The sequence below is a fragment of the Enterococcus sp. AZ080 genome (assembly GCF_051714945.1).
Lineage (GTDB): Bacteria > Bacillota > Bacilli > Lactobacillales > Enterococcaceae > Enterococcus_B > Enterococcus_B pernyi.
In genome coordinates, this window is sequence record NZ_JBIOSV010000001.1 from 1 (window position 1) to 57671 (window position 57671).

47 protein-coding genes and 1 pseudogene (1 of these 48 running past the window's edge) are annotated in these 57671 nt (G+C 37.4%); 35 read left to right on the forward strand and 13 right to left on the reverse strand.

Annotated features, from left to right (window positions below):
* The 14 genes from dnaA to IGK01_RS00070 form a co-directional block, all read left to right on the forward strand.
* Nucleotides 1-1335 (forward strand): chromosomal replication initiator protein DnaA (dnaA, locus tag IGK01_RS00005; RefSeq protein ID WP_023518857.1); only part of this gene is annotated, 1335 nt, incomplete at its 5' end.
* A gap of 197 nt (nucleotides 1336-1532) precedes the next feature.
* On the forward strand, nucleotides 1533-2663 hold the full coding sequence (dnaN, locus tag IGK01_RS00010) for a DNA polymerase III subunit beta (RefSeq protein WP_023518858.1): 1131 nt from the start codon (nucleotides 1533-1535) through the stop codon (nucleotides 2661-2663).
* Nucleotides 2664-2870: 207 nt separating this feature from the next.
* A complete protein-coding gene (gene yaaA, locus IGK01_RS00015) occupies nucleotides 2871-3113 on the forward strand; it encodes a S4 domain-containing protein YaaA (protein ID WP_019723041.1) in 243 nt (80 codons plus the stop codon).
* Nucleotides 3100-4215, forward strand: a complete 1116-nt coding sequence (recF, locus tag IGK01_RS00020; protein ID WP_010734560.1) for a DNA replication/repair protein RecF — start codon at nucleotides 3100-3102, stop codon at nucleotides 4213-4215. The genes yaaA and recF overlap by 14 nt, the downstream gene beginning before the upstream one ends.
* Before the next feature lie 6 nt (nucleotides 4216-4221).
* Nucleotides 4222-6168: a DNA topoisomerase (ATP-hydrolyzing) subunit B gene (gene gyrB / locus IGK01_RS00025; protein WP_010734559.1), complete on the forward strand. Its 1947-nt coding sequence runs from the start codon at nucleotides 4222-4224 to the stop codon at nucleotides 6166-6168.
* Nucleotides 6169-6187: 19 nt separating this feature from the next.
* Nucleotides 6188-8683 (forward strand): DNA gyrase subunit A, encoded by a 2496-nt coding sequence (gene gyrA / locus IGK01_RS00030; protein ID WP_023518859.1) that lies wholly within the window; start codon nucleotides 6188-6190, stop codon nucleotides 8681-8683.
* Nucleotides 8684-8921: 238 nt separating this feature from the next.
* A complete protein-coding gene (gene rpsF / locus IGK01_RS00035; protein WP_019723039.1) occupies nucleotides 8922-9221 on the forward strand; it encodes a 30S ribosomal protein S6 in 300 nt (99 codons plus the stop codon).
* Nucleotides 9222-9268: 47 nt separating this feature from the next.
* Nucleotides 9269-9790 carry a single-stranded DNA-binding protein gene (ssb, locus tag IGK01_RS00040; protein ID WP_438840420.1) on the forward strand — a complete coding sequence of 174 codons (522 nt, stop codon included), beginning with the start codon at nucleotides 9269-9271 and terminating at the stop codon, nucleotides 9788-9790.
* A gap of 25 nt (nucleotides 9791-9815) precedes the next feature.
* Nucleotides 9816-10052 (forward strand): 30S ribosomal protein S18, encoded by a 237-nt coding sequence (gene rpsR, locus IGK01_RS00045; protein ID WP_010734555.1) that lies wholly within the window; start codon nucleotides 9816-9818, stop codon nucleotides 10050-10052.
* A 166-nt stretch (nucleotides 10053-10218) separates the two neighbouring features.
* Nucleotides 10219-12192 carry a DHH family phosphoesterase gene (locus tag IGK01_RS00050; protein ID WP_010734554.1) on the forward strand — a complete coding sequence of 658 codons (1974 nt, stop codon included), beginning with the start codon at nucleotides 10219-10221 and terminating at the stop codon, nucleotides 12190-12192.
* Nucleotides 12193-12197: 5 nt separating this feature from the next.
* Nucleotides 12198-12650, forward strand: coding sequence for a 50S ribosomal protein L9 (gene rplI / locus IGK01_RS00055; protein WP_010734553.1), 453 nt, complete (start codon nucleotides 12198-12200; stop codon nucleotides 12648-12650).
* Nucleotides 12651-12839: 189 nt separating this feature from the next.
* On the forward strand, nucleotides 12840-14207 hold the full coding sequence (gene dnaB, locus IGK01_RS00060) for a replicative DNA helicase (protein ID WP_010734552.1): 1368 nt from the start codon (nucleotides 12840-12842) through the stop codon (nucleotides 14205-14207).
* A gap of 375 nt (nucleotides 14208-14582) precedes the next feature.
* On the forward strand, nucleotides 14583-15875 hold the full coding sequence (locus IGK01_RS00065) for an adenylosuccinate synthase (protein ID WP_010734551.1): 1293 nt from the start codon (nucleotides 14583-14585) through the stop codon (nucleotides 15873-15875).
* Nucleotides 15876-16254: 379 nt separating this feature from the next.
* Nucleotides 16255-17118, forward strand: a complete 864-nt coding sequence (locus tag IGK01_RS00070; RefSeq protein ID WP_010734550.1) for a DegV family protein — start codon at nucleotides 16255-16257, stop codon at nucleotides 17116-17118.
* A 72-nt stretch (nucleotides 17119-17190) separates the two neighbouring features.
* On the opposite strand, the gene IGK01_RS00075 is transcribed toward IGK01_RS00070, so the two are convergent.
* On the reverse strand, nucleotides 17191-18813 hold the full coding sequence (locus IGK01_RS00075) for an ABC-F family ATP-binding cassette domain-containing protein (protein WP_029594258.1): 1623 nt from the start codon (nucleotides 18811-18813) through the stop codon (nucleotides 17191-17193).
* A gap of 235 nt (nucleotides 18814-19048) precedes the next feature.
* Here IGK01_RS00075 and IGK01_RS00080 point away from each other — a divergent pair, with 235 nt between their 5' ends.
* Nucleotides 19049-19570, forward strand: coding sequence for an HdeD family acid-resistance protein (locus IGK01_RS00080; protein ID WP_010734548.1), 522 nt, complete (start codon nucleotides 19049-19051; stop codon nucleotides 19568-19570).
* A gap of 100 nt (nucleotides 19571-19670) precedes the next feature.
* Here the strand turns inward: IGK01_RS00080 and spxB are convergent, their stop codons facing one another.
* On the reverse strand, nucleotides 19671-21413 hold the full coding sequence (gene spxB, locus IGK01_RS00085; protein ID WP_010734547.1) for a pyruvate oxidase: 1743 nt from the start codon (nucleotides 21411-21413) through the stop codon (nucleotides 19671-19673).
* 159 nt (nucleotides 21414-21572) lie between these two features.
* On the opposite strand from spxB, the gene IGK01_RS00090 reads away from it, so the two are divergent.
* Entirely contained in the window at nucleotides 21573-22550 is a 978-nt protein-coding gene (locus IGK01_RS00090) for a Gfo/Idh/MocA family protein (protein WP_438840421.1), read from the forward strand.
* A gap of 97 nt (nucleotides 22551-22647) precedes the next feature.
* Nucleotides 22648-23466, forward strand: coding sequence for a ZIP family metal transporter (locus IGK01_RS00095; RefSeq protein WP_019722681.1), 819 nt, complete (start codon nucleotides 22648-22650; stop codon nucleotides 23464-23466).
* Between the two features lie 79 nt (nucleotides 23467-23545).
* On the opposite strand, the gene IGK01_RS00100 is transcribed toward IGK01_RS00095, so the two are convergent.
* Nucleotides 23546-23743, reverse strand: coding sequence for a hypothetical protein (locus tag IGK01_RS00100; RefSeq protein ID WP_010734544.1), 198 nt, complete (start codon nucleotides 23741-23743; stop codon nucleotides 23546-23548).
* A 194-nt stretch (nucleotides 23744-23937) separates the two neighbouring features.
* Here IGK01_RS00100 and IGK01_RS00105 point away from each other — a divergent pair, with 194 nt between their 5' ends.
* A complete protein-coding gene (locus tag IGK01_RS00105; RefSeq protein WP_023518863.1) occupies nucleotides 23938-24516 on the forward strand; it encodes a TMEM175 family protein in 579 nt (192 codons plus the stop codon).
* Between the two features lie 639 nt (nucleotides 24517-25155).
* Here IGK01_RS00105 and IGK01_RS00110 read toward each other — a convergent pair.
* Complete coding sequence (locus IGK01_RS00110; RefSeq protein WP_019722679.1) at nucleotides 25156-25605, reverse strand: hypothetical protein; 450 nt, start codon at nucleotides 25603-25605, stop codon at nucleotides 25156-25158.
* Nucleotides 25606-26075: 470 nt separating this feature from the next.
* Between IGK01_RS00110 and IGK01_RS00115 the strand changes: the two genes are divergently transcribed.
* The gene (locus IGK01_RS00115) at nucleotides 26076-27104 is read left to right on the forward strand and encodes an FUSC family protein (protein WP_023518865.1); all 1029 of its coding nucleotides are present in this window, start codon (nucleotides 26076-26078) and stop codon (nucleotides 27102-27104) included.
* Nucleotides 27105-27156: 52 nt separating this feature from the next.
* Here the strand turns inward: IGK01_RS00115 and IGK01_RS00120 are convergent, their stop codons facing one another.
* The 4 genes from IGK01_RS00120 to IGK01_RS00135 form a co-directional block, all read right to left on the reverse strand.
* On the reverse strand, nucleotides 27157-28596 hold the full coding sequence (locus IGK01_RS00120; RefSeq protein ID WP_010734539.1) for a 6-phospho-beta-glucosidase: 1440 nt from the start codon (nucleotides 28594-28596) through the stop codon (nucleotides 27157-27159).
* A 33-nt stretch (nucleotides 28597-28629) separates the two neighbouring features.
* Nucleotides 28630-29940 carry a PTS sugar transporter subunit IIC gene (locus IGK01_RS00125; RefSeq protein WP_019722676.1) on the reverse strand — a complete coding sequence of 437 codons (1311 nt, stop codon included), beginning with the start codon at nucleotides 29938-29940 and terminating at the stop codon, nucleotides 28630-28632.
* 145 nt (nucleotides 29941-30085) lie between these two features.
* Nucleotides 30086-30832, reverse strand: coding sequence for a MurR/RpiR family transcriptional regulator (locus tag IGK01_RS00130; RefSeq protein WP_019722675.1), 747 nt, complete (start codon nucleotides 30830-30832; stop codon nucleotides 30086-30088).
* An 87-nt stretch (nucleotides 30833-30919) separates the two neighbouring features.
* Nucleotides 30920-31237 (reverse strand): MazG nucleotide pyrophosphohydrolase domain-containing protein, encoded by a 318-nt coding sequence (locus IGK01_RS00135; RefSeq protein WP_010734535.1) that lies wholly within the window; start codon nucleotides 31235-31237, stop codon nucleotides 30920-30922.
* A 68-nt stretch (nucleotides 31238-31305) separates the two neighbouring features.
* On the opposite strand from IGK01_RS00135, the pseudogene IGK01_RS00140 reads away from it, so the two are divergent.
* Both IGK01_RS00140 and IGK01_RS00145 read left to right on the forward strand, forming a co-directional pair.
* Nucleotides 31306-31868 (forward strand): annotated as a pseudogene (locus IGK01_RS00140) (TIGR00730 family Rossman fold protein).
* A gap of 448 nt (nucleotides 31869-32316) precedes the next feature.
* Entirely contained in the window at nucleotides 32317-33144 is an 828-nt protein-coding gene (locus tag IGK01_RS00145; RefSeq protein WP_224434388.1) for a class I SAM-dependent methyltransferase, read from the forward strand.
* Between the two features lie 121 nt (nucleotides 33145-33265).
* Here the strand turns inward: IGK01_RS00145 and IGK01_RS00150 are convergent, their stop codons facing one another.
* Entirely contained in the window at nucleotides 33266-34861 is a 1596-nt protein-coding gene (locus IGK01_RS00150; RefSeq protein WP_438840422.1) for an ATP-binding cassette domain-containing protein, read from the reverse strand.
* 650 nt (nucleotides 34862-35511) lie between these two features.
* Here IGK01_RS00150 and IGK01_RS00155 point away from each other — a divergent pair.
* The 5 genes from IGK01_RS00155 (at nucleotide 35512) to IGK01_RS00175 (ending at nucleotide 39775) form a co-directional block, all read left to right on the forward strand.
* A complete protein-coding gene (locus tag IGK01_RS00155; RefSeq protein WP_224434389.1) occupies nucleotides 35512-36582 on the forward strand; it encodes a radical SAM/SPASM domain-containing protein in 1071 nt (356 codons plus the stop codon).
* A gap of 17 nt (nucleotides 36583-36599) precedes the next feature.
* Nucleotides 36600-36863, forward strand: coding sequence for a hypothetical protein (locus IGK01_RS00160; protein WP_010734528.1), 264 nt, complete (start codon nucleotides 36600-36602; stop codon nucleotides 36861-36863).
* Nucleotides 36864-37559: 696 nt separating this feature from the next.
* Nucleotides 37560-38303: an ATP-binding cassette domain-containing protein gene (locus tag IGK01_RS00165; protein ID WP_010734527.1), complete on the forward strand. Its 744-nt coding sequence runs from the start codon at nucleotides 37560-37562 to the stop codon at nucleotides 38301-38303.
* Complete coding sequence (locus IGK01_RS00170) at nucleotides 38278-38949, forward strand: methionine ABC transporter permease (protein WP_023518871.1); 672 nt, start codon at nucleotides 38278-38280, stop codon at nucleotides 38947-38949. Before IGK01_RS00165 ends, IGK01_RS00170 begins: the two co-directional genes overlap by 26 nt.
* A 10-nt stretch (nucleotides 38950-38959) precedes the next feature.
* A complete protein-coding gene (locus IGK01_RS00175) occupies nucleotides 38960-39775 on the forward strand; it encodes a MetQ/NlpA family ABC transporter substrate-binding protein (RefSeq protein WP_010734525.1) in 816 nt (271 codons plus the stop codon).
* Nucleotides 39776-39903: 128 nt separating this feature from the next.
* Here the strand turns inward: IGK01_RS00175 and IGK01_RS00180 are convergent, their stop codons facing one another.
* Nucleotides 39904-41340, reverse strand: coding sequence for an IS1182 family transposase (locus tag IGK01_RS00180; RefSeq protein ID WP_438840423.1), 1437 nt, complete (start codon nucleotides 41338-41340; stop codon nucleotides 39904-39906).
* Nucleotides 41341-41692: 352 nt separating this feature from the next.
* On the opposite strand from IGK01_RS00180, the gene IGK01_RS00185 reads away from it, so the two are divergent.
* The 7 genes from IGK01_RS00185 to IGK01_RS00215 all read left to right on the forward strand — a co-directional run bounded on the left by IGK01_RS00185 (nucleotide 41693) and on the right by IGK01_RS00215 (nucleotide 51227).
* On the forward strand, nucleotides 41693-42859 hold the full coding sequence (locus IGK01_RS00185) for a carbohydrate binding domain-containing protein (RefSeq protein WP_224434390.1): 1167 nt from the start codon (nucleotides 41693-41695) through the stop codon (nucleotides 42857-42859).
* Nucleotides 42860-44155: 1296 nt separating this feature from the next.
* On the forward strand, nucleotides 44156-44734 hold the full coding sequence (locus IGK01_RS00190) for a recombinase family protein (protein WP_010734523.1): 579 nt from the start codon (nucleotides 44156-44158) through the stop codon (nucleotides 44732-44734).
* 290 nt (nucleotides 44735-45024) lie between these two features.
* The gene (locus IGK01_RS00195; protein ID WP_023518874.1) at nucleotides 45025-45387 is read left to right on the forward strand and encodes an LPXTG cell wall anchor domain-containing protein; all 363 of its coding nucleotides are present in this window, start codon (nucleotides 45025-45027) and stop codon (nucleotides 45385-45387) included.
* A gap of 11 nt (nucleotides 45388-45398) precedes the next feature.
* Complete coding sequence (locus tag IGK01_RS00200; protein WP_226075960.1) at nucleotides 45399-46190, forward strand: WxL domain-containing protein; 792 nt, start codon at nucleotides 45399-45401, stop codon at nucleotides 46188-46190.
* Between the two features lie 101 nt (nucleotides 46191-46291).
* Nucleotides 46292-47347 (forward strand): DUF916 and DUF3324 domain-containing protein, encoded by a 1056-nt coding sequence (locus IGK01_RS00205; protein ID WP_153829999.1) that lies wholly within the window; start codon nucleotides 46292-46294, stop codon nucleotides 47345-47347.
* A gap of 1 nt (nucleotide 47348) precedes the next feature.
* Nucleotides 47349-50354 (forward strand): WxL domain-containing protein, encoded by a 3006-nt coding sequence (locus IGK01_RS00210; RefSeq protein ID WP_409173689.1) that lies wholly within the window; start codon nucleotides 47349-47351, stop codon nucleotides 50352-50354.
* A gap of 402 nt (nucleotides 50355-50756) precedes the next feature.
* A complete protein-coding gene (locus IGK01_RS00215; protein ID WP_409173690.1) occupies nucleotides 50757-51227 on the forward strand; it encodes a TspO/MBR family protein in 471 nt (156 codons plus the stop codon).
* A gap of 151 nt (nucleotides 51228-51378) precedes the next feature.
* Here IGK01_RS00215 and IGK01_RS00220 read toward each other — a convergent pair whose 3' ends face one another.
* The 3 genes from IGK01_RS00220 to IGK01_RS00230 form a co-directional block, all read right to left on the reverse strand.
* Nucleotides 51379-52107 (reverse strand): LytR/AlgR family response regulator transcription factor, encoded by a 729-nt coding sequence (locus tag IGK01_RS00220; protein WP_023518878.1) that lies wholly within the window; start codon nucleotides 52105-52107, stop codon nucleotides 51379-51381.
* Between the two features lie 14 nt (nucleotides 52108-52121).
* On the reverse strand, nucleotides 52122-53402 hold the full coding sequence (locus IGK01_RS00225; RefSeq protein WP_023518879.1) for a GHKL domain-containing protein: 1281 nt from the start codon (nucleotides 53400-53402) through the stop codon (nucleotides 52122-52124).
* Nucleotides 53403-54563: 1161 nt separating this feature from the next.
* Entirely contained in the window at nucleotides 54564-55502 is a 939-nt protein-coding gene (locus tag IGK01_RS00230; RefSeq protein ID WP_023518881.1) for an AraC family transcriptional regulator, read from the reverse strand.
* A gap of 113 nt (nucleotides 55503-55615) precedes the next feature.
* On the opposite strand from IGK01_RS00230, the gene IGK01_RS00235 reads away from it, so the two are divergent.
* Nucleotides 55616-56896: an ABC transporter substrate-binding protein gene (locus IGK01_RS00235; protein WP_438840424.1), complete on the forward strand. Its 1281-nt coding sequence runs from the start codon at nucleotides 55616-55618 to the stop codon at nucleotides 56894-56896.
* A 47-nt stretch (nucleotides 56897-56943) separates the two neighbouring features.
* Nucleotides 56944-57671, forward strand: the 5' portion of a protein-coding gene (locus IGK01_RS00240) for a carbohydrate ABC transporter permease (RefSeq protein ID WP_023518883.1). It continues 139 nt past the right edge of the window; the window shows 728 of its 867 coding nt (coding positions 1-728); it begins with the start codon at nucleotides 56944-56946; its stop codon lies off the right edge, out of view.

Genomic DNA, 57671 nt, shown 5'->3' on the forward strand with positions numbered 1-57671 from the left:
ATGGTATCCCTCGATGCTTTATGGACTGAATTAAAAACGACTTATCAAAAAGAACTGTCTCCAGCAAGTTACAATACTTGGATTGAGACAGCACAACCTAAATCCTTAGAACAAAGCCAATTAGTGGTGACTGTTCCAAGCAAGATCCATAAGGAATATTGGGAAAAAAATCTCGCAACAAAGATTGTTGAGGTCGGCTACATGTTAACGGGAAAAGAAATCATTCCACGTTTTGTAACCGGTGAAGAAGCGGAACAAGAAGAAGTAGAAGAAATCAAAACAATGAAAGTTCCCCCAATCACACCAATCAAAAAAGCGATGTTGAATCCTAAGTATACCTTCGATACATTTGTAATCGGAAAAGGTAACCAGATGGCTCATGCCGCTGCCTTGGTCGTTGCTGAAGATCCTGGTTCGATTTATAATCCATTGTTCTTCTATGGTGGTGTCGGACTTGGTAAGACTCACTTGATGCACGCAATTGGTCATCAAATGTTGTTAAGTCAGCCAAATGCGAAGGTCAAATATGTAAGCAGTGAGACGTTTGCCAATGATTTTATCAATTCGATCCAAAATAAAACGGCCGAAGAATTTCGCCAAGAATATCGAAATGTCGACTTACTATTAGTCGATGATATTCAATTTTTTGCTGAAAAAGAAGCAACTCAAGAAGAATTTTTCCATACCTTCAATGCGCTCTACAATGAAGGAAAACAAATCGTCCTGACGAGTGATCGTTTACCAAACGAAATCCCAAAATTGCAGGAACGTCTCGTTTCTCGCTTTGCTTGGGGACTTTCAGTAGATATCACGCCACCTGACCTTGAAACAAGAACAGCTATTTTGAGAAAAAAAGCCGCAGCAGAACGCCTAGAAATCCCTGATGATACCTTAAGTTATATTGCGGGACAAATCGATTCCAACATTCGTGAACTAGAAGGCGCTCTTGTACGTGTTCAAGCATTTGCTACGATGAACAGTGAAGATATATCAACTAGTTTAGCTGCTGACGCTTTAAAGACATTGAAATCTGGCAAAGGTCACCCGCAACTCTCGATTTTGCAGATCCAAGAAGAAGTTGCAAAGTATTACCATATTCAATTAAAGGATCTAAAAGGAAAGAAACGCGTCAAATCGATCGTTGTTCCTCGTCAAATCGCTATGTACTTGGCTCGGGAATTAACCGATAGCTCGCTTCCTAAAATCGGCGCCGAATTTGGTGGAAAAGATCATACAACTGTCATCCATGCGCACGAAAAAATCCAGCAACTGATCGATTCAAGTGTCAGCATGCAAAATGAAGTATCAGAAATCAAAAATTTCCTATTAAACTAAAAAGATGCTTGATAGAAAGAAAAACACCTTGTGGATAAAATTAGAAATCATTCAAAAGTTATGCACATATTTTCCACAGCTGTTTTTTCTTTTCTCTTCTAGCATTTTTATAGTTTTCCACAATATCAACAGTACCTAATACTTTTATTACTTTATTTACTAATAATAAAATAAATATATGGCAAAGGAGAGCTACAATGAAAGTAACCTTAAACCGCGCAACATTTATGCAAGAATTGCAAACTGTTCAGCGTGCGATTTCAAGTAAAACGACAATTCCTATTTTGACTGGGGTTAAAATCACCCTCAATCAAGAAGGCCTGACTTTAACAGGTAGTAATGCAGATATTTCAATTGAGACATTTCTATCTGTTGAAAATGAAAAAGCGCAAATGCAAATTGAAACAACAGGAGCCATTGTTCTACAAGCTCGCTTCTTCAGTGAAATCATTCGTCGATTGCCCGAAGAAACCTTTACGCTAGAAGTGCTAGAAAACAAACAAGTGGCCATTACTTCAGGGAAAGCGAATTTTTTAGTGAATGGGTTAGATGCGGATAATTATCCTCATCTTCCTGTTGTAGAAAGTCACAACCAGATGAAATTGCCTGTACATGTATTGACCAAATTGATCAATGAAACAGTGTTTGCTGTTTCTCAACATGAAAGTCGCCCAATTCTTACAGGTGTTCATTTCATTTTGAAAGACAACTCGTTATTAGCAGTAGCAACTGACTCACATCGTTTGAGTCAACGAGTGATTCCGATCGAACAATCAGCTGATCAATTCGATATCGTGATTCCTGGAAAAAGTTTGACTGAATTATCACGTTCATTGACAAATGAAGAAGAAATCGTAGAAATCAGTATTATGGAAAACCAAGTATTGTTCAAAACTGAAAATATGTATTTTTATTCACGCTTGTTAGAAGGGAATTATCCCGATACGAATCGTTTGATTCCTTCAAGTTTCAATACCGAAGTTGAATTTTCTGTCCCAAGCTTTTTAGCAGCGATTGAGCGTGCTTCTTTGCTCTCACATGAAGGACGCAACAATATCGTTCGTTTGTCGATCCAGCCTGATTCTGTTGTTCTATACGGTAATTCTCCTGAAATTGGAAAAGTAGAAGAAAGCTTGAATTATACGACTAGCACCGGTGATCCGCTGGATATTTCCTTTAATCCGGACTATATGAAAGCTGCTTTGCGTGCATTTGGCGATATGAGTATCAAAGTAAAATTCATTTCTGCCATTCGTCCATTTACGTTAGAACCAACGGAAGATGGGGTACAATTCATTCAATTGATCACTCCAGTACGCACAAACTAAAATACTAATTGAAAATAAACTGAAAAATAAACCATTTTAAACAGAAGGCCCTAAAATCAATTTTAAGGCTTTCTGTTTCTTTTTGTTCAAATCACCTTTTTTCATTTAAATCCGCTCATATGGAAAAATATATGGATAAATTTGTTTTCTTGCGAAAAAAAGGGTATAATAAAGTATACTTTTAATAATGAAAATGAGGGATGAAGAGTGAAACAACAAGTCATTCTAAAAACTGAGTTTATGACGTTGGGTCAAATGCTGAAAGAAGTCACAGTCATCGGCAGTGGTGGACAAGCAAAATGGTATTTAGCAGAAAACACGGTTTTGGTTGATGGCGAGCCAGAAAATCGTCGTGGACGAAAGCTTTATCCCGGTATGATGATCGAAGTTCCAGAAGCAGGAACTTTTTTTATGGTAAAAAAAGGGAATAACGATAATGAGGCTGAATAAGCTGCACCTCAAAAATTATCGAAACTATCAAGAATTGCAAATTGATTTTTCCAAAAACCTCGTGATTTTTTTAGGAGAAAATGCCCAAGGAAAAACGAATCTTTTGGAAAGTATTTATGTGCTTGCAATGACAAGAAGTCATCGTACAAATAGTGAACAAGAGTTGATTGGATGGAACGATGAGCAGTCGATGATCCAAGGGGAGATCACAAGAGGAACCTCTAAGATCCCGTTAGAGATCCAACTGTCTAAAAAAGGACGAAAAACAAAGATCAATCATATCGAACAAAAGAAGTTGAGTAGTTATGTTGGACAATTGAATGTCATTTTATTTGCTCCTGAAGATCTTTCTTTAGTGAAAGGAAGCCCACAGATCCGACGCAAATTTTTAGATATGGAATTAGGTCAGATCAATCCAATCTATCTTTACGATCTTGTCCAATATCAAGCAATCCTAAAGCAGAGAAATCAATATTTGAAGCAATTGAATGAGAAAAAACAAACGGATTTACTTTATCTTGATATTTTATCTGAACAACTAGCAGAATTTGGTAGCAAAGTACTAAAGGCAAGAGCGCAGTTTATCAAGCGTTTAGAATATTGGGCAAATTCTTTACATCAACAAATCACGCATCAAAGAGAACAGTTGGCAATCGAATATGTGACCGCCCTCTCTTCTTTAGACACTATGACAGTTCAAGAGATCCAGTCACAATTTTTAACGTTGCTCGAACAAAACAAAAAGAAAGATCTCTTTCGAGGGACAACGACTGTGGGTCCCCATCGAGATGACCTTTCTTTTTTTGTCAATGAAAAAAACGTGCAAAATTTTGGTTCTCAAGGTCAACAGCGAACAACGGCATTAAGTGTCAAATTAGCAGAAATCGATTTGATCAAAGAAGAAACAGGCGAGTATCCGATCCTATTACTGGATGATGTAATGAGTGAGTTAGACGACCAACGTCAACTCCATTTACTTGAAACGATTGAAGGGAAAGTACAGACATTCTTAACTACTACCTCCCTGGATCACGTTAAAAATAAAATGACTGTTGAACCTGAGATTTTTTATGTTCAGCAGGGAGAAATAAAAGGAGAATAAACATACATGACAGAAGAAAGAAGTTTAGTCGAGCGCGCAAAAGAATATGATGCCAGTCAGATTCAAGTGCTTGAAGGTCTTGAAGCCGTTCGGAAACGTCCGGGGATGTACATTGGTTCAACAAGTTCAGAAGGACTTCACCACTTAGTATGGGAAATCGTCGATAATTCGATCGATGAAGTCTTGGCAGGATTTGCGACAAAGATCCAAGTCATCATTGAGGAAGACAACAGTATCACTGTCATCGATGATGGTCGTGGGATTCCGGTCGATATCCAAGCGAAGACCGGTCGTCCAGCTGTAGAAACAGTGTTTACTGTCTTGCATGCGGGTGGTAAATTTGGCGGAGGCGGCTACAAAGTATCCGGTGGTCTTCATGGGGTTGGTTCGTCCGTTGTGAATGCACTATCGACACTATTAGATGTCAAAGTGTACAAAGATGGCAAGATCTATTACCAAGAATATCGTCGTGGGGCGGTAGTCGATGATTTGAAAGTCATCGGTGACACTGATTTAAGTGGAACGACCGTTCACTTCATCCCAGACCCAGAAATTTTTACAGAAACGACAACTTTCGACTTTAATAAATTGGCGACTCGTATTCGTGAGCTGGCTTTCTTGAATCGTGGGATGAAAATCTCAATTGAAGATCGTCGCGAAGAAAAGCCTGTCGTGAAAGAATACCATTATGACGGTGGAATCAAAAGCTACGTCGAATATTTAAATGCGAGCAAAACAGTGATTTTCCCAGAACCTGTTTATTTAGAAGGGGAGCAACAAGAAATCACTGTCGAAGTTTCGATGCAATATACAGACGGTTATCATTCCAATATCATGAGCTTTGCCAACAATATCCATACGTACGAAGGCGGAACACATGAATCAGGATTTAAGACAGCTTTGACACGGGTCATCAATGATTATGCACGTAAGCAAAAATTGATGAAAGAAAATGATGATAATTTAACAGGTGAAGATGTGCGTGAAGGATTGACAGCAGTCATTTCGATCAAGCATCCAGATCCTCAGTTTGAAGGACAAACGAAAACAAAATTAGGAAACTCAGAAGTACGTACGGTCACTGATCGTTTGTTCAGTGAGCATTTCATGAAATTCTTATTGGAAAACCCAAGTGTGGGCCGTCAGATCGTCGAAAAAGGACTACTTGCCTCTAGAGCCCGCTTAGCGGCTAAACGCGCGCGTGAAGTGACGCGGAGAAAAGGAGCATTGGAAATCAGTAATCTACCTGGTAAATTAGCCGATTGTTCCAGCAATGATCCTGAAAAAAGTGAATTGTTCATCGTCGAAGGAGATTCAGCCGGTGGTTCAGCAAAGCAAGGACGAAGCCGTGAATTTCAAGCGATTTTACCGATCCGCGGGAAAATCTTGAACGTTGAAAAAGCAAGTATGGATAAAATTTTAGCCAACGAAGAAATTCGCTCACTGTTTACAGCGATGGGTACAGGATTTGGTGAAGATTTCGACGTGTCCAAAGCACGTTACCATAAATTAGTCATCATGACCGATGCCGATGTCGATGGTGCCCACATTCGTACGTTGCTATTGACGCTCTTTTATCGTTATATGCGCCCAATCGTGGAAGCCGGCTATGTTTATATCGCGCAACCACCGCTATATGGCGTTAAACAAGGAAAGAAAATCACATATGTCCAACCAGGGAAAAATGCCGAAGAAGAGTTGAGAAAAGTCATCGAATCACTACCAGCAACACCAAAACCAAGTGTTCAACGATACAAAGGGCTTGGTGAGATGGATGATCATCAACTATGGGAAACGACGATGGACCCAAGCAAACGTATGATGGCTCGTGTCAGTGTAGATGATGCGATTGCTGCCGATGAAGTATTTGAAATGTTGATGGGCGATCGAGTGGAACCTCGTCGTGCATTCATTGAAGAAAATGCTCACTATGTTAAAAATCTAGATATTTAATCATGAAGGAGGAAGAAAAATGAGTGAAGAAATCAGAGAAAACATCCATGATGTCAATCTAACTAGCGAAATGAAAGACTCCTTCATAGATTACGCCATGAGTGTCATTGTCGCTCGGGCTCTACCAGATGTTAGAGATGGATTAAAACCAGTTCACCGCCGTATTTTATATGGGATGAATGAACTAGGTGTCACACCAGACAAAGCACACAAGAAATCAGCCAGAATCGTGGGGGACGTCATGGGTAAATACCATCCCCATGGTGACAGTGCGATCTATGAATCAATGGTTCGGATGGCGCAGCCTTTTAGCTATCGCTACATGTTAGTAGATGGTCATGGAAACTTTGGGTCAGTTGATGGAGATGGCGCAGCTGCGATGCGTTATACTGAAGCCAGAATGAGTAAGATCGCGACAGAAATGTTACGTGATATCAATAAAAATACGGTCGATTTCCAAAGCAACTATGATGATACGGAAAAAGAACCAGTTGTCTTACCGGCACGTTTTCCTAACTTGCTAGTCAATGGTACGACAGGGATCGCAGTCGGAATGGCGACGAATATTCCCCCACATAATCTGACAGAAGTTGTAGCAGCGATTGATCTATTGATGGAAAATCCAGATGTGACAACCAATGAATTGATGGAAGTCTTACCTGGGCCTGATTTTCCTACCGGCGGATTAGTCATGGGGAAATCCGGCATTCGTCGAGCGTATGAAACAGGAAAAGGTTCAATCACTGTTCGAGCAAAAGTAGAAATCACGGAAATGCCAAATGGAAAAGAGCGGATCTTAGTCACTGAATTGCCATATATGGTCAATAAAGCGAAATTGATTGAGCGAATTTCAGAATTGCACCGTGACAAACGAATTGAAGGGATCACAGATCTAAGAGATGAATCTTCTCGTGAAGGAATGCGTATCGTGATCGATGTGCGTCGTGACGCGAGTGCCTCTGTCATTTTGAACAATCTCTACAAATTGACATCCTTACAAAACTCATTTGGTTTCAATATGTTAGCAATCGAAAAAGGCGTACCGAAAGTTCTAAGCTTGAAGCAGATCCTTGAAAATTATATTGAACACCAACGCGAAGTTATTACACGTCGTACGGTCTTTGAAAAAGATAAAGCAGAAGCAAGAGCACATATCTTAGAAGGACTACGAATCGCCTTAGATCATATTGATGAAATCATCGCGATCATTCGTGGGTCCAAATCAGATGAAGAAGCGAAAAACGCGATGATCGAGCGCTTCGATCTTTCTGACCGTCAATCGCAAGCAATCTTAGATATGCGTTTACGCCGTTTGACTGGTTTGGAAAGAGAAAAAATCGAAAATGAATACCAAGAATTATTGAAACTCATTGAAGATTTAGCTGATATTCTTGCTCGCCCTGAACGAGTAACAGAAATCATTCAAACCGAACTTGCTGAATTGAGTCAACGATTTGGCGACAAACGTCGTACAGAATTACTGGTCGGTGAAGTCTTGAGTTTAGAAGACGAAGATTTAATCGAAGAAGAAGAAATCGTGATCACATTGACGAATAATGGCTATATCAAACGTTTAGCCAACAACGAATTCCGCGCACAACGTCGTGGAGGTCGAGGCATCCAAGGAATGGGTGTTCATAACGATGATTTCGTGAAAAATCTTGTTTCTTGCTCCACACATGATACATTGCTGTTCTTTACTAATAACGGAAAAGTGTATCGTGCGAAAGGATACGAGATCCCAGAGTACGGACGTACAGCAAAAGGGATTCCGATCATCAACTTACTGGGCATTGATTCAAGTGAGAAGATCCAAGCCATCATCGCAGTAACTGGTGAAGCAGAGGAAGGGCATTACTTGTTCTTTACTACACGCCAAGGAACAGTCAAACGTACGACTGTCACTGCTTTTGCCAATATCCGTAGCAATGGGTTGATTGCGATTGGCTTGAAAGAAAATGATGAATTGGTCAACGTCTTATTGACTGATGGCCAATCAAACATCATCATTGGTACACACGATGGCTATTCTGTGACTTTTGCAGAAGATGCCGTTCGTGATATGGGACGTACAGCCTCTGGGGTTCGTGGGGTTCGTTTGAGAGAAGACGATTACGTCGTTGGAGCAGCCTTGATGAATGAGGATCATGAAGTCTTGATCATCACAGAAAAAGGTTATGGAAAACGTACCAAGGTTTCTGAGTACCCTGTCAAAGGACGTGGGGGTAAAGGGATCAAAACTGCGAATATCACTGAGAAAAATGGTCCATTAGCTGGATTGACGACGGTGACAGGCGAAGAAGATATTATGTTGATCACAGACAAAGGTGTCATCATCCGCTTCAACGTTTCAACGGTTTCTCAGACAGGTCGGGCAACGCTAGGCGTGCGCTTGATCAAGATGGAAGCAGAAACGAAAGTGGTGACCATGGCAGCAGTAGAACCAGAACCTGCGGAAGAAACGACTGTCGAAGCAGAGACAGTTGATGTGGAAACAGATCATACAGAAGAATAGAAATAGGCGTAAAGCAAAAGTGAACGTCTAAAATCAAAACTCCCAAGAATAGGTAAAACTATCTTTGGGAGTTTTTGGTCGTCTCAAAAGAAAAAATTTGGAAAACAAAGAACAGCAGCTTGCTTTTTTAGTGCATTGCGTGTATAATTGAGGATTGTGAGTAGTCTAATTTATTAGAAAACTCTCCTTGCTCTTGGGAAAGCTGAGAGCCGAAAGTCCATAGGGAGGTGAAAAATCAATGGAAAACACGAAATATGAAATCATGTATATTATTCGTCCAAACATTGATGAAGAAGCAAAAACTGCTTTAATCGAACGTTTCGATTCAATCTTGAAAGATAACGGAGCTGAAGTTATCGAATCAAAAGATTGGGAAAAACGCCGTTTAGCATACGAAATGAACGGTTACCGTGAAGGTATCTATCACATCGTTAAAGTATCTTCTCCATCATCAGCAGATGCAATCAACGAGTTTGATCGTCTTGCTAAAATCAATGACGATATCGTTCGTCACATGATCGTAAAAGAAGAAGCTTAATTATTGTTTCACATGGAACAATCAAACGATGAGAGGAGATGACCATTTTGATTAATAACGTTGTACTAGTTGGACGTCTGACAAAAGATCCAGATTTACGATATACATCAAGTGGCACTGCTGTAGCAACGTTCACTTTAGCTGTCAATCGTAACTTCACGAGCCAAAACGGCAACCGTGAGGCGGATTTTATTAATTGTGTGATTTGGCGAAAATCAGCAGAAACACTAGCAAACTATGCACATAAAGGAACACTTTTAGGTGTAACTGGTCGTATTCAAACGCGTTCTTATGATAATCAACAAGGACAACGTGTGTACGTAACAGAAGTAGTTGCTGAAAACTTCCAATTATTGGAAAGTCGTGCAGCATCTGAAAACCGTCAACAAAGCGGTGGCTACCAAGACACTGGTCAATCGGCAAATAATTTTGGCGGAAACGGCGGAAACAATAACTATAATCAAACATCTCAATCATCCAACGGTATGCCTGATTTTGATCGTGATTCTTCTGATCCATTCGGATCAAGCTCAACGATCGACATTTCAGACGATGATTTACCATTCTAAACGAATTTGATAGGAGGGAAATAGAATGGCACAACAAAGAAGAGGCGGACGTAAACGTCGTAAAGTAGACTACATCGCTGCTAACCATATTGAATATATCGATTATAAAGATATCGAATTACTAAAAAGATTTATCTCAGAACGTGGTAAAATTTTGCCACGTCGTGTAACAGGTACAGGCGCTAAAAACCAACGTAAAATTACGATTGCAATCAAACGCGCACGTATCATGGGATTACTACCATTCGTTGGCGAAGAATAATTCGCTTTAGGAATGATTCTGTAGGAATACCCAATCGTTTCAAACCATTACAGAGGAAGTTATGACTACTGTCGTGACTTCCTCTTTTTGTTCCATTTAGGTGTTTAGTCGCTTACATGACATGAGTTATGGTAAAATTAGGCTAATCAGTTACGGGAGGAAAGACATGGATAAAGAAAAAATAAAAGTAAGCCCGAGCCCTCTGCTCATTCTTTTATTGATCCTTGCAGAAGTTTTGGTTGTATTATTGATGCCATTTCGCTTGATCAGTGCGTTGTTCATCCTGATCGTGAATCTATTTTGTATTCGTTATGGTTTAAAGATGAAACGGTGGTTGACTCTAAGGAATCGTGATAAGATCCAACAAGCTTCCACAGTTGCGGAATCCAATTTGAATTATGTTTCTGAGATCATGCCAGTCGGAATCATCTCTTACCAACCAGCGACACAAACCATTGATTGGCTGAATCCTTTCGCATTGAATGTGAAAGACCAAAGCTCTTTATTGGAAGCAGACTTGTTAGAAACTTTTTTTTCAGCAAAAGAAAAAAAGAAAAATCAAGTCTATTTAGCTGACAAAACGTTTCAATTTGAATTGGATACGGTGAAAGGGGTCGTTTATTTTATTGACGTGACCCAGAACCAACTACTGAAGATCCATCAAGTGAATAGCCAGCCAATCATCGGGATTCTTTCAATCGATAACTATGCAGATACGGTCGATAAATTGGATGAAAAAGAAGTTTCTTATTTGAACTCCTTCATTACGACACTGATTTCTGACTGGATGAATGAATATCATGTGTTTTTTAAACGAATCAATTCAGAGCGCTTTTTCTTTTTTGGACAGATGAGTGACTTAAAGAAAATGATGGATAAGAAATTTGATCTCTTAGATCGCTTACGAGCAGAAGCTGAAAGACAAAACCATCCGTTGACCCTTAGTATGGGAATTGCCTATGGACAACAAACACTAGAAGAAATCGGTAGCGAAGCTCAAAATAACTTAGATATCGCTTTGGTTCGTGGTGGGGATCAGGTCGTGGTGAAAGAAGTTCGTGAAGGAGCGAAACCTACTTACTATGGTGGGAAATCAGCAACGACCATCAAACGTACGCGCGTTCGTTCACGGGCGATGAGTACTGCTTTACGCAAAATTTTTGATGAAACAGGCGATGTATTTATTATGGGGCATCGCTTCCCTGATATGGACGCTATCGGTTCAGCCGTTGGAGTCAGTTGTCTGGCGCGCTTCAATCAGAAAAAAGCCTATATCGTCATCGATGAAAAAGAAATCATTCCAGATGTGGAACGCTGTTTAACAGAAATCCATAAAGAACCAGAGTTGGAGATGCAATTGATTACGCCAGAACGCGCAATGGAGCTTAAGAAAGACAAGGATCTACTCGTAATGGTCGATTACCATAAACCATCGCTATCGATCTCTCAGAGCCTTTACGAGCAATTTGATAAGATCGTGATCATTGACCATCATCGTCGAGGCGAAGAGTTTCCAAGCAAACCGCTCTTAACGTATATTGAATCTTCTGCGTCTTCTGCCTCTGAATTAGTCACAGAATTAATCCAATACCAAAGTAGCCGAACCAATCGGATCAGCCGTTTAGAGGCGACGTTGTTGTTAGCTGGCATGACCGTTGATACGAATAACTTCAATGTGCGAACGACAGCACGTACGTTTGATGTTGCAAGCTATTTAAAGACTTGTAGTGCGGACGCATCCTTAGTACAATATTTATTGAGCTCTGATTTAGCCACTTATTTAGAAATCAGCCACTTGATCGCCCACAATGAACAAGTGACGGAGGATATTGTGGTGGCAGCAGGGACGGATGAAAAAGAGTATAATAGTGTTATCGCAGCAAAAACAGCAGATACGTTGCTCTCAATGGTCAATATCAATGGCGCTTTCGTCATTACGAAACGGACGGATGGCTTAGTTGGTATCAGTGCCCGCAGCACAGGAACGATCAATGTCCAATTGATCATGGAATCCTTAGGCGGTGGCGGACATTTCACCAATGCGGCAACACAACTGGAAAATGTGACTGTAGAAGAAGCAAAACAACAACTGCTCGCTGCTATCCAAGAAAATATGAATCAATTATATAAAAAGGAGTAGATGAGATGAAAGTCATTTTCTTACAAGATGTTAAAGGCAAAGGCAAAAAAGGCGATGTCAAGGAAGTTCCTACAGGCTATGCGCAAAATTATTTGATCAAAAACAATCTGGCAAAAGAAGCAAATAAAAGCAGCATCAGTCAGTTAGAAGGACAGAAAAAAGCCCAAGAAAAACAAGAAGCAGAAATTCTTGAAGAAGCCAAAAAATTAAAAGAATTTCTTGAAAAAGAAGAAACAGTCGTGGAATTAAAAGCCAAAGCAGGAGAAGATAGCCGTTTATTTGGCTCGATCCCATCGAAACAAATCGCTGAAGGCTTGAATAAGCAATACAAAGTAAAATTAGACAAACGTAAAATTGAGTTGAACAACCCAATTCGTACGTTAGGCTATACCAACGTACCTGTGAAACTACACCATGAAGTAACTGCAACGATCAAGGTACACGTTGTCTCTGAATAAACGAAAAGAACATGTGACGAAATCACTTCGATAAATCAGCCGCAGAGGACAAAAATCGCTTTCGATTATTTTTGACTTTTGCGGCCTATTTTCGAAGGAAGAGCTTTTGGAACAGATGTTCATTTTAGGGATGACTTTTCTGCCATTTTCTTGTAAAATGAAGCAATTGAAAGCAAGGAGCGATAGAATATGAGTGAAGTGTGGCAGGATCGAATTCCACCGCAAAATATTGAAGCTGAACAAGCGGTTCTAGGTTCTGTTTTTCTAGACGCTGAAACGATCATCGATGCCATGGAGTACATAGAACCGAAAGATTTTTATCGTCGGGGACATCAAATCATTTTTGAAATCATGATCGAATTGAATGACCGTAGTGAAGCGATTGATGTCGTGACCGTCAAAGATCGTTTGGAGCAACGAAATCTCTTGGAAGATGCTGGTGGAGTCAGTTACTTATCTGATTTAGCTTTAGCTGTACCAACGGCAGCGAACATTGTCTACTACGCAAAAATCGTGGAAGAAAAATCATTGCTCCGTAATTTGATCCAAACAGCAACAGGGATCGTGACTAGAGGATTTGAACAAGGAGAAGAAGTCCAATCCATCTTAGATGATGCGGAACGTAGCATCCTTGAAGTATCAGAAAAACGTAACCGTAGCGGGTTCTTATCTATTGCGGAAGTCTTGAATTCTACGATTGAAAATATTGACCAACTCGCGCAAAACAATGAAGAGATCACAGGTTTGCCAACTGGTTACCAAGGATTAGATAAAATGACTGCTGGCTTCCAAGCAGAAGAGCTGATTATTTTGGCTGCACGTCCGGCAGTAGGGAAAACAGCCTTTGCCTTGAATATTGCCCAAAATGTTGGTACAAAAACGGATCGTTCTGTAGCGATCTTCAGTCTAGAGATGGGGGCAGAATCACTGGTCAACCGGATGCTTTGTGCGGAAGGTTCGATTGAAGCGAGTCACTTACGTACGGGACAGCTGTCCGAAGAAGAATGGTCCAATTTGATTGTTGCGATGGGTAGTTTATCGAAAGCAAATATCTTTATTGATGATACACCAGGGATCAAAATCTCTGAGATACGAGCAAAATGTCGGAAACTTGCACAAGAAAAAGGAAATCTAGGCTTGATACTCATCGATTACTTGCAGTTGATCGAAGGAAATGGGAAAGAAAACCGTCAACAAGAAGTATCCGATATCTCACGTCAATTGAAAAAACTAGCGAAAGAATTAAAAGTTCCCGTCATTGCTCTTTCCCAGCTTTCTCGTGGAGTGGAACAACGCCAAGATAAACGACCTGTCTTAAGTGATATCCGTGAGTCTGGTTCGATTGAGCAGGATGCGGATATCGTGGCATTCTTATATCGTGATGATTACTACGAACGTGAAGGTGGCGAAGATGGTGATGCGCCAGAACCACAAAACGATAATGTGATCGAAGTCATCATTGAAAAAAACCGGAGTGGAGCAAGGGGAACGGTCGAATTGCTCTTTATCAAAGAATACAATAAATTTTCCTCGCTTTCTCCGCGAGAAGAATATTAGGACGAATAAATCTGAATAACTCAAACATCGAGGTCGGGACAGAAGTGTTTAGCCTCGAGAAATAAGGTGCCAGCCACGAAAATTGTTCTTCAAATTTTTGTGGCTGGCGCTTTATTTTTCAAAGAGGTTATTTCTATTCCCACCGTTTATTCGATTTTTGGTGGTGCGAGAGGACGAATGTCCGAAGATGGTTTTTCAAACTTAGTCAGGTCAGGCGCCTACTTGTTAGTAACCAATGGAACATAGAAAATTATAATGTTCGCTTTTTAAACGTTTTCTCTAAAATATATTAAATATCATTCGATTTTAGTTGAATAAAGTTTGAAGTATTGTTACAATAATTCAGGATTAAATAATATTAAATGAGGTGTTCAAATGTCATCTGTAGTAGTAGTGGGTACACAATGGGGCGACGAAGGGAAAGGAAAAATTACTGACTTTCTTAGTGAAAATGCTGAAGTGATCGCACGGTACCAAGGTGGCGACAATGCGGGACACACAATTAAATTCGATGGTGTTACGTATAAACTGCACTTGATTCCTTCGGGGATTTTTTACAAAGATAAAATCAGCGTGATCGGGAATGGTGTAGTAGTCAATCCGAAATCTTTAGTCAAAGAATTGGCTTATTTACATGAAAAAAATGTGACGACAGATAATTTACGTATTTCTGATCGTGCGCATGTGATTTTACCGTATCATATCAAATTAGACCAATTGCAAGAAGATGCAAAAGGAGAAAATAAAATCGGTACGACCATCAAAGGGATTGGCCCTGCTTATATGGACAAAGCCGCTCGTGTCGGTATCCGTGTAGCCGATTTATTAGATAAAGAAATTTTTGAAGAGCGTTTACGAGTGAATCTAGACGATAAAAACCGTCAATTTGTGAAAATGTTCGATTCAGAGCCAATTGAATTTGAAGAAATCTTTGAAGAATACTACGAATATGGACAACAAATCAAACAATACGTGACGGATACATCAGTTATCTTAAATGATGCGTTAGATGCAGGAAAACGTGTTTTATTTGAAGGCGCACAAGGTGTGATGTTGGATATCGATCAAGGAACGTATCCGTTTGTTACCTCATCAAATCCAGTGGCTGGTGGTGTGACGATCGGTAGTGGTGTCGGACCTTCAAAAATCAATAAAGTGGTCGGTGTATGTAAAGCTTACACTTCACGTGTGGGAGATGGCCCATTCCCTACTGAATTGTTTGATGAAACCGGTCAACAAATTCGTGAAGTCGGTCGCGAATATGGTACAACGACTGGACGTCCACGTCGTGTCGGCTGGTTTGATACAGTCGTGATGCGTCACTCAAAACGTGTGTCAGGTATCACGAATCTATCATTGAATTCGATCGATGTCTTGAGCGGTTTGGAAACAGTGAAAATCTGTACAGCATACGAATTAGACGGTGAACGAATCTATCATTATCCAGCGAGTTTGAAAGAATTGAACCGTTGCAAACCAATCTACGAAGAATTGCCAGGTTGGTCAGAAGACATTACTGCTTGTCGCACACTAGCTGAATTACCAGAAAATGCTCGTAACTATGTAAGACGTATCTCAGAGCTTGTAGGCGTGCGTATTTCAACATTTTCAGTAGGTCCTGACCGAAACCAAACAAATATCTTAGAAAGCGTGTGGGCGCAAATCTAAGCCTTTCAGTGATGATTCGCTAACAGGAACATTCTTTAAGAATGAGTGGACCACTGAAATCACGAGAAATAAATGAAATCGGGACAGAAGTGTTTAGCCTCGAGAAATACGGCGACAACCACGAAAATTGTTTTTCTAATTTTTGTGGTTGTCGCTTTATTTCCCAAGAGATTACTCCTATTGCCATTATTTATCGGTTTTAGGGCGACACACAAAAATGAATGTGACTTTTGTTTTAGACTGATCGTGTTCATTTAAGCGTTCGCTTGATTGGCTTGTACCAAGTACAACGAATATAAGAGCTGAAGTTATTTAAAATTAAAGGAGTTTGCTATAATAGACTGCGATGAAAAGTGGAGAAAAAAAGGAGTTGGAACGAATGTATCAAATAGTCACAGATTCATGTTGCGATCTGCCCTATCAAGTGTTGGCAAATGCAAATGTTGATTTTTTATCCATGGAGATCCAGATTGGTGAGGAAATACGAATCGATGATCTGGGAAAAACATTTGATTATGAAGGGTACATCCAACAGTTACGTGAAGGAGCAATGCCTACGACCTCACAAATCAATGTGGGTCGCTATTTGGAGTTCTTCCGTAGCTATGTGGAGAAAGGTATCCCAGTCTTGTACGTTGCTTTTTCGAGTGGCATGAGTGGTTCTTACAGCAGTGCCTTACAAGCAGTCGAATTATTGAAAGAAACCTATGAGGACCCGCAAGTTCATGTGTTTGATACGAAAGCCGCAAGTATCGGGGAAGGACTACTTGTATTAGAAGCTGTTCGTTTGAAAGAATCGGGTTATTCTTTGGAAGAAACATTGGCTTGGTTACAAAATAATTACCTAAAAGTTCATTCTTGGGTAACCGTTGATGATTTAAAACATTTAGAACGTGGAGGACGCATCTCTAAAGCAAGTGCTGCTATTGGTAGTCTGTTAAGCGTGAAGCCGATCATTACCGTTGAACCAAGTGGTCATTTGAAGAATGTCGATAAAGTGCGTGGTAGAAACAAATCCATTCAGAAAATCGTGGAGGAAACGGTCAAAACGATCGTAGCTCCATTGGAACAAACGGTGTATATCGCTTATGCCGGAGACCTAGAAAGTGCTGAGAAAGCCAAAAAATTATTAGAAGAAAATATCAAAACAAAAGAAATCAAACTCTATCCCTTAGGACCAACGATCGCCAGTCATACAGGCTATGGGTGTATCGCCATCTTTTCAATGGGTGTAAGTCGATAAAAAAGAAAAACAGCTGTACAACGTAAGACTACTCACGTTGTACAGCTGTTTTTATAGTTATTTTTGGAATATTTAGTTCCACAATTGTTCTAATTGTTTTTGGATGTCTTTGTTCTCTAAGAATTCATCATATGTCGTATCTGCACGATCGATCACGCCTTTATCAGAAACAGCAATGATACGATTTGCTAACGTTTGGATGAATTGGTGGTCATGAGAAGCAAATAGGATCGAACCTGAAAATGCCATCAAACCATCATTCAATGCAGTAATTGATTCTAAATCTAAATGATTCGTTGGGTCGTCTAAGACAAGGACGTTTGCTTTTGAAAGCATCAATTTAGAAAGCATGCAACGCACTTTTTCGCCCCCAGAAAGAACATTCACGGGTTTTAGTACTTCCTCTCCAGAAAACAACATACGACCTAAGAAGCTACGTAAGAACGTATTGTCGTCTTCTTCTTTACTTGCATATTGACGTAACCAATCAAGAATCGTTAAGTCCGTATCGAATTCCTTCGTTGTATCCTTTGGTAGATAAGCATTGCTAGTTGTTACACCCCAACGGACAGTACCGGTATCAGGTGTTAGATCGCCCATGATAACTTTAAATAGCGTTGTAGTTGTTATATCGTTTTCGGCAACGAATGCTACCTTGTCTTCTTTGTTTAATGTAAATGATATATCATTTAAAATCTTTTTACCATCTATTGTCACACTAACGTTTTCTACCTGTAGTAAGTCATTTCCAATTTCACGCTCTGGTTTGAATCCAACGAAAGGATAGCGACGTGAAGAAGGTTGGATATCATCCAATGTGATTTTTTCTAACATTTTTTTACGGGATGTCGCTTGTTTTGATTTTGACGCATTTGCACTGAAACGTGCGATAAAGTCTTGTAATTCTTTGATTTGTTCTTCTTTTTTCGCATTGGCGTTTGCTTGTAACTTAGTTGCTAATTGGCTTGATTCTAACCAGAAATCGTAGTTTCCTACATAAAGCTTGATTTTTCCAAAGTCTAAATCTGCCATGTGGGTACATACTTTATTCAAGAAATGACGGTCATGGGAAACAACGATCACTGTATTCTCAAATTCGATCAAAAATTCTTCTAACCAGTTGATCGATTGGATATCTAGTCCGTTTGTCGGCTCATCTAAAAGTAAAACATCTGGTTTACCGAATAGCGTTTGTGCAAGCAACACTTTCACTTTTTGGCCACCAGTTAGTTCGCTCATCAATTGATGATGCAACTCTTCAGGAATATTTAATCCTTGGAGTAAAACGGCTGCTTCTGGTTCTGCTTCCCATCCGTTTAATTCTGCAAATTCGCCTTCTAATTCTGCCGCACGAATCCCATCTTCATCTGTGAAATCTTCTTTCATATAGATGGCATCTTTTTCTTTCATTACTTCATATAAACGTTTATGACCCATGATTACTGTTTCCATCACAGTATATTCTTCATAGTCATAGTGGTTTTGTTTCAAAACAGCCATACGTTCATCTGGACCTAATGTGACAGAGCCTGTTGAAGGTTGCAAGTCACCTGATAATACTTTAAGGAATGTTGATTTACCTGCGCCATTTGCTCCAATTAAGCCATAACAATTGCCGGGAGTGAATTTTATATTAACATCATCAAATAGTTTGCGATCTGAAAAGTGCAAACTTACATCATTTACAGTAATCAATTTTTTTCCTCACTTTATGTTTATAATATTTGCCAAGTCTTCTAGAATTATATAGGGGAATGTTGAAAGTTTCAAGGAAATCAGTAATTCTTTACGTTTCACGTGAAACAATCAAAAGAAGAAAAGAGATAAACCGTTTTTTTACAACTAAAGCATTTTCATAAATGCTAAATTTTTGAAGTTATTTAAATGGGGGCGTAAGATAGAAATAGATTAGAAGAAAGTAGGGATTAAAATGAAAGAAAGTAGAAAAATTGATTGGGGTTCACTTATTTTGGGGATACTATTTGTTTTAGTTTCCTTGATTTCTTTTCGCGATCCAGTAGGTAACTTAGTTGCTATCGTTATTGTATTTGCTATTTTTGCGATCCTAAAAGGATTATTTGAGTTATTTCTACGTAGTCGAGTAAAAGAACTGACAGGATATAAAGGGAAGATGCCGATAGTGATTGGGATCATTGATTTATTGATTGGGATCTTTTTCATTTTCAATATTGGTGCGGGGGTAGTTGCACTACCATTTGTCTTCGCTGTTTGGTTTATTATTGATTCTGTTTTGGCTTTATTTACTGCTGATTTATTCAGAGGAATAAGCGAAGGACATTATTGGTTTACAGTGGTCATCAATGTATTGGGTATCTTACTAGGTATTATTTTATTATTCAATCCTTTATCCTCTGCGTTGACGCTAAGTTTTTTAGTTGGATTTTATTTTATGGTCGTTGGGATCAATCAGATCGTTTATGCGTTTAGATGATTAGTAATAAAATAAGTGTATGAAATTTGAAAAAGATCCACCTCAAATCCTATCAATTTGAGGTGGATCTTTTCTCACTAAGTTGTGGTTTACTGGACTTTTACAACTGTTTAGAAAGATGATGCGTATATATTTCATGAAGCACCGGCATATCATGTACTTCGTATTTTTCTTTGAAGCGCTCAATTTCTTCTTCGCTATACTTTCTTGGGTCTAAGTGTAAGTCTTCGACAGGTAAGGGCCGTTTGTTGGGGATCTTGACGTCGATCACGACTGGTCGATCAGATTTCGCCGCAGCATCTAAGGCAGGGCGTAATTGTTCGTAGTGTGTGATCGTGAAGCCATCGGCACCTAAGGCTTCGCAGGCTTTCCCAAAATCAGCTTGTTCAAGGGAAACACCAAATTTTTGTTGTTCAGTATCTTCTTGTTCTGCTTCGATAAATCCGAATGAATCATTTGAGAAAACGACATTGATGATTGGCAACTGATAGCTGACTTGAGTCAAGATATCTTGCATCACCATGGCAAAACCGCCGTCTCCGCTCAAAGTAAAGACTTGTCTCTCCGGAAAGCTTAATTTAGCGGCGATTCCGCCGGGTATACCATTTCCCATCGTCGCAAACCAACCCGAAGTAGTGTGTAACTGCTCACCAGTCATGTTCAGTAAACGAATCGAATGAATGGTCGTATTTCCAACATCTGTCACAAAAATAGCATCACGTTCGGCAATTCGGTTGATTTCTTTATAGACCGCTTCTGGTCGAATCGATTTCTCCGTGGGTTCTTCAAAGGACGTTAACCAACGCCGCCAATTGCGAAGATTTTCTTGATTGGCTAGATACCAAGCATCTTCTGTGCGTTCGTTCCCCAATTCAATCAGTTTTTCTAACGTTGTTTTACCATCCCCTAAAATAGCTAAATCGGTATGATGACGGCGGCCGAATTTGGCGGCATCAATATCGACTTGGATAAAAGCAGCTTCTGGATTGAAAAAGGTTCGCCCAAAAGGAAAGTCACTTCCTACAAATAAAATCAAATCGGCTTCTGCTAATGCTTCATTCGCAGGTTTTGTCGCTACCCGACCTGCAAATCCAAGAAAATTTTTGTCTTCATCTGGCACGATTCCTTTTGCTAAAACAGAGGCAACCACGGGCATTTTGAAATATTCGGTAAATTTCTTGATCTGATCATAGCCATGACGAACACCTTGACCGATGAACAAGACAGGTTTTTGAGCTTGTTCGAGATAAGGAAGGGCTGCTTTCACGTCTTCAATCTCAGGGAGGATCACCCCTGTTTTGTACGTAGAAGCATTAGAAACATCCTGCCACTCGATTTCTTCAAAACCAAAATCAACTGGGATCGTCACAACAGCGACTCCTTGATGTGCATAAGCTGCCTTGATCGCTTCATCAACGACATAAGGTAAACTTTCAGGTGTCATGACTGTCCGATTATAAACACTAACATCAGCGAAAATTGGATTTTCATTTAATTCTTGAAAGGCAGTATAATTCATAGAAGTCGAAGCCACTTGCCCTAAAAGGGCGACAACTGGGACGTGATCCATTTGAGCATCGTAAAGTCCGTTGATCAAATGAGTGGCTCCAGGACCAGCTGAGCCAAAGACAGCTCCGACTTTTCCTGTTAATTTGGCATCCGCTGCGGCAGCTAACGCGCCTACTTCTTCATGACGTACTTGGATATAATCGATTTGGTCTTTTTCATGGTACAACGCATCCATAATGGAATTGAACGAACCACCCGGAATCCCATAAATATGATCAACTCCCCAGCTTTCAAGCACTTTTACCATGGCAATACCGGCATTTATCGTTGACATTTTGATCCACTCCCTAAAAAAACAAATTATATTTATTGTCTAAAGTATAAATCTTCCTTATCAAAAGCCCAACTAAAGCGACTTTCAACCAAGTAGAGTGAAGTGCCAGTAATGTGTGAAACTATGTTATAGTGGATTCAAAATGTTAGGAGGAAGAGTATGCTGAAAATCGGTATTATGAGCGGTGCTTCGATCGTGCCACGTGTTGTGGAGGGGATCAAAGAAAGTGGCGTGGCACAAGCTGTAGCGATTGCGACACGTCGCTTAGAAAAGGCGCAACAGTTAGCCACAGAGTTAGGCATTCCAAAAGCGTATGGCAGTTACGAAGCGTTACTTTCTGACAACGAGATAGAACTGATTTATATTCCATTGATCAATCACTTGCATTTTTCAGCCGCGAAAGCCGCGATCCAAGCAAAGAAACATGTGCTTTTAGAGAAGCCTTTTACGCTACATTCGGAGCAAGCACAAGAACTCTATGCCTTGGCTAAGGAGCACAAGGTTTTTCTCATGGAAGCACAAAAAGCCCTATTTCTACCTGCGATCGAAGACGTAAAAAAAACCATTGGATCAGAAAAAATCGGTCAAGTAAAATTAGTCGATATTCGTGATGCTCGACCGGGTTCTGAAAAAATCCCTTGGTTTTGGAAGATGGAACAAGGAGGTGGCGTATTGATTTCCAACGCCTCTTACCCATTAAGTGTCAGTCAATATTTATTTGGTACAGGATTTGATGAATATAACGGCTTATGTGTAGAACATGGAGAAGGTCTGACGGATGAAGAGTGTATGGTCAACCTGAAGAAGAAAGACCTTTTCATCAGTTTATTCCTTACGACAAAAATGGATTTTACTAGTACGTATACCATCGTTGGAGAAAAAGGCACGATCATCATCCCTAACTATTGGAAAACAGACCATTATACGATCCAGATGAACAACGGAAAAGTGTTAACAAAAGATTTTCCAATGGATAGTGAATTTGTCTTTGAGATCCGTCATGTCGCCGATTTACTTTCCTCAGGTAAGAAGCAAGATACGGTGGTCGATCCAAACATGACGATTACAAATGTTCAAGTCGTTGATGATCTTTACCATAAGTGGTTTGGGAATGATTGGAAAAACGTGAGGGGATAACCGCTTAGAATAAAGGATCATCAGATTAATAGTAGAATAGTAGTCACATTTTTGGCAATATGCTAGAGTAAGAATAAAAAGGTGAAAGGGGAATTGTATGGTTGATTGGTTACTGAAGCTAGAACCTTGGCAGCAAGCGTTGACGGGTACGGCGTTTACTTATTTTATGACTGCGCTTGGGGCTGGCTTAGTTTTTTTCTTTAAAGAAATCAAAAAAGATGTACTCAATTTGATGTTAGGTTTCGCTTCGGGTGTGATGATCGCCGCCAGTTTTTGGTCTTTATTAGATCCGGCAATCACAAAAGCAGAAGAAAATGGTGATATTGCTTGGCTTGTGGTGAGTATTGGTTTTGGGCTAGGGGGATTATTTTTATACATTGCCGACAAAACCTTACCACACATGCATTTTGGTCCAGCACACGAAAAAGAAGGCTTACCAACACATTTAAAACGCACGATTTTGCTTGTCTTTTCCATTACCTTGCATAATATTCCAGAAGGTTTAGCAGTAGGTGTTGCATTTGGTGCAGCGGCAACTGCAGATAATCCAACGACTGCGGTGCTAGCAGCGATCTCTGTTGCGTTAGGGATTGGTATTCAAAACTTTCCAGAAGGTGCGGCTGTTTCGATTCCTCTCCGACAAGAAGGATTAAGTCGAACAAAAGCCTTTGTCTATGGGCAAGCTTCAGGAGTGGTTGAACCGATTGCTGGAGTCATCGGGGCAATCTTAGTGACAAAAGTTGCAGTCTTACTGCCTTATGCCTTAGCTTTTGCTGCGGGTGCAATGATTTACGTCGTCGTGGAAGAACTGATTCCTGAAGCGCAACAAACACTTTCAAGTAAACGACACTATGCAGTTTTTGGTGTTATGACTGGTTTTATTATCATGATGATCTTAGATGTAGCATTAGGTTAAATGATATATCATTTAAAAGAAGTAAAAAAAGAGGCAGAAATTTTCTGCCTCTTTTTGTTTTTCATTTAGGAAAATAGTATTAGTAGTATTTTCTTTGTTGCGTGGTGCGAGTGATCCAACGGACTAACCAAATCGCAATGGCTACTGGAATCAACAATTTAATACCTAACCATAATAAACCACTGATCACGCCAACGAATAGATTGAGGACAAAGCTAGCTACGACGAAACCTACCACTAATAGAATGATTGTTTGAAACGTATTTCTTTTTTGCATGATGATCGCCTCTTTTCTCGTTTGATAAACTTCTCAATAGAAGTTACGCTTGCTGTTTTCTATATAGTAAGTATAGCAAGGATTGATTGACTTAACCTCCACCCAGAGCCCGATTTCTACTTGCTACTTTGGTGTGAAAAGGTTGCTTTTTTGCCCTTATTACGAATAAAATGAAGCGAAAGGAGAGGAAAGTCATGCCGAAAAATCGACTAGAGGCCTTTACAGACGCCGTGATCGCTATTATTATGACGATTTTAGTGTTGGAGCTACATGAACCACACTCAGATACCTTGGAAGCGCTAGTTGCACTTGCGCCACGTTTTTTTATTTATATCATTAGTTTCTTTACCCTGGGCATTTATTGGAATAACCACCATCATTTGTTTCAAGCCGTCCACAAAGTGAATGGGCGAGTGCTCTGGGTGAATAGCTTTTTTATTTTTTTCCTGTCGCTGTTTCCATTCGTTACTTCATGGATCAGCGAATACAGTAACAGTCTTGTTCCTGAAATGACCTATGGTATAGTGATATTAGGAGCTAATCTCACGTATTATTTGTTAGCAAGGACATTAGTTGCCTCAGAGGAAGACGAGAATGCATCTATCAAAGAGTTGTTTGGCAATTATCGTAAATCCTACGTATCTATTGGTTTGAATGTCGTGGGATTGATTCTCGGATATTTGATCGCGCCCATCGCAGTATTAATAGTCAATGTCTTGATTTTGGTTACTTGGTTGATCCCAAGTCGTAAAATTGAAGCATACTATCGCTAGATACTTGAATAACATAGTCAATCAAAAGACACAGAATAGTTAGGAAATACTCCTTTCCTGTTCTGTGTTTTTTTTGTATGCTTTTGACTCGTTTAACGATTATAAAAAAATTTAACAGAAACATAAGTAAAAAATAAAAAAACAATCGAATTTTTTAGGCACAATGATAGTTAAAGAGGGATGCATATGAGAAAACGAAAAAAATTTTATCCAGCAATCATTACAAGTTTTATTACCGTACTTATTTATGTAGAGCAATCGAGGTGTAATTTGCTCGTTCTCCTGTTGTCAGTTTTACTTACTATCATCGTCACGCTTAAAGGATAGACGATACAAAGAAGTAAACAAACTTGAGCTCGATCGGTCACAAGGTCAAAGATGACGGATTTTGTGGACAAATAGAAAGAGCTAATGAGTTATCCACTGTGGATAACTCATTATTAAATCAAAAATTTAGATAACAAGCACATTTATTTTTTGTTGTTATTTTAAATAACATAGATAAAACGATACTAAAGGATGGACAGATATTCGTTGGATCTCAAAAAAAAAGCAAACTGAAAGGAAGAGGAATTTCTTCGTTTCAGTTTGCTTTTTTGTAGTATAAATATAAATTTATATTTACCCCCACAGGGTATGTCAGCGTGTGTTGTAAGGTTCTCCTTCAATGGATACATTGTTTTTATAGGCAAAGTAGCGATCATTTTTTTTCGCAATGCCAAATGTATCAGAAACATGAATGTTTTGTGGAGAGAATTTTATTGCTGGAATCGAGAACGATTGCTCTTTTGGATCAGTTACTCTGATTTCAAAAGATAGTTCATTTTCATCTTCTTTTGTTAGTACGATATGAGGTGTATCATTAAAATTGATTTCTGTTACTTCGTAGATGCCTAAAAAATCGACCGAGTCACCAATGCTTTTCAATAACTGATTTTTTGTAGGAACATATTCCATTTTAATTTCGTCTGTTTGGATCATTTCAGCTTTGGAGGTAACATCTCGAACAGGAGAATTCAAAAAATGAATAAAAGAAAATAAACCGACACATGCAAACAAGCTACTGATAATTAAAATAATTTTCTTCATTTTCCTTACTTTTTGTCCTTTCTGTGTTCTCCAACGTATATGTCTGATGTTAAAATCAAAAAAACTTTATGTAACAATAAATTTTATTTTTTTTTTGTTATTAAAAATGATTTATTTCATAGTATAAATTTAAAATACAAAAAAATAAAGCAGATTTCACAAATTCTTTGAATAGATGAAAAGCTTTTAATTTTAGATAGCTAAAACTATCTATATTATTACAAATAATGGTGGTTATTATTAATTAATTATAATATTTAATTAGTTATTTAATGATTGATGGGAATTTCTGTCTGTTTAAGCGATGAAAATTGGTGTTATACTAGATAAAGTAAATTCGTTTAAATTTTTCTCTGGAAAACTCTCCTTTTACTTCTAATAGTTGATTTCTTTGATACTTCTTATAATAGACAAGACATCCTTAAGGCGAAAACGATTTTTATATACATTTCAAAATAAGGAGGTTTTTTATGGTTAAATCTTATTTTACATTTAACAAAATTCAAGAAAATCCATTTCGTATCATGAATCTGATGGTTCTGATCTTTCTCGTTTTATGGATCGGTTACATCAATCATAATTTTTTGATTTCAAGTTTCTCTTCTCTAGGTATCTTTACCTTCTTTTACTACCAGAACATTCCGATGAAGCAATTACTAAAGCGCCTATTTTTGATTGGTTGCGGTCTATTACTGGCTTTTACATTAGGGCTATTGTCGACGTATGTCATCTGGCTTGAACCATTTGCTGTTGGAGCAGTTGCTTTTTTCAGTCGGTTTATTTTGCGTTTGTTCCATATTTCTAAACCAGGGGGCTTATTCTTTGCGATGTTAGCGGCTATGGGAACGAGTATGTCCGTTCCATTTTCTCATTTGCCGACAGTAGCTTCTTTTTTCTTTATGGGTGTTGTGTTTGCTTTGATTGCTGCATTTCTAACGAAAAAAATGGATTCGCGCCCGGAACAGGAAGTGATAAAGGTATCTTTGAAGGAGCGTTTTCACCAAGAACCTTTAGTGATCATTGATTCGATTTTTTACAGCGCTGCATTATTCCTTTCCGTTTATGTGAGCCATGGCTTGAACATGAAAAATCCTTATTGGCTGACACTGTCTTGTGCCTCGATTTTATTAGCTGAGAATTTAGATGCGATGAAACATCGGCAAGTGCAATATTTGATTGGTTCGATGTTAGGGTTGTGTTTATCGGCTGTCTTATCACTGATTCCTTTTTCCCAACTTGAAACGATTTTTTTAATTACGTTTCTTTATGGTATTTCTCAGTTTTTAGTTGCCCGAAATTATGCAGTGGCGAATATTTTCTTGAACCCCATGGCATTGATGCTTTCGACATTGGTCAGGAACACGTACTTGATCTCATTGATCGAGTATCGTTTTATTGGTATCGTCATCGGTAGTTTCATTGGTCTAGGTGTAGCCTGGGTAATGAATATCGGTCTGCAACATTACTTAGCAGTTGTGAAAGAAAAATATGAAACATAACAAAGAAAGGCGGTCACGACAATGAAGTCGGATCGCCTTTCCTTGTTCGTTACTAAAGCTGTTCCCCATTGGTTTCAATCACTTGTTGGTACCAAGCAAAGGAATCTTTTTTCAAACGTTGTAAGGTTCCTTTACCGGTATTATCCTTATCGACATAGATCATGCCATAGCGTTTTTCCATTTCACCACTGCCAAAGCTGACGATATCGATGATTCCCCAAGGTGTGTAACCAATTAATGGTACGCCATCTTCAACTACTGCTTTTTTCATTTGTTCGATGTGTTCTCTTAAATAATTGATCCGGTAGTCATCATGGATCTCATTTGAATCAGTTAACTGATCGTAGGCACCAAAACCATTTTCAACGATAAACAGGGGGAGATCATAACGCTGGTACACCGTATTCAATACATAACGTAACCCAACAGGATCAATCGGCCAGCCCCAGTCAGAAGCAGTAATATAAGGATTTTTAACTAGTTTTGCTGAAGGAATATCTTCTGTTTGTCTGCCCTCAACATCGGGAAGAGTTGTGATCGTTCCCGACATATAATAGCTAAAACCGATATAGTCAACAGTTCCTTGACGTAAAATTTGTCGTTCTTTCTCGCTAATATCGATTGTGAGCCCTTTTTGTTCCCAATACTTTTCTGTGTAGGTAGGGATTTCTCCGCGTACATGGACATCACTGTAGAAGAAACGACGTTCATTTGCTTTGACTGAAGCAATCATATCTTCTGGCGCACAGGAGTAGGGATAGATTGGAACGTAAGCCATCATACAACCAATCTGAAAATTGGGATTGATCTTTTTCCCTTCATTGACAGCCCAAGCACTGGCAATCAGTTCGTTGACTCCTGCTTGGAATACTAAGGCCTCTTTATCTTGGTCATCTTCAATGATCATGGCTGAATTGGTCCAAACATGAACGGGCTCTTGTCCGTCCGCCTGATTATTGATTTCATTGAAGGTCATCCAGTAAGTTACTTTGTCTTTGTAACGGTCAAATACGCACTGAGCAAATTTAACAAATAAAGGAATGACCGCTTTATTGGCAAAGCCACCAAAATCTTCATAAATGGCATAAGGAATCTCAAAATGAGACAACGTAACTACCGGTTCGATCCCGTTTTTTAAGCATTCATCAAAAAGATCATCGTAAAATTTTAATCCTTGTTCATTCGGTGTTTCTTCTTGACCAGTAGGAAAGATCCGACTCCATGAAATGGAAGTGCGTAGACATTTTAAGCCTAGTTCTTTAAATAATTGGATGTCTTCTTTGTAACGATGGTAAAAATCAATGGCCTCGTGATTTGGGTAATATTCCCCTTCGATGATGCCTTTAGTGATCTTCCGCGGAATCCCATTTCCGCCAGCAGTCATAACATCAGCGATACTTGGACCTCGTCCATCAATATTCCAAGCACCTTCTGCTTGATGAGCAGCAATTGCGCCTCCCCATAAAAAATCTTTGGGTAACTCTCTATTCATACAAATTCCTCCTAAGTTTCAGTGATTCTCAAGTTATATCTCTGTGCGTTGTGCGCGGTTGGAAGCCATGACAAAAGGTAGGTAAATCAAAACGGAAATCGCTAAACAAAGTACGCCTATTACAATTCCCATGATATTCCCACCAGTTCCTAAAAACAAATTGATGATCCCTGGGGTGGTCCAAGGTAAACCAATCGCTGGTGATGGCATGATTGGCCAGACGACTGTGACGAAGTAACCGACCAGAATATTGACCATCGGTGTTAAAACAAAAGGAATGATCATAATTGGATTTAAGACGATCGGTAGTCCAAAAATCATCGGTTCATTGATTTGGAAAATACCTGGTACAAAAGATAGTTTGGCGATTTCGCGATATTCAGGTCGTCGTGAAGCAATAAAAATCGCAATGATCAAGCCTAAGGTCATACCCGTTCCACCCATGTTTGCAAACATATCGTTCAAGATGCCCCAAGTTTCCTTGTAAGGGACATCCCACAGCGAACCACCATCATTGATGAATTGGAGATTGGCTAAGTCTTGCTCGGTAAAAATCGCTGAACGAACAGCATTCAATGTGTTTGGACCATGAATACCAATAGAAAATAGCAGTGTCTGAATAAAAGCTAAGAGTAGGACGCCAAACACATTCCCACCTAAGTCACGTAAAGGTGCTTGGATACCGGCATAAATCAACTCGTTGATTCCTTCAGGCGCGATCATCAAGACGAAGAAGTTGATCAAAGCTGACATAGAAACAACGATAATGATTGGGATCATTCCAGAAAAAGAGCGAGAAACAGCTGGTGGAACGAGTTCAGGCATCTTGATTTGTAATTTCTTGACTTTGAATAATTTCGGTAAGAATTCGCCAACCAAGCAAGCGACAATCATCGCAACGAATAAACCTTGAGCACCCAAATATTGCGTCGAGATGACATTCATTTCATCGACTGCAAAAGAAGTAGGGTAAAAAATCATAAAGCAAGCGACACTAGTTAGCCCAACTAAGGTTGCATCAGCTTCGAAATGTTTTGCCAACAGCTGAGCGACTAAAAAAGCAATAAACAAACTCATGATATTGATTGTGCCATTTGCTACAGAAGCAAGGACTTGTTGTGCACTTTCTAAATTTGGAAAAATACGTGAAAGTTGAAATAATTGCACGATAAAACTGTCTTTTGAAAATAAAATATTATTGACTAGGATGACTAATGAAGAAGAAATCGTCAATGGAAAAATAAGCATGAATGCATCTCGAACGGCTGCAATATGTCGTTGGTTGTTTAACCGTGTTGCAATAGGAACAAGACTTCGATCTAATAAATCATTGAATTTTTGCATAAGAATAACACCTTTCGCTATATGATGGATTCATTATAGCGAAAGGTGTGAAAGAAAAGTAAGCGCATTCTTATTTAGGATAAAAATTTGGAACAATGAAAATTATTTCGTGGTAGGAACATAGTGTTCCAAATTGAGTGGTGAATCATTCATCCTCTAAATAACCGATCAGTGTTTCAAGGATCGCCATGGAAGGTAGCTGACTAGTCAAATCAAGAAAGATGTCTTTCCGTTCTTCTTTAATGGCATAGTCAATTGAGTAATCACACAATTGGGCCAATGAACTTTCTTTATGAGCGGTAATACAATACTTATGCACGCTATCCGCATGAGCTAAACCTGAAATTACTTCGATCAGTTCTTTTGTTTCACCTGAAACACTCAAAAAGACTAACGCATTTTTTTGATCTGGACGCAAAAAGCTACGAATCGGATAAGTCAGTTCATCTAAGCTAATACAAAAGTAACCGATATTCGCTAATTTTCGTGCCACATATTGCGCTAATGCTCCCGAAGCCCCCATGCCCATAAATAGGATAAAATCAGCTTGACGCAATGTTTTTGCCATTTTTTTGATTTGATATTCAATATCGGGATGAAAAATCGTCATGTTCAACTGATTGATTCGTTCTTCTAACATTAATTGCTTGTCATCTGTTTCATAATGGGCTTTTTCCAAATGATTTTTAATATAAAAACGAAATTCCGGAAATGAATCAAAGCCGACTTTTTGGATAAAACGAAAGACAGAAGTTGACGAAACATGCGCATCCGTCGCAATATCTCGTACCCGCATATAAGGTATTTTCTCAAGGTTATTAACGATAAAGCGGTAAATCTCTTGTTCAACGGCAGACAATTTATTTAAGTTAAGACTTTCAAAGATAGCCATGTGTTTACCTCAAGATTCTTTTTCTTTAGAGTATAGCACGATGGAAAGGGTTTTTCTAAAAAAATTGGAAATGGCATCGTGAGAAGACTACATATTGAACCGCTTCTCTAGTTTTTGTTTGTGGTGATGAATGATTTCTTCGAAGGATAGGTCATATTTATCAGCAAGAATCAGAACATTATCTAAGACATCACCCAATTCCTCCATCAGATTTTCCTTGTAAAAATCAATTGTTTGTATAGATTCATCCGGACGATCACGACCGATTTCGAGACTTCGAACCGCTCTTGAAACTTCGCCAACTTCTTCAGTTAAAAAGCCGATACGGATAAATGGATCGTAGTCGTACCACTTTCTTTTTTTATAAAAATCAACCACCCAGTCGTTGTATTCTTTTATGTTCATGTTGAGGTTAACCACCTTTCAATTATATAATAGCATAAGCTGAAAAAAATTTGGAAGGGGTTTCGGAAATAAAGATTGCAGTCTATTGCGGAGCAAGTAAAGAAATTTCTCCAGAATTTGAACGAGTAACGAGAAGCTTAGGTGAGTGGATCGGGAAGAATGAGTATCAGTTGGTTTATGGTGGTGGAAACGCTGGTTTGAAGGGGATTATTGCTGATTCAGTACTAGGATCTGGAGGGAAAGTGACAGGTATCATGCCTGACTTTTTGGCAAAACGAGAACTAGCAAAAAAGATGGCACCTCTTTGATGATCGTGTCGTAGATGCACGAACGGAAACAAAAAATGATTGAATTATCAGATGTCTATATTGCGTTACCAGGTGGTCCAGGAACCATCGAAGAAATTACTGAAGTAATCTCTTGGGGGAGGATCGGGCAACATGTCAATCCGTGCGTGTTAATGAATTACAAAGAATTTTTCGATCCTTTAAAGCAGCAGTATCAAGCCATGGTCAATCAAGGCTTTTTAACAAGAGAAGACTTCGATAAAATTTTGTTTGCGGATGCGCTGACAGAAATTCAACCTTTTGTAGATCAGTATATCCCGCCTAAAATCAGGGAGTATAAATAAAATCAATTACATGAATGCTCCTCTTTCACAACGACTAAAATAGTTGGCTGCGCCATCCAGGAATATTTCTCCCGTTTAGAAAAAATTACTTTGATGTCCCATTATTTTATAGGTATGCTTCTTTTACGATCGTTTTATATTTACCAGAGAAAAATTGACAATTACTGGTATGTCCTATAGAATGAAACTACAAATTTAACAGAAAAAGGTGATGAATCCGGCATATCAGATGTTATATAATCAGTAACATGGGTATGACTGGAAGCGAGTAAATAAAATCAATTCAATAGGTAAAAAATTTAGCTGAGACACAGCTTTATTTAGCGTACCTATGTATTTGATTTTATTTTACTCGCATCTTCGCCTTATGCAGGGAAGCCGTAGAGTAAAATCTACGGCTTTTTTCTTTTGTTCAAATTTATAAAAAAAAATGAGGAGATGGAAAACAATGATTGAAACACTTTTAAACAAACCAACACTTTATCAACAAACGAAAGGCGCATTTTGGGATGATCGTCACATCTCAAAACAAATGTTACAAGCACATCTTGACCCTGAATTTGAAGGCGCAAGTCGAAAAGCTGGGTTTATTGATGAATCTGTTCGTTGGATCAATACAGTAATTCCGCCGAAAACCTATCCAACGTTATTAGATATTGGCTGTGGTCCGGGAATCTATGCAGAAAAATTTAGTCGATTAGGGTATGAAGTAACGGGGCTTGATTTTTCTAAGCGTTCGATAGCATATGCCAAAAAATCTGCGGAAGACCAACAGTTACCGATTACGTACGATTATGCAGATTATCTGACAATGGATCTAGATAAACAATACGATAGCATCACAATGATCTATTGTGACTTTGGAGCGTTATCAGCGAGTGATAGAAAAAGATTATTAGAAAAGATTTATCAGCATCTAAAACCGACGGGGAAAGTTTTATTGGATGTTTTTTCGATGGCAAGTTATCAATCATTTGAAGAAAAGCGAGTTTGGGATACTTGTCCAGACGGAAGATTCTGGACAGATGAACCTCATGTAGCATTACAATATAATACAAAATACAACGAACGTGTAACGTTAGAACAAACGACGATCCTTACCGATCATGAAAACAAAAATTATTATCTATGGATGACGTATTTCACAAAAGAAACTCTGCAAAAAGAAATGGAAGCTGCTGGTTTTGTTGTTAGTGGGTTTTACGGGGATGTAAAAGGAAGTCCTTATGATGAGAACTCGCCGACACTAGCAGTAGTGTTAGAAAAGAAAGAATAACAATTTTACTATTAGTCCAAAAGGAAAATATCTAGCGTAGGTAAAAGCAGGAATCCACAAAAGTCGTTCATCGGATTTTTGTGGATTCTTACTTGTTTTTTGAAGAGGACGGAGGATAGATCTATACAATCGTTTCTACACGAGAAGAGATTTGAATGAACTTATTGGCAAAATTTTTATTTTCCTTGTCATGAGAGGTGAATAAAATGATTTTATTTTGTCTTACGTTCATGAGTGTGTCAAAGATGGCATCCGCAGAGTCTTTGTCGATACTACTCGTACTTTCATCTAGAATCCATATCCTACTGTCTTGGAGTATCATACGGGCAATGAACACGCGTTGTTTTTCGCCCCCCGACAGGTTTGCGCCATTATCAATGATTAAAGAATCCCAGTCTTTGTTTTTAAAAATCGGAGCAAGAAGTGTTGAATTTCTCAGCGCTTCTTTTTTTTCTTCTGAAATCGGTTGACCAAGAGTGATATTGTATTCAAGTGTATTTGAAAAGAGCAAAGTTGTTTGAGAAAGATAAGTGATTTGTTCTCTGACTTGCTTCCCATTCAACTGATCAAGAGGGAAGTCGTTGATATAGATACCATTACTTGCATAAAAGCTCAAGATGGCTTTTATCAGCGTCGATTTTCCAGAACCTGAAGGGCCTTCGATATAACAAATATCTCCTAAATTCAGTGTTTCAGTCAATGACAAATGGATTCTTTTCGCATTTAATGCCATCGTGATTTGCGGATCGGTAAATTTGATGCTAGTGATTGGATCAATTGGTGTGCCGGATAAATCTTCTTGATGTAGTTCTAAGTTTTCTTGAACAAATTGTTGGTTTGCCACGACTGTTCGATAATCGACATTGATTTTGGATAAGTCAGAAAGGGAAGTGAAGAAAACGGGCATTAATATACTAACTACCATCATATTATTCAACTGGAGCTGTTGGTTATACACCAAGTAGCTGATCGTTATAAAAATAATATTTTGAGAAAGTTGGTTGATGAATGAGACAGTATAACTAGTGATTTGAGCAAATTTATTTGTTGCTGCCAAACTTGTGTACATTTTTTTGAGTGTTTTTGAAGTTAGTTGTTTGACAGTATCAAAGCTAGGTAACATTTTAAATTGTTCTGGATTACCCAAGAGCAAAATCAAATCTTTTTGAGCATTGGCATTTTCGTCTTGCATCGTTTTGATTCTTTGATTGAGTGTTTTATTGATAAAAAGATAAGAGAAGATGTTAATAGGGATCAAAAGAAGCGTAATCAGGAAAATAGTTGCATCGAGGGTTAAAAATATACCTAACACGATAAGAATAGAGATGGCTGATTTCAGTACTAAAAAGAAGCTGGTCGTCATAAACATATAGGAGGTATCTACAATTCTGAAAATTCGAGTGACTAGATTACCAGATTCTAAATTGATATATTTCTCAAATTTCAAAGTATATATTTTGGCTAACAAATCGGAAATTGAGTTCAAATTGAATTTTTTTGCAAAATTTTCTCGGTAAATGATCAAACAAACCTGAAAAAGATAAGAGAGTGTCATGGCACCAATTATTAGGAAGATAATAGGAAAAATAGTGGTTGACTGATAACTATTGATACTATTAAGGATGAAGGGAGCAATCAAGTTGGTTAGAACGGTTACTAAAACTAATAACATAGATATAAATAGATATATGTAGCCTTTCTTTGAAAAAAAATTCATTTTCCATTACACTCCTTAAGTACGTGGTTGACAAATCATTATAAAGAATATTATACTTTTATTAGGAAAAAATGGAAAGGTTATTTTTCTCTTTTTTTCCTAGATTTGTGAGTGTGTAAAGACAGAAAAATTAGGTAGTTACTTAACAGAATTTATGTTGTTTCGTATGCTCATGCTGATTTTTTGATATGGTTTGAAAACGTAAAGGAGGAATAGTAATGTTCAAAAAACCTGACTTGAAAAGAATTACAGGTACATACGCAGTTCCATGCAACTGTGGGATTATTGCTGGTCAAGGATCGTAAATAGAGATGAGACGATGACAACATGTCTTACCTCAAGAAATAAGCTGAAGATTACGGAAATTGTTCATACGATTTTTGTGACTTTCAGTTTGTTTTTTTGAAAGGGGTTTCAAATGTTTGCTACTTATTTTTGGTGCAGAAAGTGGGCGCTCCCTTCGGTTTACCCTGCAAAAAATGAATTTGTGGTTTAAAAAATGAGGTGATTTTATCCGAATCAAAGAGAATCTTCATGCCTATCGATTCAATGAACAATTTATTGTACATAATGTCCTACGTAGTACATGGATATTAGTTGATCAAGAAGAATTAAACAAAATAAAAAAGCAAGATTACAAACATCTACCAATGGCAACCCAGAAAAAGATGGATCTGTTTCAAATCCTTTTAGAAGACCCGATTGAAGTAGAAAAAACGGAGCATGGAATACCAGAGACAGCTTATTTGGTTATGACCCATCAATGTAATTTGAACTGTGTTTACTGCTATGCAGAAGCCAGTCCTGAAAAGGAATATGAGGATAGTTTAAATTTTGTCGAATGGATCGACGTTCTCAATCAATTGAAGGATTGCGGTGTAAAGAAAATTATCTTTACTGGCGGTGAGGTTGGGTTAAGTAAGGATGCGCTAAAATATATCGATTATGCCAAAAAAATTGGTCTAACTATTGGTTTGATCACGAATGGGACTTTAGTGCGGAATGCAAAAGATGCAGCGTTTCTAGCTGAAAGATGTGCTTCGATCACCATCAGCTTAGATTCGATCGATCAAGTTGCAAATGATAAAAATAGAGGGAAAGGCTGCTATCGCATAGCAATGAGAGGGATTCAAAATCTATTAGACTTGAATTATCCAAATATTGCAGTCAATACGATCATTACCAATAATAATTTCAATAATATTGACGAAACGGTGGAATTTTTAAAGAAGAATAACATCAATTATAAATTAGGCGGATTCAGTGAACTAGGACGTGCAAAAATGGCAGAGATTTCTTTAACTGATAGTGAGAGAACAGAAATCGAGTTAAAACAAAAGAACAAAAATCGTTCACCATTTTTTAAACCTTTCACCATCAAAGAATCCTGTGGACTTGGCGTTGGAGAATTTGCAATCAATCCTGTTGGTGATATATTTGCCTGTAAACTGTTAGAAACTGCTGACTACAAACTGGGAAATATTAGAGAAAAGCAACTTAGCGAGGTTTTTGGCGAAGAGAATATTGCTTTTATTCGCTCTCAAAGCATCAATCATTTAACAAAATGTAATGATTGTTCATTCCGTTACTTATGCGGTGGAGGATGTCGTGCACATCATTATTATGCAACCAATGATACCCAAGGTGTAGACGAAGCAGAGTGTAATTTGATCAAGGAAATCCTAAAGCATCAAATGGTTCGTAGCTGTACAAATGAATAACGAAAAGAGTGGAAGACATGAAACTCAATGAGCACATCACTTATGAAAAAATGGGTAATGACTTATACATCATGGTCGAGGATGAACGTTATGTTTTAGACAATGACGTAGCAATTGATATATTTAATTTGTTAAAGGCTGAATCGACGAAAGAAAACATAAAAGCCTTTGTGCGAGACAAGTATCGTTTAGATCAAGAATTTACAGATGATGAAAAAGATAGTTATGTAGAGGAATTTTTGACCGTACTTAAAATTAATGGAATTATGATTGGATCTTGAAGATCGTTGAATCTAGCAAAATAAGCAGCAACCGATCAAATTTGATGGGTTGCTGCTTATTTTTTCGAGAGGAGACCGATTTGTTCTACTCTCGTTTTTAGTGATGCTGAAAGTAGCACGCCATTGACACGTATGGACGAAAAGTACTAAAAACTACTTCCCCAAACAATTTTTAGTCCCGATTGTTTCATCCACAATAATTGTATTCAGGATAGCAGTCCTTCGTTCGTTTATCAATAATCTAATTTTTGATACAATATAAGATAACGAACCAATCTATATTGTATTACTGAGCTATCCATTATCCAAAGTATAACATCTTTTTCCTTCCGCTCTATTTATTATTTTTTCTCATATTAAAAAAATAGTATACTAAATCAATTTGTTTTTAGATTTGATAAATTATTGAGTTCACTCATAAAAAAATATATTTCAATCTCAAGATAGACTGGTCGAAAATGAATAACCAAGCTATCTTTTCTAAAACTACTAGTACAGAAATCAAAACAGTGTATATTTATCTGTGAGTAAAAAAGTTGCTTTTTCCTTTCTTTTAATGGATTATAAAAATAGATGTTTTTGTACTTTATTTACTCTTTTAAAAATTCAGATAAATCTTTTATTAGCAATAAAATTAATACAGTTTTTTTTCTTTGTGTTATTCTTTTAATTGCATGTATAGACTGGAGGAAAAATGTGATCGAGCTAGTAAATGTGTCGAAGCAGTATGAAAAGACCAAGTCGTTGCATAAGATTAGTTTTACTGTAAAACAAGGGGAAGTGATCGGGATCGTTGGGAAAAGTGGTTCTGGGAAATCGACCTTGTTACGTTTATTGAATTTGATGGAAACGCCTACTGAAGGCACAATCAAACTAAATGGTGTAGATGTTCAGTCATTATCAAAAAAAGAGCGCCGTCAGCAACAACAAAAAATAGGCATGATTTTTCAACATCATAACCTACTTGAAAATTTACGTGTTTATGAAAATGTTGCATTACCATTGAAGTTACAAAGGAAAAAAGAGCCTAAAAAAATCAATGATCTACTCGATTTTGTTGGCATGAGTCATAAAGCAGAAAGCTATCCAGTCAAACTTTCTGGCGGAGAAAGACAACGGGTTTCTATTGCAAGAGCGTTAAGTAGAGATCCGCATTTGTTACTTTGTGATGAAGCAACGAGTTCTTTAGATGAAGAAAATACAGAAAGTGTGGTTCGCTTATTACATAAAACACATGCCGAGTTTCAACCGACTATTTTTTTTGTTAGTCATGAACTGGAAACGGTCAAACGCTTATGTAAACGGATCTTAGTCATGGAAAATGGGCATCTGATCGGTGAATTGATGAATGACCCAAAACAGTACGAGGAAGAGGAACTAACTTATTTTGAAAAAATAAAAAGGAGTTTGACTGATGAACTTGCCCACAGCATTGATTGAATATTGGCCGTCTCTAATCAATAGTTTGAAAGAAACGGGCATCATGATGGCGATTTCCATGTTCGTTTGTGTGTTGGGAGGTTTGCCAGTAGGATTAGGTCTATATTTGACAAATCCCAAGGTCAGAGGGACACACCCTTGGTTATACTGGTTACTCAACTTCATTGTGACAGTCGTTCGCTCGTTTCCTTATCTTTTATTAGTGATTGCGTTGATCCCAGTGACGCGATCAATTTTAGGAAAGGCCTTTGGACCTGTTCCTTCATCTATACCACTTAGTATTGTAGCAGTCGCGATTTTTGCTCGTTTAGTGGAGCAAGTGTTGTTAGATGTCCCTGAAGAGATCTATGCCTTATCGAATTCTTTAGGCGCTTCCAGATTTCAATACATCTGGCACTTCTTATTTGTTGAAGCGCGAAGCGGCTTAGTGTTGGCTTATACTACGACAACAGTTAGTATGATCTCTTATTCCACCGTCATGGGTGTCGTAGGTGGTGGCGGAATCGGTGATTTTGCTGTCCGTGTCGGCTATCAACGGTATGAGTATGGTGTCATGTATGTTGCTATTGTGATCATGATCGCTTTGGTCTTCTTTTTACAAATGTTTGGAAATTTTGTTGCACAATCATTAGATAAACGAAAGTAGGAAAAAAGTTATGAAAAAGTTTTATTTATTTGCGTTTGCTTTAGTTGGAGTTCTAGTTTTAGCGGCTTGTGGTGGAAGCAATGAAACCGCAGAAAGTAAAAAAGAAATCACTGTAGCGGTTCAATTGGAATCCTCAAAAGATATTCTAGAAATTGCCAAAAAAGAAGTAGAAAAATCAGGCTACACGATCAATATCATGGAAGTCAGTGATAATGTTGCTTATAATGATGCCGTCCAACATAAGGAAGCAGATGCAAACTTTGCGCAACACGAACCCTTTATGGAACGATTCAATCAAGAAAAAGACGCTGATTTAGTAGCTGTCCAACCAATCTATTATTTTGCCGGCGGATTTTATTCAAAAGAATATGATGATGTTAATGATTTGCCAGAAAATGCAAAAGTCGGTATTCCGAGTGATCCAACAAATGAAGGTCGTGCGCTAGCGATTTTGAATGAGAATGAGATCATTCAATTGAAAGATGGAGTTGGTTTTGATGGTACAGTCGCAGATATTATAGAGAATCCTAAAAATCTTACCTTTGAAAGTATTGATCTTTTGAATCTAGTAAAAGCTTATGATGAAAGTGATATTGCGATGGTCTTTTGTTATCCAGCATATTTGGAACCAGCAAACTTGACGACAGAAGATGCCTTGTTACTTGAAGACGAAGCAGCAAGTAAACATTATGCGTTGCAATTAGTTACTCGAGAGGAAGAAAAAGATAGCGAGAAAATCAAGGTGTTGAAAGAAGCGATGACTACACCAGAAGTCGCTGACTACATCAAAAATAATTCAAAAGGCTCAAATATCCCAGCTTTTTAAACAACGTGCTCACCATAACGAAAAATGTTGTGAGTGATATCTTTAGGTGTTATGTTTTGATAGATTGATTTTCTTGGATAAAATAAAAAAATACAGCCATGTGCTGTATTTCAGACTGTAGACAAACCTTATACAAACATGAGGTTTGTCTTTTTTCTATGTAATATTCTATGGATAATCGATAGATTAGGCAGTTTTCCTTTAGGAAAACGCCTCTTTTGCACTCTGATCCTTTTTATTTTTGCTAGCTTTTTCATATTAAGACACGCAAAAGTAAGCCCAATTTTTATGTGCATTTTTTCAATTCCTATTTGATTGGTATAACGTAATCCATGAAATTCTTTTGCTGTCCCAAAAATTCGTTCAATGGTTTCTTTTCTCTTTTTATAAAGTTCTTTGAACCAACTTTGATGGCGTATCTCTTCACAGGTTTCTAAAGCTTCAGCCCAAATATGTCTAGTGATTACTTTGGTATGATTTTTTGAGTTGGTACACTTAGATAAGAAAGGACAATTTTTACAATCCTTTGGATTGCTTTTGTATTCGATATATCCTTTACGATTGGTAGTGGTATAAGAGAGTATTTTATTATTGGGACATATATAACAATTATAGTAATCGTCATAAACATATTCATGTTTCTTGAAATAGCCTTTTTTAGTCATCGGACGTTTATATGGGAAAATCGGGGTCAATTTATGTTCGAGTAGTAATTGTGCAATTGCTGGTATCTTATACCCAGCATCCATAATCAATTTTTCTAGGGGAAAAGCTCCTTTGAGCTTGTTAAACAAAGAAACAAACGTACGACTGTCATGAAAGTTCCCTGGGTGTGTAGTATAACCTAGTATCCATCCATGTTTATCACACGCCACTTGTGAGCTATAAGCAAAAACTTCTTTGTGTTCACCTTTGTGAAACCAACCACTTTCAGGATCAGTCGTACTTCTTTTTTTCAAGGAGGTTTTACTTTCTGCGTTTGTTTCTTTTAAGGGCTTTTTTAAATGTTTTTCTCGATTCTTGGTGATTTCTTTTGTCAGCTTATCTGTATAAAAAACAGCTTGTTCCATTACTTCGACAGATTCTTTTTTGTTACGATTCGCATGTGCTTTAATATGCGTACTATCAATAAATACTTCCGAAGTATCTACGATACCTTCAGCGATACATTGTTCTAGAATTTCATAAAAAATTTTTTCAAAGAGATCTGTTCCTTTGAACCGTCGCGTATAGTTTTTACCAAATGTTGAAAAATGAGGAACAGGATCTTCTAAACTCAAACCTAAAAACCAGCGATAAGCGATATTCACTTCTATTTCTTTTATTGTTTGTCTCATACTTTTAATACCAAATAGATATTGAATCATTGGTAATTTAATTAGAAGAATAGGATCCAAGCTAGGACGTTCTTGGATTTCATCGTATTTCTCTTTAACCAATTCATAAATAAAGGAGAAATCAATACATTGATCTATTTGACGCAATAAATGGTCCTGTGGGACCAAGTCTTCAAGAGAAAAGAAACCGATTTGTGCGCGTTTACTCATATCTTGTTTTGAGAGCATTTGGATACACCTCCAATTGATACTCTTATTTTAACGGATAAAAAAAGACAAAGCACTAAAAACTAGTACTTTGTCTACAGTCTGAAATACAGCCATGTGCTGTATTTTTTTATTTTATCCAAGAAAAGGAATAATTGAAATCATTCGATAAACTTAGTGGACTGTTGATTTTTTGCGGTTATTATCCATTACTTTTTTTTTGTTCATCGTTATGTTTCCATAAAAATATTTTTCCAGAAAAAAGTGTTTTCTTATTGAGATATTTATCAGTTATTCTTTTTAAAGAGCGAGATAGATTATGTTTTATGGTTTACTGTATAACGAACTATCCGCTATCAATAAGGAGCTTGAGATGAAAAAAAACAACTTGAAAAAAATTGCAGCAACAAGCATGTTACTTCTTTCGTTAGGAGGACCAGTCGTGACATCTGCGGCAAGTCAATCAACAGGTGATTCGGCGAATATCAGTAATCAGGTAGAAGAACAGTTGACGATCAAAAACGGTGATTTCAATGAGGGTTTGAACCATTGGATCGTTTCTAGTCCAGGTACACAGAATCCAACAATCGAAGAGTTAAGCGGGAATAAATATGCAGTTGCTACTTATGGAGAAAACATTCATCAATATTTGGCACTGAAACCAAACACGACCTATACATTTGGCTATGATGTAGCAGGTAGTGCTGATTTTCCAGCAAAAGTTGAATTTGGTACGATGAATCATGATGAAGGTTTTATTTCGTTAGAAGAAACATCACACAACAATGAAAACTGGACACGTAGAGAATTTACATTTACTACACCTGAAACAGACAATACATACATTATTCGTTTCTCTTCAACAGGAAATGGCTGGGCGAAATTTGACAATATTCAAGTAGAACCAGAAAAAACAGAAACGAGTTTATTGACTGTAGGAACACAAGATCGTGAAGCTTATGCGTATTTAAATCTAGATGCAGAACGTTTCAACAGTTCAGAACGATTGATGGTCTATATTGATGGTCGTTATCATTTTGAAACCTATAAAGGTAAAGCTTACTATTCATTTACAAGCAAAACCGATGAAGGTACTCAAGTACGTCGTAGCATTTCCGGTGTCAAAGGACAAGTAATCGAAGTCTATACCGCACCAAATTCACCTGGTCACAGCTCAACAGGCAAGCGCTTGTTAGAATCGATCACATTAGAAGAAGATTTAGCAGTGGACACTTCTTTATTAGAACATGCGGTGAAGAATATTCAATTATCAGGAAACAGATTAGACGTTGATTTTGATCGTGCAAGTTTCGAAGGGAACAACCGAATGATCATTCGTAAAAATGGTGCCTATGTCGCAGAAATCCATAAAGGCAAAGTTTATTATGCATCGGTACGTGAAAGAGCAGAGGACAGCGTAAAAGTTAGTAAAACAATTGATTATAAAGCTGGCGATGTAATCTCAGTTGAATTAAGCAGTGGAACACCTGGTGGTTCATCGAATTCGTTGCAAGTATTAGCAACGTATGAAGTAGAATAAATCGATCATAAGAAAAAAGATCAAAAACTTAAAAAGTTTTTGATCTTTTTTTTTTGATACGATAAACGGTATTATGTCTCAAGGAGCTAATCCATTGCCTGATAAATCCCCTAGAATATCTTGGTTTTGATGTTTTTTCTTTTAAGAAAAAACATGTTGCAATAGTATACAAATAGTATTTATCAATACAAACGAGATGGGAAAGAAAAAATGAAATTAGTGTAAAATTTTTATTAGGTGCAGCGGCATGTGCAAGTTTCGGCTTATTCTCCGGAGGTAATGATGTAGATGCAGGTACTGTATCAGCTAATGGTGGAATTGACTATAGAGAACTATTTGATAACAGAGAAATAAAAATTAAAAGTGTAGATGATCCTTCTTATGCTCTCACGTGGATATGGGAGACAAATTGGGATGAAGTTAAAATGACTAAGGATACTGAACATGATAGACGAAAATGAATCTTGAAGTATGATGATGCGTCAGGTACCCACATAGTTCAAAGTAAACTACCTTATGTAAATGTTAATGGGATTCAATATGGAAATTTACATTCTTTGTCGGGTTGTGATCAAAATAGTGATAGACTGGTAGGAGCGAGCCCATTAGCTAATCCAATTGAAGGACGACAATGGAAAATTCGTCATATGATGACAGATCCACAAAAAGGGGACGCCTATCGATTGATCAATAATCATGAACAGCGAGTATTAAGCCACAGAGGACTTTAATTTGGAGGTAGAAATATTGAGTTACTCAAGAATTTACTAATGCTTCATACCAATACTTTATTATTGAATAAACTAAATCCTTTGGGCCTTTGTATCTTTTCTGATTATGACGATTGTACAAAATGAGGTCTTTTTTCAACTATACGACTTATCAAATGATATTCCAGTGTCCTCAGGAGCTAGAGATGCTTGGAAGCTTTAACAGGTAGAAAAAAACGATTACGAAGATTTGATATCTGAAAAGTACTTTGATTTCAAAAAAGCTAAAGTCGAATTCGAGGAATCGATGCTAATTTAAAGTTAATCAATCGAAATAGAAGTAAACTTCGATTGATTATTTTTTGTTCTGAATTGATTTTGGCAAACTAAGCCCTAGATCAAGGAAAATATTCATGGTAATTTAGAAAGTTATGATAACCATAAGCGACTCGTTGCATGCTTTTTTTATTACAGTAGTCATTTTTACAGTTAAGTCATTGTATAATTGGCTCTACTCATATCTATTCTATAAATATATTATTGATAATTATGAGTTTTTTATTAGATAACTTATTGGAGGAATTATATGACTAGAAAAATTTACGGCTATGCTCGTGTTTCAACTAAACAACAAGATCTTTCGCGACAGTTAGATTTATTAGAAACTTATCATTGCGAAAAAATATATACTGAAAAAATCAGTGGTGTCCGTGCAAGTCGTCCAGAACTAAATAAACTAAAAAAACGTGTAAAGACCGGTGATCAAATAGTCATTGAAAGCTTCTCACGATTTGGACGTAGCACAAAAGATTTAATTAACCTTGTTTATTTTTTTGAAAAAAAAGGAGTTAAAATAATCAGTATAAAAGAAAATTTTGATACTCAAACTCCTCAGGGAAAATTAATGATCACTGTTTTCCAAGCTTTTAGCCAATTTGAACGAGATATTATTGTTGAAAGGACCCTTGAAGGATTAAACTCTGCACGTGCAAGAGGTAAGGTTGGTGGCCGGCCAAAGGTAGATCAAGACGTTCTTCAAGAATCACTCTCATTACACCTTACAAAAGGATTATCTGTCTCAGAAGTTTGTAAAAAAACTGGGATTAAACAATCAACTTTTTATCGCTATTTAAAACTAGAGAGGAATCTTTCTGAATTGAGTTAGTTCTTATGGCCCAGTATTTTTTAAGTGACCAAAGAAATATATCACTTTATTTGGAAAAATATTTCTGGTATAGTATGATGTAAGTATAAGTCATGTATAATAGTTATTGGCTTAACTTTTAATTCTCAAAAACCTTCGTTTTTAGTAATTTAAATTCGTTATTTATCATTATAAATAGGGAACCTAATCTAATCACTTTTTCAAGACATCTGATGGTATCAGATGTCTTTTTTTTGTGCTGTCCTTAAAACGAAGATTTTTGAGACATCTAAGAATATAGGAGGAGGGGTATGAAACACTTAAAAAGATGCATATTAAGTATAGGTGTAGTATTGATTCAAGTTTATGCACCACTAGTTGTTCATGGGACAGAAGTACACTCGGTGGAAACTGAAGGAACAATTGGTTTTACTGGGGTATATGAAACACCAGGAATACCAGAGCCAGCACCAGAAGTTGAGGTAAAACCAAGCTTTCCCAAAGAAATTGTTCAATCACCATCAGAAGTGCGAAAGAGTGAACATAAAAAATTACCTCAAACGAACGAGAGTCAGATGAGTGCTTGGAAAATATTGGGCATTCTGATCATCGTAGTCATACTTGGCTTTTGGTTTTGGAAAAAACAAAAAGAAAAAAACAATCAAAGAAAGTAGGATTTAAATATATGAAATTCGTTAGATTAGCAACCATTGCAACATTATCAACTACTATTTTCGCCGGAGGAGCGATTTCTGCGTTTGCCGACGAGACTCGTCAAGTGACGACCAACGGAAATATCGAATTTACACCTAGTACAGACGAACCAGAAATCGTTGTTCCACCAGTAGAAGAACCAGATGTAGAGATTGGACCAGAAGTACCCGGAACCACGGGTCCTTTGTCAATTGTAAAGGCTGCGACAATGAATTTTGGTTCACAAGTGATTTCAAATCAAGATCAAACGTACAATATGGTAGCAGAAAGACAACAGAAGACCGGGACGACTGGTGAGGAAAATAAAGTTCCTTATATCAGTTTTGCACAAGTTTCTGATACTAGAGGAAGCAATGCAGGCTGGGATTTGAAAGTCAGTCTAAGTGACTTTCAAGCGGAAAATACGCAAAACGCTATCTTGAGAGGAGCCAAAGTCACTTTAAAGGATCCCCAAATTCAATACACGGGGAACAATCAGGAGTTAGCTCCAGCTGCACATGCAAATAATTTGGAATTGTTGCCTAATAGTGGTGCAGTTTCAGTTATGACCGCTGAGTCAAGTAAAGGAGCGGGGCGTTCATCTGTTGTTTGGGGAAATCAAGCAGACTTAGATGCCCAATTTGAGGCAGATCCAAAAGCACCTGTGACAAACAATGCCATTCAATTATCTGTACCTGGCGCGTCAGCCAAAGACGCGACCACCTATACCTCAACATTGACATGGGAATTAACGACTACACCAGGTAGCGATGTAGGAGCCTAATAGATTGGTGTATCTAATGATGGATTAGGGTCATGACTAAAGTAGCGTTACATAATATGTAGCGCTGCTTTTTTGAATGAAACATCGAAGGAGTGTGTTTGATGATAAAAAGTACGATATATCAAATAAAGAGGAGGATTCAATGGAGTGGACGATTACTTATTATGTTAGCGTTTTTGTTCTCTCCAATTCTTGTTTCTGCAGAAGAAAATTTAAGTTTTTATGTCACACCAGAGTTTCCAGAGAGTCAAGTAGAAGGAAGTGGCCGTTACTTCGACCTTAACAGTGAACCTGGAAGTACAGAGGAATTGACACTGAAAATTCAAAATGCTAATGATCAAGCAAAGACGATTGAAATCACGGCTCATACGGCATTTACTAATGTCCAAGGAGTGGTGGAATATGGTAAAGATGCCGAAAAAGCAGACCCAACCTTACCCTATTCTTTGGCAGACTTAATTGAACCCCCAGTCCCTATTGAGCTTGCAGGAAACGAAACAAAGACTGTCAAAGTAATGCTAAACATGCCTAAAGAAGCTTTTTCAGGGTTTTTAGCGGGAGGCTTAAGAATTGCAGAGGTGAAAGAAAAGCCACAGGAAACAGAAACAAGTGGAGAAGGAGTGGCGATCAAAAATGAATTTGCCTATGTCATAGGTGTAGTGGTGAGTAATGATCGCTCTGCCGTAAAACCTGATTTAGATTTATTGGATGTCTTTGCCGATCAACTCAACTATCGCAATGTGATCAGTGCGAACTTACAGAACTTTACACCTACCTTTGTCAATCATTTAGAAGTAGAAGCAACGGTACAAAAAGAAGGGGAGAACGATATTCTCTATCGAGCTAAGCAAGAACAGATGCAAATGGCACCTAATTCTAATTTCAACTTCCCCATCTCTTTAGAAGGGGATCGCTTTCGAAGTGGCGACTACGTGTTGAAAATGACGGCACGTTCAGGAGAAGAGGAATGGCAATGGGAACGGAAATTTACCATTGAAGCAGATACAGCCCGAGCATTGAATCAGCAAGATGTCACAATTGATACGAGTATTAATTGGTGGCTCGTTGCCGCGGTCATCCTGATTCTTTTCTTATTGTTGATTATTGTTTGGTTACTTATTAAGAAGCAAAGAGCTAAAAATAAGGAGGACCAGTGAGATGAAAATTAAAAAAATCTTGGTCGTGGTAAGTGTTAGTCTTCTTTGTTTTCCTTCGTTCTTTTTCCCAGTGATTTCAACGAGTATTCCGGTATCTGCCATTGAGAATTCTGTGGAACTATCGAGAGAATCAGAATTGCAGGATCCACTGGCCAGTACAACGGAAACAAACGGTCCTATATTTTCATTTGAAGAGAGCCAAGAGCCACATATGGTAAATAAACAGTTTGAATTAGTCGCACATGCCAGTCAAGAAGTTTCCGAGTTTGTGTTGAATCTCCCAGAGAGAGTCAGTATCGTAGAAGACAAGCAATCTGCCAACATTAAGTTCACCAATATAGAAGGAAGCCAGTGGCAAGTACGGACGAATTCTCCACAAATGATCTTTTCCATTCCACTAGTTGTAGAAAAAGCAGGAGCCTATGAGATAGCTGTCGGAGAATCAAAAATGACGCTTAACATTCAAGCAGAGGAGAGCCAACAAACTAGTGAACAAGAAGTCACTTCCTCGGAAGAAAAAGAAACAGCGAAGACCGAAGAATCAACAGTCGAAGAAGAAGCGAGTGTATCAAGTGATGAAAAATCATCAACCACAGATACTTCGCAAAATGATCCAGAACAAGTAACAGAAAGCGCTCGGTCAACAAAAGAAGCGAGTGTTCAAGATGTGGCGAATTGGGAAGAGTTTATCCGTGCATTTGTAGATCCGTCAATAACAACGATTAATGTTGTTTCTGATTTTCAAACACCAGATAATCCTAGACTCAATCTAACGGATATTACAACAGGTGGAACGAATAATCCTAATGGTGGGACAGCATTTGTTTATCTTAATGTAGCTAATATCTCTAGAAATCTAACGGTCGAAGGAAATGGCCATCAAATTGATTTTCGCGCAATCACTTTATGTTTTAACAATATTACGGCTAATTCTTCAACTCCTTGGAATATCGCGTTAAAAGATTTAGAGATATACCACGGAAACTATTATGGACCGTTGACTTTCAATGATTTGAACGTGACGAATCAAACTGCTAGTCAGATCACTTACCATAATATTACGAACTACGGAAATCAACTGATTCATTCACCTTACAGTAGTATTAAAATCTCAGGTAAATCAAGTAGTAAACAAGTATCAGAGTATACTTCCTCTTTTGGTACGTGGCGCATCAATGCACTAGATCAAACGAATATCTATGCTTCAAATTTAACGATAGTTGAAGATGCTGAGGTTGAATTAGAAACAATTAGCGCAGGTAATTTAGATTTAGGAGGAGTAGTACACCCCAATAACAACTTTAGAATGGAAAAAAATTCATCTTTAAATGCTGTATCAAAAGGAAATGCTGGCGAAGCTGATGGAACAAGTTTACTCGTTCGAAGAGGCAGTGTTGAAATAGATGAGGGTGCAAAGCTGAACTTAGTACCACAAAATCTAAGATCAGCAATTTCTTTACGTACTGCGAACTCATCGCTCAGAATAAAAGAAAAAGGCGTCCTTACCATCGATTCTCAAGGAACAAAGGCGAATGCTAATGGTGCCCTATATAATATTATTTGGATGGCGGCAGGAAGTAATCTACTAGTAGAAAGCGGGAGTACACTGAATATTGTTGCCACTGAAATGGCTGCCTCACCATCGAATCTTTTACATGTTAATGGAAATGCAACGGTATCCATCGGCAAAGATGCCACCTTGAATATAAAAAGTGACAGCACCTCAAATGATCAAAATTTGATGTACTTCGCTTCTGCTGGGTCAACTTTTGAATTTTCTGATGCTCAAGAAGTCAATTTGGAACGAACTGGAACGATTGCCGGAACGTCGACCGCCAACGGATTGATTAATATCGCAGGAAGTACCGGTCTATTAGATATCGATGTCCAATCAGTGAAACAATGGGCAAGAGGAAATTTTGAAGAGATACCTGATCATTCATGGACACCTATCTTCAATTTGAATCTACGCTATACAGGAATTGTACCTAGGATTAACGATGATGTTTCTTCTATTCCACAAGAAACAGCGGATAGTTTTAAAAAATATTTCACTACGCAAAATGTCCAACGGGTTTTATTTGAAAAAATTCCAGATGTCGAAGTCACGATTGATCCGTTAACAGAAGATCCGAAGGAAGTGAATTCTCATACGATTACTGGAAAGGCGAATCCTAATAGTGTGATCCGCTTCTCAGGAGATCCGGCGATTCCTGCAGGCTCTATTCCTTCGCCTGATATTTCTGAAAGTGAAAAGTATCATACAACGGCGGATGAAAATGGGGATTATCGCTATGAATTACCGGAAGATCGACGATTCACTGCTGGAAATACCGTGACAGCCTATGCTTTTTTGAATGGGAAAAATGATACCGCTAGTACAATGGTAGAGGAAAAAATTGTGGTGGCACCTGTGGATCCATTAGATCCTGAAACGGAAGTTGAACCGGAGAATAAACCAGAAATTCCAGAAGATCAAGGACGTTTGAGTCTAGATTTTGTGTCCCAATTTAACTTTGAGACACAAAAAATATCTGTTAGTGATCAAACGTATTACGCCCAACCACAACGGTTATTAAATGAAGATGGAACGGTTAACGAGACGAAAGAGCGTCCAAACTATGTACAGATCAGTGACCGTCGTGCCGCCAATGAGCGCAATGGATGGCAATTATCAGTTACTCAGAACGGACAATTCCGTAATGAAAGCGGACATGAATTGATTGGGTCTGAAATCCAGTTATTCAATCAAGAACTAGTGACTGCACAAGGCGGGACTAAACCTGAACTACAGGAAGAACCTGTACAAAGAATCGTACCAAATACAAGGAAAGTACTCATACAAGCAAACGGAGAATCTGGTACAGGAACGTGGATCTATCGTTTTGGGGATCAACAAACGGCAGATAAAAGTGTCAGTCTCTATGTCCCTGGAGGGACAAATCCAGAAGCAACTAGTTATTCGACCAAGCTGACATGGGAATTAAGTGCAGTTCCTGGTAATTAAAGGAAAGAGAATCGTTCTCTTTCCTTTCTTTGTATAGGAGTAAATTCAGGGAAACTCGTTTTAGTTTGTTTAGAAGGTTCAAGTTTGAACTTACATAAATCATCAATATATATAATTTATCCTTAGTAGGATAATTCATATTTAATGAATAAAATTTTGAGTAAAATACGATTATGCTCTAAAAAGAACACTTTATGAAAAAAATAACTTATCCTTTTATATTCATATTATAATTTTCTTAAAGAAAGGAATGAAGGATATGAAGAGAATAAAGTAAATATTGTGAATAAGTTAAAAGAAATATATATCATTTAACCGCTGAAGTTTCTACTCAATAAAGATAAGATGATGAAAAAAAGTTGATAGAAAGTGATTAAATAATAGAAAGGAATTTTCTCAAACATGAATTATTTAAAAGATTATCGTTTATGGTTATGTCTTGTAGGAATCGTTGGGTTAGGATTTTTATCAAGTGTTTTTAGTGGCAACCCAGGAGACTATTATTATTCTTTACAGTTACCGCCATTTGCACCGCCTAGCTGGATATTCGGACCGATGTGGACCCTTCTATATATTATGATGGGAGGCGCGTTGTATTTAATAATCAATCTACCTTCTACAAAAATGAAGGGCAGATTATTAATCCTATTTGCGATTCAGTTTATTTGTAATTTTTTATGGACGATATTATTCTTTAATTTGAAGAATAGCTTTATTGCAGCTATTGATATCAGCTTACTTTTAGTTTTCTTAACGATTTTACTCTATCAATTGTGGATGAATAGTCGGAAAGCTATGCTATTGATGATTCCCTATTATCTATGGGTAATATTTGCTACTATATTAAATTATTCAATTTATTTTTTGAATTAATTCACGTGGAAATATATCAATATTAGTCTCTAAATAATAAAATTTTTTATTGAATAAAGTATCTTTTGTTGAAATTACTAATACCACACAGACTGAACGATCACTTCAGTTTGTGTGGTATTTTATATAAATAGTCAATTGAATTTAATTTTCAAGTAATTAGTTTTTTCAGACCACGAATGGATACTGGAATAATGTCCCCGTTTTCTAAAGTAACTTCCCGTATTTTTTTATTAATCATTTGAATATTCTGGGTATTTACTACAAATGATTTATGGCAACGAATAAAGTGATGGTTTCTATCTTCAATCTCTTTTATGTTGCCATAGAACTGGAATTGACTATAAGGGAGATGTACCTCTAATTTATGAGGTACACCAGGAGAAGTAGAAAAGTATTGGATATCTTTAACAGGTAAAAATTTGATTTCATCGTTGAATTCGATTTTAAACATCTCTTTTTCTAAAGGAGCTATTTGAAGATCTTTAAATAGCTTACTTAAAATACGTTCGATATTATCTTTCAAATGTAAAATATCTTCCTTGATAATATAATCAGTGGGTTCAATATTATTTTTCAAAATAATCAACGAAAGATCAGTATAAGAAGTGACATAAATTATTTTACCAGATGGATCAAGATCACGAATTTTTTTACCGAGTTCAATCCCATTCAATTCACTGTCCTTCAATTCGATATCTAAAAAATAAATACCAAAAGGAGATGTATTTATTTGAACACTTGTGAGTAAATCTTGGGGATTTGAAGTAACGAAATGGATATAGTAGCCTAAATTTTCAATCATGATTCGATTCTTTATGACAGTAGTTATCATCTCCAGTTGTTTCGGATCATCTTCACATATATATATTGGAATCATTAAAAAAGCTCCTTTTAATGTGTTTGTATATAAATTGTTTGAGAAAAACGCTGATTTTCAATTGAAGTTTCAATCAATAGATAAGGGTTCGTTTTTGCCAAATTATCCAGGATATGCAGACCCAGTCCTTCATTTTTAGGATTGCTCTTCGTAGAAAAACCCTTTTGTTTTAATTGGTTAAGTGGTAGTGTATTGATAGTTGTATTAACTACTCGAATAACTAACGAATTTTTCTTCTTTAAAATTAACAATTCGATTTTTTTCTTTTTTGTCACAGCAGCTCCTTCTGTTGCGTTATCTAAGACAATACCAAGTATACGAACTAAATTAACCGTATGCTTGGAATCAATTTTTACTTCTTCAGGTATGGTTATCTGTAGAGAGATACTTTTCTCTATTGCCATCATCAATTTTAATGACAATAAACTTCTTATTTCCGGTACATTTATTTTATCTAATAAACTAAGATTTACTGGGGTAAGATTCATTATCTCACGTGTAGGAAGTATATTTTGATCGTAATATTTTTGTAGTCCTTCCAGATCCTCTTCAATAATATAACTATTCATCGAAAATAATAGATTCTGATAGTCATGCTTGAATTCCCTAAGTTCTTGATAATTTTTCTCAATATCTCTTATATAATCTTGTTGTAGCTGGATTCGTTGTTCTAATAATTGTTCTTCCATTTTTGCATTTGAAATTTTCCAATAATAAATAAAAATAATTAAACCAATACATAGATATAGAATAAAAAAAGTAGTATTTAATGCAAGAACTTCCGGATTTCCTCCCGAAAAACGAGTATATAAGATAATAATATAATAAGTTGAAAGAATAAATACACCGATTGTACCGATTATTTGGTAATCAATTACATAAGACCAATTATCAAGAGATTTTCTAAAACTATAAGCAAGGATAAAAGACAAAAGAGCTGAAAGCGCAATATGAAAGTATTGCGAGCTGTCTCCGGGTTCGATCACTGGAGAACCAAATACTATAAAATCTCCTATACTTGCTAGATGATCTCCTAGTAGGGAAGATAATAATCCCAAAGTTAAAGCATATACTAAGGGTCGATGTGATGAAGATAAACAATGGAATATCATAGCTAACATAAAAATTGCTATTAGTGTAGAAAAAATCCCAAATAGTGGGTACAAGACACTTAATAAGATAGCATTTAAACAAGTAACAATTAGAAAAAGAGATTTATGTACTATTTGATAATCGATGAGTAATATACAAATTGTATATATGAAATATTGTAAGGCTATAGGCCATAAAAACATAGAATACATCTCCTAATGTGTTTTCTAAAATTATAACATAAAGCTTATAATATAATTTTTTAGTAATTAATTTAACCTTTTTAATTGTATAGAAAATTACGTTTTCTATACAGTTGGATATTTTACAAGTTATATTAAGTTTAATAAGAGTTTTTCTTTTAGTCAGGGTATGTTTTATTGTGATGGTTTATCAATATATATAGAAATGTACTAAAATGAGATTTTCAGTTAGGGTATGATATTTATGCTGTCTGCTACCCTGGCCTATTCTGGCAAGGGGAGGAAGTTGTATTATGAATTACCTTTTCGATATGTTTTTTGCAATCGTAGCAGAAGTAACCGCGCATTACATCTGTAAATGGCTTGATTGCAAAATTATTGCCAAAAAAGACAGTAAGCCTACCTTTAATCTGAATAGAACGTAAAAGAAAACCACTAGCCCGCCAGCTAGTGGTTTTTGGTGTATCATGAATTACCTTTTCGTTAAAACAACTATACCATATCTACTAAAAAATACAATTAGTAGATAATGGACGAATTATCATTACCACTTTGATGAAAAAATGAATAATCATTTACCAACAAGATATTGAAAGGCAGGATCGTACTCTGTTGATGCTTGAGATATTAATACATCCATCTCATCAGTTAAGCTTTGTTTTTTTGAATTGCTGCTTGAAGTTTTTCCTTATCTAAAAATCTAAAAAATTATATCTTCAGGATGTAACCCGTTTTCTTTGAGAAACGCCTTTGAAATTGTTCATACTACTTAATTATCCAAATTTTCTTTCTTCAATTGCCATATTCTTCACCCTCCCCTTTTCTCTTTGTATATACCGTATATACGCTTGTTGATATTAAATCAACTGTATTGTCTCTTATATCTAATTATATAGAAAGATAAATTTTCCTTTACATTATTGTTTTCAGCTCAGTTCGCAAAGTAAGTGAAATACAAAGTCGCTTATTCCGTGAGTGGAATATAGCTGATACGATAAGAAAATATTTCAAATTAGCGAAACAAGATGAATTAGTTTCTATTGACAGTGAAAGTAAGAAGAGTTGACAAATAAATCAAAGATATCGTCTATACAAGATGTTGCTGTTTTAGAATAGATCTTTTCTCGTAACCATTGTTCAACTAACGAATCAAGCGCAAAATCAATGATTTTTTGCGTTTTTTTTTCGATAATTTGACGGAGTCATTTGGGTTTCACGTTTAAAAAGGCTACTGAAATAATTCGCGTCTTCAAAACCAGCTTCCAAGGCAATATCGATGATTTTCAACTCAGTATGCAGTAACAGGTATTCGGCTTTTTTGATGCGCATTTGATTTAGATACGTAAAAAAAGTCATACGGAAATGTTTTTTAAAGAAACGACAGAAATGCTCTTTGCTATAGCCAATATGACGACTGATTGCTTCAAGAGTGATGGTGTTTTGGTAATTTTCTTCAAGGTATAGAATGATTTTTTTACAGCGATAGGTGTTGAGTTTGTTTTTACTAGCAACTAATTTTGTAGGATTTACCTGAGTACTGCAGCGCGAAAAATGTTTGAGCAGTAAGAATAATTGTGCTTTGATCGTCAGTTCAAAGCGAGATTCTTTCAAGGCAAATGTATCAATGATCGTGATAACAAGTTGTTGGATCTCCAAAATATCTGAGCAATCATTTGTAAAATGGATCGCTACTTGTTCTGGTGAATGGAGCAATGGATCAAGATAAGTTTGCTGAATATGATCAGAAACGCGACTTTCAATGAATGAAGCATCAAATACGATGGCAAAAAATGCACAGGCATTCATTTGATGATTGAGTGCTTCATGTAATTGATTCGCAGGAATAAACATAACCTCTCCTTCGTGAACAACGTAAGTTACTCCTTCTATTTTGACTTCCATGAGTCCTTGATAGACATAAAGAATCTCTAGTTCTCGATGCCAATGGGGGTGGATCATATTTTCCTGATGGGTTGGGTGATTCGTATAGTGAACGGCAATTGGAAACAAACTATCCCCATGTTCGGTCATTTCCTTTAGCGTGGTATCAATATCTTGTTGACTAGGATTGGGGGTAAAAATATCGTTTGGTCTAAACATCACATTTCCTCCATTTTGATCAATATTACAAGGTATTTTGATTAAGATAGCGATTACATACCGTTGTAAATATCAATATAATCAATTTGTTAATAAGAGGAGGAGAAATAATCATGAAGAAACAACGAGGATTTTTAATACTTGCTTTTATCATGGTGTTTGGAATTACTGGCTGCGGGACGGCACAAAGCGGGTCTTCAGATGATGGTAGTGTAACATTAGAGATTTTCAATATCAAGACAGAAACAGCCGAGCAAATGGATACCTTAGTGGAGGATTTCGAGAAAGACCATCCGCAAATCAAGATCAACTTGACGACGGTTGGCGGAGGAACTGATGCGACGGCAGCGTTACAATCAAAGTTTTCCTCAGGAGATGAACCGGATATCTTTATGTTGGGTGGCTTAGCAGATACGCAGATTTGGCAACATAAACTCTATGATCTTGGGGAAACGACATTAGCAAAACAAGCAATTGAGGGGACATTAGAGGGGGCTACACTCGACGAGACGGTCTATGGGGTACCGATGAATATCGAAGGATATGGCTGGTTGATCAATCAGGATATTTTTAAACAAGCTGGCATCGATAGTGGATCGATCAACTCATTTGAGGCATTTGAAGAAGCCGTTCAATTATTGGATAGTAAAAAAGACGAACTTGGGCTACAAGGCGTATTTGGTTTTAGTGGGGCAGAAACGTGGGTATCCAGTCAATATAGTTCGAATTTTCTTGCTCCGGAGTTTGAGAACAGCTTAGAAAAGACTTATCAAGCGTCTGAATTAAGCGTAGATTATGCCGAGCAAATGAAAAACTACACCGACTTGGTCATTAAGTACAATGCACAACCAATGGAGGCAATGGATTATAGTACATCTGTTGAAGAATTATTTGCCAGTGAAAAGGTGGCTATCATCCATCAAGGAAATTGGATCGTACCAACATTAGATAGCTTAGATGAGACGTTCACGAAAGAAAAACTAGGGATTCTTCCTATGCAAATCGAAGCATCGGGAGAAAGCAACATCGTGGCGGGGCCAGCTTGGTATTGGGGGGTCAATAAGGATAAAGATCAAGCAGTCATTGATGCGTCGATCGAATTTTTAACGTGGATGTATACGGATGAGCAGGCGATGACAGCAATCGTTGATGAGTTTCAATTTATTCCGGCGTATACCAACTTTTCGAGCGAAGCGATCAATGATCCGTTATCCAAGGAAATCTATACGTATTTAAGCGAAGGTAAAACCGTTCCATGGGTCCATAATTCCTATCCAGATGGATTTGGACAAAATATATTTGGTGTCCAGATCCAAGCGTATGCAGCCGATCGAATCTCTTGGGAGGAATTTATTGATACCTTGCAGACCAGTTGGACACAAGAAAGGAAGTAAGCGGTGATCGGTTGATTTTTATCTAGCGAGATAAAAGGAGGGTTCTCATGTTAACAAATCGCACAAAAGCTTTTTGGTTATTACTTGCACCAGCGTTATTGGCGTTAGCGATCGTTTTGTTCATTCCATTAATGACAGGGGGGTATTACTCACTCACAAACTGGAATGGCAATACAGTAGGTGAATTCGTTGGATTTGAAAACTATCTTCGGGCATTTAATGATCAAGGATTTATCGACAGTTTACTGTTTACCGCAAAATTCTCATTTTTCAGTGTGATTTTGATCAACATCGTGGCTTTAGGTCTAGCGATGTTCGTGACACAAAAATTAGGTAGATGGACGACTTTTTTCCGAACGATCTTTTTCATGCCAAATCTGATTGGAGGGATCATCCTAGGATTTATTTGGCAGTTTATTTTCAATAAAGCATTTGAAAGTCTAGCAACTATGACGGGTATCAATTTTTTTGCCGGTTGGCTGAACACGCCAGAAACGGGGTTTTGGGGGCTCATTATTTTATTTGTTTGGCAAATGAGTGGCTATATGATGCTGATCTATATCTCATTTCTCAACAATATTCCAGAAGAGATTCTGGAAGCGGCAGATATGGATGGGGCAAATCCTTTGCAAGTCTTTTTCCGTATCAAATTACCCATGTTGATGCCAGCTTTCACCGTCACTTTGTTCTTGACGTTGTCCAACGCATTTAAAATCTATGATCAAAACTTAGCCCTGACACAAGGTGGTCCGTTCAATTCCACCCAAATGGTGGC

Excerpts from the sequence above, each read along its gene's own strand:
- IGK01_RS00235 (WP_438840424.1), top strand. The coding sequence starts at position 55,616 with ATGAAGAAACAACGAGGATTTTTAATACTTGCTTTTATCATGGTGTTT.
- IGK01_RS00050 (WP_010734554.1), top strand. The coding sequence starts at position 10,219 with ATGGATAAAGAAAAAATAAAAGTAAGCCCGAGCCCTCTGCTCATTCTT.
- IGK01_RS00090 (WP_438840421.1), top strand. The coding sequence starts at position 21,573 with ATGCTGAAAATCGGTATTATGAGCGGTGCTTCGATCGTGCCACGTGTT.
- IGK01_RS00185 (WP_224434390.1), top strand. The coding sequence starts at position 41,693 with ATGAAAAAAAACAACTTGAAAAAAATTGCAGCAACAAGCATGTTACTT.
- IGK01_RS00105 (WP_023518863.1), top strand. The coding sequence starts at position 23,938 with ATGCCGAAAAATCGACTAGAGGCCTTTACAGACGCCGTGATCGCTATT.
- IGK01_RS00180 (WP_438840423.1), bottom strand. The coding sequence starts at position 41,340 with ATGCTCTCAAAACAAGATATGAGTAAACGCGCACAAATCGGTTTCTTT.
- IGK01_RS00120 (WP_010734539.1), bottom strand. The coding sequence starts at position 28,596 with ATGAATAGAGAGTTACCCAAAGATTTTTTATGGGGAGGCGCAATTGCT.
- IGK01_RS00070 (WP_010734550.1), top strand. The coding sequence starts at position 16,255 with ATGTATCAAATAGTCACAGATTCATGTTGCGATCTGCCCTATCAAGTG.
- spxB (WP_010734547.1), bottom strand. The coding sequence starts at position 21,413 with ATGTCAACGATAAATGCCGGTATTGCCATGGTAAAAGTGCTTGAAAGC.
- gyrA (WP_023518859.1), top strand. The coding sequence starts at position 6,188 with ATGAGTGAAGAAATCAGAGAAAACATCCATGATGTCAATCTAACTAGC.
- IGK01_RS00125 (WP_019722676.1), bottom strand. The coding sequence starts at position 29,940 with ATGCAAAAATTCAATGATTTATTAGATCGAAGTCTTGTTCCTATTGCA.
- gyrB (WP_010734559.1), top strand. The coding sequence starts at position 4,222 with ATGACAGAAGAAAGAAGTTTAGTCGAGCGCGCAAAAGAATATGATGCC.
- IGK01_RS00110 (WP_019722679.1), bottom strand. The coding sequence starts at position 25,605 with ATGAAGAAAATTATTTTAATTATCAGTAGCTTGTTTGCATGTGTCGGT.
- rpsF (WP_019723039.1), top strand. The coding sequence starts at position 8,922 with ATGGAAAACACGAAATATGAAATCATGTATATTATTCGTCCAAACATT.
- rplI (WP_010734553.1), top strand. The coding sequence starts at position 12,198 with ATGAAAGTCATTTTCTTACAAGATGTTAAAGGCAAAGGCAAAAAAGGC.
- IGK01_RS00205 (WP_153829999.1), top strand. The coding sequence starts at position 46,292 with ATGATAAAAAGTACGATATATCAAATAAAGAGGAGGATTCAATGGAGT.
- dnaN (WP_023518858.1), top strand. The coding sequence starts at position 1,533 with ATGAAAGTAACCTTAAACCGCGCAACATTTATGCAAGAATTGCAAACT.
- IGK01_RS00065 (WP_010734551.1), top strand. The coding sequence starts at position 14,583 with ATGTCATCTGTAGTAGTAGTGGGTACACAATGGGGCGACGAAGGGAAA.
- IGK01_RS00230 (WP_023518881.1), bottom strand. The coding sequence starts at position 55,502 with ATGTTTAGACCAAACGATATTTTTACCCCCAATCCTAGTCAACAAGAT.
- IGK01_RS00200 (WP_226075960.1), top strand. The coding sequence starts at position 45,399 with ATGAAATTCGTTAGATTAGCAACCATTGCAACATTATCAACTACTATT.
- IGK01_RS00100 (WP_010734544.1), bottom strand. The coding sequence starts at position 23,743 with ATGCAAAAAAGAAATACGTTTCAAACAATCATTCTATTAGTGGTAGGT.
- IGK01_RS00150 (WP_438840422.1), bottom strand. The coding sequence starts at position 34,861 with ATGAATTTTTTTTCAAAGAAAGGCTACATATATCTATTTATATCTATG.
- IGK01_RS00190 (WP_010734523.1), top strand. The coding sequence starts at position 44,156 with ATGACTAGAAAAATTTACGGCTATGCTCGTGTTTCAACTAAACAACAA.
- IGK01_RS00155 (WP_224434389.1), top strand. The coding sequence starts at position 35,512 with ATGGCAACCCAGAAAAAGATGGATCTGTTTCAAATCCTTTTAGAAGAC.
- IGK01_RS00175 (WP_010734525.1), top strand. The coding sequence starts at position 38,960 with ATGAAAAAGTTTTATTTATTTGCGTTTGCTTTAGTTGGAGTTCTAGTT.
- IGK01_RS00210 (WP_409173689.1), top strand. The coding sequence starts at position 47,349 with ATGAAAATTAAAAAAATCTTGGTCGTGGTAAGTGTTAGTCTTCTTTGT.
- IGK01_RS00170 (WP_023518871.1), top strand. The coding sequence starts at position 38,278 with ATGAACTTGCCCACAGCATTGATTGAATATTGGCCGTCTCTAATCAAT.
- IGK01_RS00225 (WP_023518879.1), bottom strand. The coding sequence starts at position 53,402 with ATGTTTTTATGGCCTATAGCCTTACAATATTTCATATATACAATTTGT.
- recF (WP_010734560.1), top strand. The coding sequence starts at position 3,100 with ATGAGGCTGAATAAGCTGCACCTCAAAAATTATCGAAACTATCAAGAA.
- IGK01_RS00095 (WP_019722681.1), top strand. The coding sequence starts at position 22,648 with ATGGTTGATTGGTTACTGAAGCTAGAACCTTGGCAGCAAGCGTTGACG.
- IGK01_RS00220 (WP_023518878.1), bottom strand. The coding sequence starts at position 52,107 with ATGATTCCAATATATATATGTGAAGATGATCCGAAACAACTGGAGATG.
- dnaB (WP_010734552.1), top strand. The coding sequence starts at position 12,840 with ATGAGTGAAGTGTGGCAGGATCGAATTCCACCGCAAAATATTGAAGCT.
- IGK01_RS00080 (WP_010734548.1), top strand. The coding sequence starts at position 19,049 with ATGAAAGAAAGTAGAAAAATTGATTGGGGTTCACTTATTTTGGGGATA.
- IGK01_RS00145 (WP_224434388.1), top strand. The coding sequence starts at position 32,317 with ATGATTGAAACACTTTTAAACAAACCAACACTTTATCAACAAACGAAA.
- IGK01_RS00195 (WP_023518874.1), top strand. The coding sequence starts at position 45,025 with ATGAAACACTTAAAAAGATGCATATTAAGTATAGGTGTAGTATTGATT.
- IGK01_RS00135 (WP_010734535.1), bottom strand. The coding sequence starts at position 31,237 with ATGAACATAAAAGAATACAACGACTGGGTGGTTGATTTTTATAAAAAA.
- IGK01_RS00160 (WP_010734528.1), top strand. The coding sequence starts at position 36,600 with ATGAAACTCAATGAGCACATCACTTATGAAAAAATGGGTAATGACTTA.
- rpsR (WP_010734555.1), top strand. The coding sequence starts at position 9,816 with ATGGCACAACAAAGAAGAGGCGGACGTAAACGTCGTAAAGTAGACTAC.
- IGK01_RS00115 (WP_023518865.1), top strand. The coding sequence starts at position 26,076 with ATGGTTAAATCTTATTTTACATTTAACAAAATTCAAGAAAATCCATTT.
- IGK01_RS00215 (WP_409173690.1), top strand. The coding sequence starts at position 50,757 with ATGAATTATTTAAAAGATTATCGTTTATGGTTATGTCTTGTAGGAATC.
- IGK01_RS00130 (WP_019722675.1), bottom strand. The coding sequence starts at position 30,832 with ATGGCTATCTTTGAAAGTCTTAACTTAAATAAATTGTCTGCCGTTGAA.